The following is a 57,671-nucleotide window of genomic DNA, read 5'->3' as shown; positions in this document are numbered from 1 at the left end:
TTATTAAAAAGCTATTGCTTCAGTTCGTTTTGAAATTCGTAAAGCTGAGTTAAAAGAAGACGGTAAAACTGGAAGTTATTTTTACCTTTACATCTTTATATTTTCCCTAAATGAGAGTGTATACTCGTTAATACGCACAGATATAGGGCAATATTTTTGTCCCAATCTAGTAAAATTGTAATAGCAGAGAAAATACTAAATTGTTTTAATATCTGTCTTAAATACCTGAAATGGATTGTGGCATTTTTAGAAATCTTTTTACTTGCATTATACAAGCGCTCTTGTTGTATTGAGGAGGATTTTTTTGCATAAGATTTATGAAGAGTATCATTTTTATGATGCTATGGCTTCGTGTAAGGGGATAACATTTTCTCCTTCTTTTTCTGGTGGTTTGATTGTTAAACCACTTGCCTTTAAAAATTTAGAGAAACGCCCTCCTTTATCGATCAATTCTTGAAAGTTTCCTTTTTCCATTAAGTAACCATGTTCCAGAAAGAGTATCATATCAGCATTGCGTACTGTTGAGAGGCGATGTGCTATAATAAAAGTAGTGCGGTTATGGCGTATGGAATCGAGAGCATCTTTGACACGTGCTTCTGTTTCAACATCAAGAGCACTTGTTGCTTCATCTAGAATGAGAATAGGGGCATTTTTTAAAACAGCGCGTGCAATTGCTAGTCGCTGTTTTTCTCCACCTGATAATTGAGATCCTCGTTCGCCCACTATTGTGTTATAACAATCAGCTTTTTTTAGAATAAAATCGTGAGCTTCTGCTATTTTTGCTGCTTCATAAAGTTCTTCATTCGTTGCGCTCGTTTTTCCTATTGAAATATTGTCATGAATAGTACGGTTGAAAAGACCCGAGTCTTGAAATACTGTTGCTAGAGATTTGCGTAAAGATTCGCGATTGATCGAGCATATATTTATTCCATCAATGGAGATATGCCCAAAGGCAGGGTCGTATACGCGCTGCAACAGATTGATCAATGTTGTCTTCCCAGCCCCTGTTGGTCCTACAATCGCAACAGTTTGTCCTGCTTTAACCTCAAAGGAAACATCAAAAACACCTTGAGAAGAATTTGGGAATTTATAGGTCACGTGATGGAATTGTATGGCGCCTTTAACATTTTGAAGGGAAGGAAGATTTTGCGGTTCGTTGATATGAAAGGTTGAGTCTTCCATTTCAAAAAATTCTTGCAGTTTTGCTTGTGAGGATATTGCACAATTAATAAAATTACTCATTTGGTCTAGACGGCTAATCATGAGTTGTGCAAATCCAACAAAAGCAACAACTTCACCTACTCGTAATTGACCTTTTGCAACAAAAAAAGCTCCAAGGAGAAGAACACAAACGATTGAAATTGTTGAAGCCATTCGATTTAAGCCACTGGCCAGCGCCCACCAATTGAGAACAGGATTTTGTGCTTTAAGCAGAGCATTTGTATGTTGATGCAGTATAGAAGTTTCTTCTTCTATTCGGTTATAACTTTGTACAATGGAAACATTAGAGATTGAATCACTGACATGTTTAAAAAGGTTGTGGTGGTAGCATTCTACAGCGGCTTGTCCGTCTTTTGTTTTTCGCATCACTAAACGTGCAATTAATACGTAGATGATGGCAAGCACAACCAAGACTATTGAAAGACGCCAATTCATATTAAACGCTATGGGGATGAGAACCAATAAGGCGACAAGTGTTGAGAGGTGTTGGCGCATAAAATCAAGCCATATGGTTGACATGGAATCTATTGCGCGCAAAAGTGTATGGAGTGCGTTGGAAGTCCCACGTTGTTGATGCCAAATTAAAGGCATGGCAATGATACGTTCGAAAGATTCCGTTAAAACCGTTAAGCGGCGTCTATGGGCTAAGCGGTCAGCACCGCGAGCAACAAGGACATAAGCAATAATATGTGAAAGTCCAAAACAAACCCAAAGGGTAAGAGTAGGAATGATAGCTGATTTTTCTGAAATAGAATCAATAACACGTCCGAATAAAATAGGTTCTGCAATGGTGATAATAGCTAATATAACATTAGCGGTACAGATTAAAAGAGATGCATTTTTTTCTCTATTTAGGTAAGTGAGAACACGTGCATAGGTTTTGAATAAGGACACGGTTAATTATCTCCATTCGCTATTAAGCGTAAAGGCTGTTGATTTTTATAACGCTTAGTTTTTAGCTAATAGAATTTGACCGTTAAGAAAAGGCAATTTTGGATACTAACTGTAATATGGTGTGATAAAGCCAACTAAAATATGAATTTTTGTGTTTATAAAGGCGCAAAACAGATCAATAAAATTATCAGGTAAAAAATTTTGGGCAGAGAAAATTAACAGGTAAGGGAATTTTCATGGCAGGCGTAGAAATAAAAAAAGTTGAGGTAGATGAAAATGGAATGCGCTTAGATCGCTGGTTTAAAGTGCATTATCCAGGACTTGGTTTTGGAGCTTTGCAGAAATTGTTGCGTTCTGGTCAGATACGGCTTGATGGTGGACGTGTTAAAGCCGATACGCGTCTTTGTATGGGGCAAGCTGTTCGTATTCCACCTCTCCCTATTAGTGACAAGGAAAATCTTTCAATAACGGATAAAACACTTCGTGGGCAGGATGATGAAACCGTTTTGAAAAAAATGCTGCTTTATGAAGATCCAAAGGTATTTGTTTTTAACAAGCCAGCTGGGTTGGCTGTACAAGGAGGTTCTGGTTTAACACGTCATATGGATAGTATGCTTGAGGTATGGCGCAATAAAAAAGGTGAAAAGCCGCGTTTGGTTCATCGTCTTGATCGTGAGACGTCGGGTGTCTTTATTGTTGCGCGATCAAGGGGAGCGGCTCAGTCCTTAACAGCTGCTTTTAGAGCGCGAGAAACAAAAAAGACTTATTGGGCGTTGGTTCGGGGCGTGCCTAAAAAAAAGCAGGACAAAATTTCAACGTGGATGGTTAAGGAAATGACTGCACAAGGTGATAAAATGCGTGTTTGTGAACATGGGGAGCCAGATTCACATCATGCGGTTTCCTACTATCGCGTTTTAGATACGCGAGGGCGGGCTCTTTCGTGGCTTGAAATGGAACCCTATACAGGGAGAACACATCAGCTTCGTGTGCATGCTGCCTATATGGATCATCCGATCATTGGCGATACAAAGTATTTTTTTTCTGATAGTAATTGGACATTACCAGGAGGAATTCAAAACCGTCTTCATCTTCATGCACGTCGTATTCGTATTCCTCATCCTTCAGGAGGAATATTGGATATTGTTGCACCTTTACCGCCTCATATGGTCCAAAGTTTTAATCTTTTGTCTTTTAATGAGAGTGATGCTGAAACAGAGTAAAGAAACTTCATTTGTTCTTTTTGATTGATACAAATTTTGTCTATAAATTTGATAAGATGAATAGTGCATCATTTGGAGAAAGTTTTTGATAAGTAAATCGCTATAAGAAAATTGTGTTTTTGAGTGATGAAATTTTCGAATATTGTAAGTTTTCTTTCTACAGCTCTTTATCCATATTGATTGTATTGTTATTTTGGGATATGGTATGTTATTAATAATCTGAGTTGATGAAGCTGCTCCTTTGAATTATCTACAGAGGTCATATATTGGGGAGGCGTGTCTGTTGAGGGAGATGAGTTAGATAAAATCTGAAAGATATTTACTAAAATAGTGAAGGCGATTTTAATTTTTTCATGGGAGATAATTGAGGCATTTTATAGTAATGCTGAGGAAAAGTATCTTCTCAAGGAATTCCTTTTGTCAAGGAAGTTTGGTTTGTTATCAATGTTGTTTGATATGCTTATAGTATAGATTTATGCTTTGTATCTTTGTTTATATGAAGGTTTATTAGCAAAGTTCTTCTTTCAATGAGCAATTATTTTTCTACTTACTTAGTTTATCCAAAAGATTATCTTTCATAAAAGAAGAAATAAGTTTTTAGTATCTTAATGCTTCATTGAAGTGAACTCATCACATTGAAAAAATATCTAGACAAAAAATTGGAGATAAAACGTCAGGTGCGTTTTATTGCTCTAAGGAGGGCTTGAACACTTTTGTTTTGTCTAGTGAACAAAAACAGATATTTATTATGGGAACATTCAAAGGGGGGGATAAGTTGAAATTAGGAGTGACTGATGGGATCATTATTGATTGACGTTAATAACGTCTCAAAAATATATCGCAACATTGACAGAGGAATTGGTTTTAAAAACAAGGTGGTTTCTCTCTTCAAGCCGGTTTATACAAATCATCATGTGTTAAAAGATATGAGTTTTACCCTCTTTTCAGGGCAATCATTAGCAATTCTTGGCCCTAACGGAGCGGGTAAATCGACACTGGATTAAAATACTTTCTGGTATACAATATGCTGATGAGGGATGTATTAAAGTCCTTGGTGTTGATCCTTATAAAGCAAAAAAAGATCTGTTCAAGTCTTTGGGTGTGGTCTTTGGTCACAAGAATTGTTTGTGGTGGGATTTACCCTTACGCTACAGTCTGGATATGGTTCGACCATTATATGGTCTTGAACGCGCCTCTTTTACCCGTGATCTTAGAGAGATTACAGAGTTGCTGGGTCTTGAGCATATTATGGATAAGCCAGTGCGGATGCTTAGTCTGGGTGAGAGAGTGAAAAGTGAATTGGCATTTAATCTCTCCTTTAGACCTAAACTGTTGTTTCTCGATGAGCCAAGTATTGGTCTTGATATTACATCTAAGCATGAAATCAGGGAGCTTCTTAAAAAACTGAAAAGGGAGCGCGGCACAGGGTATATCATCACGAGTCATGATATGGGAGATATTGATGGATACGTTGATGATATTATTCTCTTGCATAAGGGAAAGAAACAGTTTCATGGCAATCTTCAAGCGCTTAAAAATGTCATTCCTTCTTTGGTGAGAATGACGCTTTTTTGTGAACACGTAGCTACATCTTCAACTGTTGTAGAAAAAATTGATGAGATTGCGTTGAAATCATCTACTTCTTTAAAGGATAAGCACTTTAACGCTGAAGAATGCTCGCTGGAGGTTTCGCTGCCCCGTGAGGATTTTGCGCGTTTTGTACGCGAAATTACAACCGAACTGAACTGTACGTTCTCTGTATCCACTCCCTCGCTTGAAGAGATGCTCCGTGTTAAATTTAAAGAATTTATCTAACCACTGCTTTGGTATGTTTCTTTTTGCCAAGAATGGATTACTCACTGTTCTAAGTGATAGAGTAATGTTTTTTACCGATATTATCATTGGGACACTTTCGCCATTTGTTATTCAACTTCTATTATGGAATGCACTTTTCTCTGATATGGGCAACACCATAAATGGCTTTAGCTTTCATGATATGATGTATTATTATGCTTTTGCTTTAGTCCTAGGACGCTTAAATAATGGTTATAATGTGATTAAGTTTTTCTCTCATCATGTTAAAGAAGGTCAATTAGAAGTATATCTTACAAAGCCCTTCAGTTATATGACACAAATGCTTTTTACTTTTTTAGGGGAGAGTGTATTATATAGCATCCCGTTATTGGCTCTTTTTGTTGTTAAGCTTGTTTCATCCTATGAAAATATTCTGGGATTGGTCATCGCTTTTCTATTCTTTTTTCTCATTGTTATTCTATCACAATTGCTTTGTTTTTTAATCTCTTTTGGAATTGCCTTATTAAGCTTTTTGGTGATTGAGTACAATATATTACTCTCTTTCAGTATTCTCAGTTCAGCGCTTCTTGGGGGTGTTCTTTTACCACCATCTTTTTGGCCGGTGTGGCTTATTCCGCTTATGCAATTTAATCCTTATCGTTTCATGATATCAGCTCCTGCCGAGTTTTTCGCGACGCAAAATTTAGCGTTGTTTCAGCAGTTTATTTTCGGAAGTTTTACTTATATTTTGTGTCTTTTATTCTTAATTTATATTGCTTGGAATAAAGGAATGAAAGCATATAATGGAGCGGGTGGTTGAGATGAAAATAATCCTTCATTTTATCAGCCTGAATATCCGCCGACAGATTGTTTATGGTAAGAATTTGGCTGGGGAGTTTATTCTTTCTCTATGCTATTATTTTATTCAATTCATATTTATTGATAGAATATCTTCTTTTTCAGGAAAGATCGGTAACTATAGCACAGATGAAATTCATTTTATCTTTGTTGTCTTTGTTTTACTTGGAATATTTTTGAATATTTTTACTAATTCTATTGAAACATTTTTTGAAAAAGTAGCGGATGGTAAAATTGAGCCATACTTGATAAAGCCTGTTTCAATCTGGTTGTTGATGTTGTTTGGTTGGTGTAAACCACTTAATCTGATCAAGCTCTTTGTTCTTTATGTTAGTGCCTATTTATTTGTATCATTACCGAATATATCCGATCTTAAGCTCAGATGGATCTCTTTTATTGTTGCAATATTTTGTGTTTTTATCGTCAATATTTGTTTTTTCATGATGTTTAATTTTATAACATTTATTATTAGCCGTAAGATGCCTGTCGAATATTTTCATGAAATGATTTACGAGCTGTCATTTGTACCAATAGGCATTTATCCTTTAAGCATCGTAAAATGGTTTTTGTTTATGCTTCCTATGGCTTTTTCTGCTTCTTTGCCCGTTTCACTGTTATTTGGTAAAGGCGAATGGAATATTGGATATCTTCTGTTGAGTACTTTTCTTTTTATTGCTATGACTTTCATAAGTTTAAAAAAACAATTCGTAAATTTAATGGATTAGGGGGATGATATAAAAGTCAGAAAGTTATAATCGTGGAAGACAATGAACTTTATTAAAGAACTTTATTAAAATTATTCCGCGTTCTTGTAGAAACGAGAGGCTGTGAAATCGTCAAAATGTGTAATGTCCTTATGGCATTAGATTTGGCGCGTTCACCAAAAGTTATCTCTTATTGTATCTGATTTAGCTTTTTCAATCAAAGAGCTAAGCTGGAGTTTACGCTAATTTTTTTACTAGGACAGCTATTTCTTCCTAATTTATAATAATGCAAATAATTTTATCAGAATCTTTCAATAAAGTATTTTTTTGTTTTCTGTAAATTTTAAAAATATTTATCTTACTATATTATATAAAAAATAAAAAACAGTACGTGTAACTAAAAAACAACACGTTGGTATTTTTTGTACTGTAATACCATAATAATATTTATGATAATAAAACTAAAATTATAATAAAAACAATAAAATAATTCTAATTTAATACATTTTAGCATTAAATTGTATAATATAAAAACACAAATAAAATAATTGACAAACTTAAGATAAATATGTAACGTGTATATTGTAAATGTAATATAATATAAAAATAGCAATTAAAATAAAATTATTAATTAAAGTTTTGTATTATATTTTTTATTATAAGAAGATAAATATACGTTATCGATAGATGATGTAATGTTTTCTATTTAGAGGGGGTGGTAAAGAAAATTTATTTTATTAAACATTGTAATAGGTGGTTATGATGAAAATATTTAAGCATTGTATAGTATGTGTGGTTGCAGTCGCTATTTTCTTTTCACAGGTTTTAGGAGCCAATGCCGATTCTTTAAATGGTAGATTTCAAAATGCTGGTTTCATTTCTGTAATGACACAGGAAAATAGAGTTATTAAAGCTGTTGATATGATTATTAGCCAATTTGGAGGACAAGGGGCTGAGAAAAATGTCCAAAAAGTCGCAGGTTTAATGGGGATGGAGGCAGCGATTTTTGGTTTAATCGCATATCTTGTATATTTCTTTACTAGAAAGCCACCGAGTCCCGGAAGAACGACAGGTGGAAGAACATTCGATGCTTTTGCTTATAGTGCATGGGCTTTGAATTAAAAGATATTTTACTTGATGAACTTTGAATTATTCTGTTGTTGAATATTTTATATAAATAAACCGTGATATTTAATCACGGTTTATTTATATTTTACTCTTAATGATATTGATAAGTTTATCCTTAAGATATTGTTTGGGGGATGGCAGTATATGGCACATTAAATTTAACTAATCAGCTATTTTAAAGACTACTTAAATTTTTTCCTCTTTAAAATACGCATTTGAGCTAAGTTTGTGGCTGATATTTTTTTATGATGAAAACGCGAATGCATTAATTGAGATATCCATAAACTTTGCATATTAACTCAAAAAAATATACGGTAATACAATCTTACAACTATTTGTTGGTTTCATTTTTATGAAATGAAAAAGCATAGTGATGAGTATTACAAATGTTTGCGTAAAAAGCTTTTATTGGAAGCTTTTAGTCTCTTTGTGGTTTACAATTTTTTTTATCATTTTATCTTAAGCAAAGAGAATGTAGATTCATTCCTATTTTGTTTAAGAAGGGTGGAAGTTATACTAATGTCAAAAAAAGTCATGATCGTGGAAGATAATGAGCTTAATATGAAGCTATTCCGTGATCTCGTAGAAGCGAGTGGCTATGAAACCATTGAAACGCGGAATGGTCTTATGGCATTAGATTTGGCGCGTTCATCAATGCCATCCCTTATCCTTGTGGATATCCAGTTGCCAGAGGTCTCTGGAATAGATGTTATTAAACAATTAAAAGAAGATGAAGAACTAAGATCGATTCCCGTTGTTGCTGTAACAGCCTTTGCTATGAAAGGGGATGAAGAACGAATTCGTGCAAGTGGATGTGAAGAATATATGTCAAAACCTATTTCTGTCCCGCATTTTATCACAATGGTAAAGCATTTCTTGGATTGAAGCTTGTTAAGTAATGATAGAAAAAGACATTGAAAAGCTTATGAGATAACTAAAGTTATATTACAGATATTTTGTATTCTAGCACGTGGATATGTCTATTAAAAAAATACAAGTTTTTAAAAATTGAAACTGAGCTTTTGAATTTTTTGATCTATTTTTTAGCTCTTGTCTAAGGAGAATCGGTTGTTTTGCATTCTTATTTTCTTCTAACCGGTGTAAATTTTTCTCTACTAAAAATCTGTTTTAGCAGTTAAAAAAGCCCCGTTTTTGTCCGAGGCTTTATGCATTGTACAAAAAATGAAATTAACGCTTTGAGAATTGGAAAGAACGACGTGCTTTTGCTTTACCGTATTTTTTACGTTCAACAACACGGCTATCACGGGTGAGAAAACCACCTTTTTTCAAGATTGAGCGAAGTTCTGGTTCGTAATAGGTTAAAGCTTTGGAAATGCCATGGCGCACTGCACCAGCTTGTCCGGAAAGACCACCACCTGCAACGGTTGCAATAATATCAAACTGGGTATCCCTGTTTGTTGCAACAATTGGTTGACGAAGAATCATTCTAAGAACAGGACGAGCAAAATATTTGTCAAATTCCTTATTGTTGATCGTGATTTTTCCAGAACCTGGTTTAATCCATACGCGTGCAACAGCGTCTTTACGCTTTCCTGTTGCATAAGCACGTCCTTGTGAATCAAGCTTTTGCACGTGGACAGGAACAACATTTTCATGTGTTTCTGTAATACTTGTTACTATGCTAAGCTCAGAAAGAGAATTAATTTCAGCCATAATCAAGCAATCCTTTTGTTTTTGCGGTTTAAAGCACCAACGTCAAGAGATTCAGGCTGTTGTGCTTCATGTGGATGTTGGCTTCCAGCGTAAACACGTAGATTCTTCAATTGACGGCGACCAAGGGGACCACGAGGAATCATGCGCTCTACCGCTTTTTCAATAACGCGTTCGGGAAAACGCCCCTCAAGAAGTTGACGTGCTGTACGTTGTTTGATTCCACCAATATAGCCGGTATGCCAATAATATTTTTTATCCGTATATTTTTTGCCAGTGAGAGCTATTTTATTTGCATTAATGACAATAACGTTGTCACCATCATCAACATGTGGAGTAAATGTAGCTTTATGTTTGCCACGTAAGCGGTTAGCAACAAATGTGGCAAGACGACCTAAAACAAGGTTTTCTGCGTCAATAATAACCCATTTTTTCACCACTTCAGTTGGCTTTTGTGAAAAAGTTGCCATAGAAGTATCCTTTATTAGAACCCTTTTAATATAAGGGAATTTTTACTGTTTTGCGTTGAAAATTGTTACCATAGCGAAATATTTAACGCATACTACTTGCTCTGATATAATGTCTTTTGATTGACGTCAAGAGAAAATAAAAACTTTATAAAACAATATGTTATGATAATGGTATTATAATACCTCATTAAAAGAAGTTTGTGTACCATTTAAACTTAAAATGAATGTTGCAAAAGACTATTTTATCTTTACCGCATGATTGTATTTTATCTTTCTTCATTATAAAATAAGCAATAATGCAGTGGTCTCGTTATTTTCTCAATGTTGAATCTTCTGCTTGTGGTCAAGCTTGGTTAGATGCCCTTGATGTTCAAGGGATAAATAATGCGCGCGCTATTTCCCAAAAATTTGGTTTTCCAGATCAGTTAGCTCGAGTACTTTCAGCAAGAGATGTGGATGAAGCTGAGGCTGTTGCTTTTATTAATCCAACATTACGTACGCTTATGCCTGATCCAGAAAGTTTTAGGGATATGCAATGCGCTGCAGAGCGTATTGTTAAGGCTCTTCTCAATCAAGAACAGGTTGCTGTTTTTGGTGATTATGATGTTGATGGTGCTTGTTCTTCAGCACTCATAGCGCGTTTTTTTCGTTATTTTGGTATTGAAGTCAAAATTTATATTCCTGATCGTATTGTTGAAGGCTATGGTCCGAATGAACAAGCAATGAGGATGCTTGTGCAAGAAGGTGCTCGGTTAATTATCACTGTTGATTGTGGCGCAAACAGCCCAGATGCGGTAAAAGCAGCGAGGCTTGCTGGTGCTGATGTTGTGATTTTAGATCATCATCAAATGTCAGAGATTCATCGAGAAGCCGTTGCTCTTGTCAATCCTAATCGTCCTGATGATTTTTCTAAACAGGGGCATTTATGTGCAGCGGGCGTTGTTTTTGTTACGTTAGCTTGGGTTCATCATTTGCTGCGGAAAAAACAATTCCAAGGGCAGCTGCCTGATCTTTTAAGTATGCTTGATCTTGTTGCATTGGCAACCATATGTGATGTCGTTCCATTACAGGGGGTTAACCGTGCTTTTGTGATAAAAGGGCTTCAAGTTGCTCGTTCTATGCATAATCCAGGAATAACAGCTTTAACAAAGGTTGCACGAATAGGGGAGCCGCTTAATAGTTTTCATTTTGGTTTTTTGTTAGGTCCTAGAATTAATGCAGGAGGGCGCATTGGTGATCAAGCTTTGGGAGCACGTTTGCTTAGCTGTGAGAATAAAGATGAAGCGGACAGAATAGCAGAACAATTAGATCGGCTTAATCAAGAACGCCAAGAAATGGAGAACATTCAATTAACACAAGCGGAATCTTATATTGCTTCTCTTTATCAAGATCAAGAAATACCCTTGTCACTTGTAATTTCTCATAAAGAATGGCATCCGGGAATTATTGGTATTCTTGCTTCCCGTCTCAAAGAGCGTTTTTTTTGTCCTGTTTTTGCTATTGCTTTAAAAGAAGATGGAAATGGCGTAGGGTCGGGACGTTCAATTAATGGTATAGATTTAGGAGCACTCGTTCGTGAAGCTGTTACATTAAATTTATTAGAAAAAGGAGGGGGACATAGTATGGCAGCAGGAATTACAATTCAATCAACAAAAATTGAAATCTTTCGAAAATGGCTAGAAGAAAAAGTTTCTTTAAGGGTTTCTGAGTTGCATGCTAAAAAGTCTCTTAGTATAGATGGTTCTCTTTCTGCTTCTGGTGTTAATGAAGCGCTGTTTGAGTTGCTTGAAAAAGCAGGGCCATTTGGGACAGGGAATGCAACACCTGTTTTTGTTCTTCCCTCTCATCGATTGGTGAATCTATCTGAAGTTGGTAAAGGACATCTTCGCCTCATTGTATCTAATGTTGAAGGAAAAAAACTGCAAGGAATAGCTTTTCGTGCTGTAGGGACATCGCTTGGTGATTTTCTTTTTGAAAATATTGGTGAGATGATTCATTTAGCTGGTCATCTTAGTTTGAATTATTGGAATGGAACGACCAATCCGCAACTGCGTGTGATTGACGCAGCCGCAGTGGTTTGAAAGGGATATTTTTTACATTAGATGTCTAGATTAGAAGCAAAAGTAGAATTTTCTTGTATGAAACGAAATCGTGCTTCTGGTTTTGTTCCCATGAGACTTTCTACAGTCTTTTTCGTTTCTTGCATTTCCACGGCATCAATAGAAACACGAAGCAATGTACGTTTTTGAGGATGCATAGTCGTTTCTTTAAGTTGTTCCGCGCGCATTTCACCCAGCCCTTTAAAACGCCCGATTTCGACTTTAGCTTTTCCAGTAAATTCAGTTTTGAGTAATTCATCCTTGTGAATGTCGTCACGAGCATAAGCAACTTTTCCTCCTTGCGATATTCTATAAAGGGGAGGGACGGCGAGATATAAATGTCCCTGATGAATAAGGTCAGGCATTTCTTGAAAGAAGAAGGTAATGAGCAGTGACGCAATATGAGCACCATCAACATCAGCATCTGTCATGATGATAATACGTTCATATCTGAGATCTTTTTCACGATACTTGGAGCGTGTTCCACATCCAAGAGCAAGGATAAGATCGCTAATTGTTTGGCTTGAGTTCATTTTTTCATGTGCAGCACTGGCGACATTTAAGATTTTACCACGAAGAGGTAAAATTGCTTGGTTTGCTCTATTTCTTGCTTGTTTAGCAGATCCTCCTGCAGAATCCCCTTCAACAATGAATAGTTCAGCACCCACAGCATGGTTCTGGCTACAATCTGCAAGTTTACCGGGCAGACGTAATTTACGGACAGCAGTTTTTCGACTTATTTCTCTATCTTGGCGTCGTTTAACACGTTCTTCAGCACGTTCAATAACCCAATCGAGAAGTTTTGTTGCTTCTTGCGGGGAATTTGCTAACCAATGATCAAAAGGATCGCGGATTGCATTCTCAACGATACGCTGTGCTTCAATGGTTGCTAATCGATCTTTTGTTTGTCCAACAAATTCAGGGTTACTGATAAAGACTGAAAGTATTGCGGCTGTTGAAATCATAATATCGTCAGACGTAATAATTGTTGCGCGCTTGTTTCCTATTAACTCAGCGTAGGATTTCAATCCACGCAAAAGAGCTTGACGTAATCCTATTTCGTGTGTTCCGCCTTCTCCTGTAGGAATCGTATTGCAGTAAGATTGCACACAAGAATCACCACCATGCCAAGCAATAGCCCATTCAACGGAGCCATGGCCATTATTTTGTTGTGTTTTGCCAGAAAAAACTTCTGATGTTACTCGATATTCATCTTTTAGTGACGAGAGTAAATAGTCTTTAAGCCCATTGGGAAAATGAAAAACAGCTTTTTCAGGAATATTTTTTGCGCTTTCAAGTATGACGGGATCACAAGTCCAGCGAATTTTTACGCCACCAAAAAGATAAGCTTTGGAGCATGCCATCTTATAGATTTTTTCTGGATCAAAAGCTGCTTTTTCACCAAAAATTTCACGATCAGGATGAAAACGAACGCGCGTACCACGACGATTATAAACATCTCCTAGATCTTCCAATCCAGATTGAGGAATACCGCGTGAGAAACGTTGGCGGTAAAGTTTTCGTTCTCGTGCAACTTCAACTTCCATATCATCAGAAAGAGCATTGACAACAGAAATTCCTACTCCATGAAGCCCACCCGCAGTTTGATAAGCCTTTCCATCAAATTTTCCCCCTGAGTGGAGTTGTGTCATAATAACTTCAAGAGTAGATTTCTCAGGCATTTGAGGATGATTTTCGACAGGAATACCACGTCCATTATCTGTAACGGTTATATAACCGTTCCTATCTAATGAGACCTCAATAAAATCTGCATAACCCGCAACAGCTTCATCCATTGCGTTATCAATAATTTCGGCAAATAAATGATGAAGCGCTTTACTGTCTGTTCCACCAATATACATTCCAGGGCGTAAACGTACGGGCTCTAAACCCTCAAGCACTCGAATAGAGAGGGCATTATAGTCATCTTCTTGCGTATCTTTTGCACTTTTTTTTGAAATCATCGCTTTTGATTTCATTGGAGACTGCAGAGTGTTTTCTTTTGTATTTACCCGAGATTGGGCTTTATTTAAAACACTAAAAAGATCCTTTTTGTTATCGCTCATAGCGTTTAACTATCTACCTCATAAAATAAAATATTTATTAAAGTAATTTTATGCCTGTTTTTTATTTAAAAATCAATGCACTTAGGAAACATCAATTGTTGGACCGAAAATTTGTTCAAAGGCGTGTTTGAGAGCAATATCAATATCATGCATTGTTACAGGGTAACCTAGATCAAGAAAGCTTGTTACACCGTGGTTTGTAATTCCACAAGGAACAATTCCTGAATAATGGGCTAAATTAGGATTAACATTGATAGAAACTCCATGAAAACTTATCCATTTGCGCACTCGAATGCCAATAGCTGCAATTTTATCTTCGGAAGAAAGATCATTTTGTTTTGATGGGCAATGAGACTGTTTAACCCAGACACCAACGCGATCTTCTCTGCGTTCGCCTTTAATATTAAAGTTTGCAAGCATCTGTATGATCCATTCTTCTAATGCACTAATGAAAGCACGAATGTCTTGTTTTCGGCGTTTAAGATCAAGCATGATATAAGCAATACGCTGTCCTGGACCGTGATATGTAAATTCACCTCCACGTCCTGCTTCATAAACAGGAAATAAATTAGGCGCCAAAAGATCTTTTTTATTTGCACTCGTCCCTGCTGTATAAAGGGAAGGGTGTTCAAGAAGCCAAACTTGTTCATGCGCGGTTTTTGCAAGAATTTTTTCTACACGTTCTTGCATATAACGCAGAGCTTCAGGATACTCAACTAGATGATTACTTATCTTCCATTCAACGGGTGGATTTCCTAGAATTGCATTAAAATGATGTGATAAGTGATTACGATCCGTATGTTTTAATTCAAATGTCATTGGTAATATTTATCTTGATGTTTGAGTTTGTATTGTAATCAGAAAAATAAAAAAAGAACAGGATTAAGAGATAGTTTATAAGAAGTGCAATGAATTTTATTAAAAAAATCGTTATGCTCATTTTACCATCTTCCTGTTGCACCGCCACCACCCGATGATCCACCACCACCTCTGAATCCTCCTCCCCCTGAATGTCCACCAAAGATTCTACCAGAACCTCTACCGCTCGCATTTAAGTTTAAAAACCAAGGTGTGAAGACAATACCCAGCCAAAGATACTTTCGTGGACCTATTTTTTTACCAAAAATCATAGCAAGAATGGGCAAACCAACGACTATAAAGAGAATGAGAAACGTGATTGTATTTATAATCATTTCTTCTTTTTCAGCTTGTTTGCGTTGTTCTTCAATAGCTTTAGCTTTTTGATTGATTCGAAAAGAAAAATCAGCATCACTTTGTGTGATCACTTTGATAATTGCGTGAACGGATTCGACAATTCCTTTTTGATAATTTCCTTCACGAAAATTAGGAATCATGAAGTTATTAATAATGACAGAGGAAATGGCATCTGTTAGTTCTCCTTCCAGACCGTAGCCTACCTCAATACGTGCTTTGCGTTCATTTGGTGCAATGACGATTAATATGCCGTTATTGATTTGTTTTTGACCTAATCTCCATGTACGAAAAAGAGAATTGCTGTATGTTTCTATATCATTGCCCGAAAGAGTAGGGAGCGTCACAAGAACGATTTGATCTCCTGTTTTCTCTTCGAGTGTAGCTAGCTTTTCCGTTAAATTTCTTTGTGTTGCATGATCAAGTAAATGAGCCATATCGTTGATATGGCCGGTTAAGGGAGGAAACTTAGTGTGTGCGTAAGTGACATTCCCCAATGCAATGATCAAATATAGAATACTCAAAGGAACCCATAAACGTAGAAAAGTACGACGTTGTATAGAGTGTTGAAATATTTTCATTAATTAAAATTAACCTTTGGTGTTTGTTGGCTATCAGTATCGATGGTAAAAGTAGGCATAGGTTTAGCATCACGAAACCATAGCTTTGCCCAAATCATCGTCGGCATTGTTTTGAGTGCAGTATTGTAGGCACGTACTGTTTCAATATAATCGCGGCGTGCAACGGAAATTCGGTTTTCTGTTCCTTCTAATTGTGATTGAAGAGCAAGAAAGTTCTGGTTTGCTTTAAGATCCGGATAGTTTTCGACAACAGCCATAAGCCGCGAAAGTGCACTTGATAAATTTGCTTGATTTTTGAGATATTGCTGCATAACTTCTGGATTATTCAACATATCTGCATTAATGTTGACTTGCGTTGCTTTTGCACGTGCTTCAATTACATTTGTGAAAACGCTTTGTTCATGAGCTGCGTAAGCTTTAACTGTTTCTACAAGATTGGGGATGAGATCTGTACGACGTTGATATTGATTGAGCACTTCACTCCATGCTGCATGCGCTTTTTCTTCATTTGTTGGTATCGTATTAAATCCGCATCCACTTAAAAATGGCACTAACCATGCCAAAAAAATCACGATTGGAAATTGTTTTAATATTTTAAACATTGAAGAAGTTTGTACGTTTAACATAAAGATGCCTCCACAGATATTTTATGTAATATATAGGGTTTATCTTTTTGGTGGAAAGTATTTTAAATTTTATAACAGGTATATTTATCAATAAACCGACATCTCTATGCATTTTAGGCACGCTTAAGTGATTTGTTGATATTAAAATAATAATGGTAATATAGAGATCATCTTATAAAAGATCAATGATATTCATATCAATTATTATTACAGAAAATTATATATTTTTGTAGTATTTTTTGTGTTTCACAACGTGCAGATAACAATTGAAAAAGGGAAAAATTTAAGCATCAATCTTATGGAAAGATAGAAGGTAGGGCAGTTCTTATTTTCCCTCCTTTAGAAGTTATGCTTAATACATCGGATAAAAAAGGGTTTTTAATTATGTATGGTAGTAATTGTGAAAGAGGGGAAAATCCTGTGATAGAAAGTGTTCAACGGCAAAGTGAAAAGTTTGATGGATTGGCTAATGATTATGATCGTTATCGTCCTCGCTATCCTCTCACTTTATTTAAAACCATGCTCCATCCTTTTAAGAACAAAAAGCATTTGTCCATTGTGGATGTGGGGGCTGGGACAGGTATCGCATTAGAGGGAATTGTTAAATTTTTAGGAAATGAGCACCAATATCATGCTATCGATGTATCGGCAGATATGATTAAGAAGGGGCGAAGAAAATTTCCTACGGTGCAGTGGTATCAGGGCCGTGCCGAAGACCTATTGCCTCAAATTGGTGAGGTCGATTTTGTCATTGCAGCGCAAGCGTTTCAGTGGATGGATCGTCCTAAGTTGCTTTGTTCTGTTTCAGATCAACTTCGAGTCAATGGTGTCATGGCTGTTATTCAAAATAATCGTGATTTCAAGCATAGTGAATTTCTAGAGGCTTATGAGACATTGTTAGAGAAAATGAGTCCGAACTATTCTCGGTATTATCGTAATTTTGATTTTTTACAGGAAATGAGTGATGGCTTTGGGGTAGATCCAGAAAAGATTTTTTTCCATACGCACAATTGGATGATGATGATCCCATCTGAAGCTTTTATTGGAATGAGCCGCTCTTCAACGCAAGCGCAACGCGCTATTGCTTGCTATGGGGAAGAATATTTGCGGCAATTGGTTGCATTGATAAAGAAATATGAAGTGCAAGGTAATTTGGAGCTTTTGTATCGAAGTGAGCTCTATATGTATGCAGGATAATCCGATATCGATGATTACTTTTGCTCTTTTAGCACATCAGAGTAGGCGGTATTCAGGAGATTAACGCATTATTAAGGCAGATTTTGAGGAGGGAGAGTTTTTTCTTCTTCAGCATTCAAATTGACATCTTATTACATCTTACATCTTATTTTTATTTTAAATAACGGGTTAGCTCGAGCCTTGTGTGGTTTTATTGAAGATGTGCTTTTCAGGTTTCAATATGGCGCTTTAAATACAATTTTAGAAGTGGCAAAGAAGTGGTAAATAAGCTTAGTTTCTTCTATGTTGTGATGTGTAAATAAGTTTTTTAATTTTCTATAGAGTTTAATTTTTGCAATCATGATAGATTGTGGCAGCTATCTATCTAAGATTTTTATAAGTTTAGTAGGAATAGCTTAATGATATATCCATATGATAAATTCATTGAGTCCTCCCTTTACGCTTCATACACAAGAATAAGCCTGCACCATCACACACTTTATCATCTCCCAATGTTGCGACAGCCTTTGAGACGGTTCATAAGAGGAGTTTTTAGTTCTTTTTTGTACAGTCTTATCCATACGCCAATCTCGCTTATGACGTGCAAGCGAATGGTTTTGACTGATTCAACGTACACGGATTTAGAATGGGAGAATCTTAAGATGTTCGGCTTTCTCATTCAATATGAATAATGCTAGATTATGATTATAAATTAATGCGTTATCTATTTTTGAAATCCATGACCTTGGTTGTGCTTGTCAATATTTCATTTTCATGTATCGTCAACTATTCTACTTTTGGATAATGGCTCCATTGTAAGGAATGCCTTTAAGAAAGCATTCTTGTTTTAAAGAGTCGTTATAGTTTTTTTGTTTTATAGGAGGATCAATAATGCTAAACATTATACTTTGATTAAAAAAGAAAGTAAATTATGACTATTATACTAAAACCGAGCGAGGTGACGCTTAGTGAACTTGAAGCTATTTATTTTAATGGTGAAGTGAGTAAACTTCATAATGACACGCATTTAGCTATCGAGAAAGGGGCTCAGCGCATTGCTGAAATTGCTGCTGGAAGTGAGCCTGTGTACGGTATTAATACTGGTTTTGGGAAGTTGGCTTCTATTAAAATTGATGTGGACGATGTCGCTGTTTTACAGAGAAATCTTATTTTGTCCCATTGTTGTGGGGTAGGAGAGCCTTTAGCTGAAAATATTGTGCGTTTGATAATGAGCTTAAAGCTTATCTCTTTAGGAAGAGGGGCTTCAGGAGTTCGTCTAGAATTGGTAAATTTGCTGGAAAATATGCTTGCAAAGGGTGTCATTCCTATCATTCCTGAAAAAGGGTCTGTTGGTGCTTCAGGTGATCTAGCTCCACTTGCTCACATGGCGGCTGTTATGATGGGAGAAGGAGAAGCATTTTTTCAAAATATTCGTATGAGTGGAGCGGTTGCATTAGAGAAAGCGGGATTGTCCCCTATTATTTTAGAGGCAAAGGAAGGTCTAGCTCTTATTAATGGGACGCAAACATCAACAGCTCTTGCACTTGCCGGTCTTTTTCGAGCTTATCGGGCATTGTGTGGTGGATTGCTGGCAGGAGCTTTGACGACAGATGCCATTATGGGATCAACGGCGCCATTTCATCCTGATATCCATATTTTACGAGGACATCATGGGCAGATTGCTGTATCGAAAACATTAGAAAAGCTTGTAGAGGATTCAGAAATTCGTGCAGCACATTTACGTGGTGATGAGCGTGTACAAGATCCTTATTGTATACGTTGCCAGCCACAGGTCATGGGGGCATGTTTTGATATTTTGCTAGCAGCAGCAAAAACACTGATTATTGAAGCAAATGCTGTTACAGATAATCCATTGATTTTAAGGAATGGTGAAGTTGTATCAGGTGGGAATTTTCATGCTGAGCCTGTAGCGTTTGCTGCTGATCAGATTGCTCTTGCTTTATGTGAAATAGGATCTATTTCTCAACGGCGTATTGCTTTGATGGTTGATCCAGCAGTTTCTTATGGACTTCCAGCTTTTTTAGCGTATAATGCAGGTCTTAATTCAGGTTTTATGATTGCTGAAGTAACAGCAGCAGCTTTAATGTCTGAAAATAAGCAAATGGCTCATCCTGCTTCCGTTGATTCAACACCAACTTCAGCTAATCAAGAAGATCATGTTTCAATGGCTTGCCATGGAGCTCGTCGGTTATTGGTAATGAGCGAAAATCTTTTTACACTTATTGGCATTGAAACGCTTGTTGCAGCACAGGGAATTGAATATCGTGCACCTTTAAAAACAAGTGCTTTTTTGCAATCTGTTATGGAATGTTTACGCAGAAATGTTGCTTCTCTTAAGGAAGATCGCTATCTGGCTCCAGATCTTCATCAAGCACATATACTTGTGCGTGAAGGGCACTTATTATCTATTTTACCAGAAACAATTTTTCCTTCACTAGAACCCAAATAATATTTATTTTTGAGTTCAAAAGAGAAGGAGAGACCTAATTATGAGATTTCTTTATACAAAAATTGGAGAGATGATGAATATATCTTTATAATAATTAATAAATATTTTTCCATTTATTGGCTGTTATGTATTGTGTTTATTCACAATTATCTCTTTAATACGCTTATCTTTTGATATAAACTAATTTAGATAAGTTTATGAATGAGTGTATTATATTTATTATTACTTACTAAAATTAATATTTCTATTGAGTATTTCTCTTTTTAAAAGATAGTTTATAATTTTTGTACTTTTAAATCACGAGAAAGGGAAAATAAATGTCTAAAAATCGTCTATTATGTATTTTAATGGCAATCATTGTTTGTTTTTCGCAAATTGTGGAGGCTCACGCGAATTTTTGGAGAGGAAGATCTCAACAGGGTGGTTTTATTGCTATATGGGTACAGGAGAAAGATATTTTTGTTCAGGTAACAAGAGGAGCTATCATGAATGTTTCAGATCAAAGAAGTGGAAATAATAGTCGCTCTCTTGTTGGACCAAAGGTTGAAAAGATGATATTTGCCGCAGTTGCTCTTTTGCTTGGAAAGCTTGTATTTAAAGCGGCTGGAGTTTTTAAAAGATGGGCTGGGGCTAAAATTTCTCACGCCTTTGAGGAATGGCGAGATTCACTTTATCATTGATTAAGCTATATCAATTGGTTTTAAAAATGAGTGCACGTGGTGTTGAATGCAATTTATGATGATGTGACAAACTAAAAAGTATAGAAGGTTTATACGGTATTAATAGAAAGTTTAACGCATGTTTCTCTTGAATATGATGATATCAATTTAAGGTTTTTATTTATAGCCTTGAAAAACACATATGATGAATGGAAGCTTATGCCTCTCATGTAAAACAGTGTTGTTTTTTGCGTGCACGGGTTTGTTTTAAGAAAATATTTCCTCAATACTTAAGCTTACATGTCAGGGTTGCATCCGTGACTGGTATAATCTAAAAACTCTCGTGAAAAGTATAAGATTAATAGTGCATCATTATTTTTTATGTTACGAAGATACGAGTTGATACTATCAGATAATCTATTTTCCGAGTTGCAACAGCTTTTTGTACTTGAGACAGTTTATTAAAAGGCATTTTTATTTCTTTCTTTATGTGTTTTTTATTCACACGTCAATCTCGCTTAGAATGTGTAAACGAAAAGTTTTGATTGCTTTAATATGAACAGATTTGGAAAAGAGAAAATCTTATGATATTGAGGAGCCAATTCAATATATAAAACAATAAATTATCCTTATGAATAAAAATGTTTACATTATCTTGCATTCAATCCCACATTTTCTGCAGAAAAATAGAAAATATAAAAATGATTTAAATGACAATTATAAAAAATTTTATTATCACGTAATTTCAATAAAATGATACAAAACTTAGGCTATAAAAAGCTGAATCATTCGCAATAAAAGTATTTTTCATTGCCTAGGATAGAGCACCTGGAAGGCTATTGTTTAATGCTTTTAAAGTATATCTTCGAAAGAGAAACATGAGGCTTTATTTATCATAAAGCTGTTATTGTGGTGTGGATTTTCGTCAACATTTCAATAAAGAAGGAAAGTAATGGCACGAAATGAACTGAAACGAGGTATGAGTAAGCGCCAAGTTATTTTTTTAGCTCTTGGCTCTGCTATTGGAACAGGTCTTTTTTATGGGTCTGCACAGGCAATTAAGCTTGCGGGTCCAAGTGTTTTGATTGCCTATTGTATTGCTGGTTTAGCTATTTTTATGGTTATGCGGGCTTTAGGAGAGATGATTATTCATAATCCATTGCCTGGTTCTTTTGCACGTTATGCAGCAAATTACATATCGCCATTAGCAGGTTTTTTAACGGGATGGACATATGTATTTGAAATGATTCTTGTTGGTTTGGCTGATATTACAGCTTTTGCGACTTATATGGGTTTTTGGTATCCTGATGTTGCTCCTTGGGTATGGGCATTTAGTATTACGTTAATTATCACGGGTATTAATTTAGCTGCCGTAGAAGTATATGGTGAACTAGAGTTTTGGCTGTCTTCTATTAAAGTTATTGCTATCATTGCAATGATTATTTTAGGAATAGTAATTATTTTTTGTGGTTGGGGTGAAAGTGCAGTTTCTTCTACTGTTACTGTTCATAATTTATGGAAGAATGGTGGTATTTTTCCTAATGGTTGGTTTGGTTTTTTAGCTTGCTTTAGTGTTGTTGTCTTTGCTTTTGGTGGTATAGAAATCATTGGGATGGCAGTCATGGAAGTTCAAAACCCTCATCAAACAATTTCAAAGGCGATTAATTCTACTCCAGTTCGTATTTTGCTTTTTTATATCATGACGTTAGCTATTTTAATGTCACTTTATCCTTGGAATGAGATTGGTCTTATGGACAGCCCTTTTGTATCCATTTTTGAAAATCTTGGGATTTCATATGCGGCAAATATCTTAAATATTGTTGTTGTTACAGCGGCTATTTCTGCAATGAATAGTGGAATGTATGGTGCTTGTCGCATGATACATGGTTTATCGCAGGAAGGTTATGCTTTAAAGAAGTTTCAATATTTATCAAAAAATGGTATACCAATTTTTGTTATTTTGATGATCTTCGGTATTTTTCTTCTTGGTGCTGTCCTTAATTATTTTTACCATGAAAAGCTTTTTTTTCTTATTGCTGCAATGGCAACATTCGCGACAGTTTTTGTGTGGATGATGATTCTACTTTCACAAGTTTTTATGCGAATTAAGATGCCTAAAGAAGCACAGAATAGTTTAAAATTTCCAATTCCATTTTGGCCAATAGGATCGATTTTTTCTATTTTATTTATGGTTTTTATTTTTATTCTCTTATGGTATTTTGATGAGACACGACCAGTTTTAATTATAGGTTTTAGTTGGATTGCTTGGCTTGTTATTTGTTTTTATGCACTTAAACTTTATAATTTTAAGCAAAAGAAACTGCAATAAAATGTGAATAGAGATTAAACTCAAAACAAATAGCTGATGTTATCAGGAGAAGAGTTGTTTGATTGTTATTCTCTAAAGATTAGTATAATCTAGATTGAAGAAAATCTGCTCGTTATTATTTTACTTTGGGAGTTTTTGTGAGCCATTGCTTATGGTAATGACCAAATCATATAAATATTAGGCGTTTTTTGATGGTGAGCTCTGCAATCAATATAAGTCTTTCATGTTAAAATGCCTAACAACGCAAATGGATTTTACTAGAGACAAGATTATAGGCAGATATCTTTTTTCAAACGCATTAATGGATTTCTGTTTTACAAGATAAGTTATTGTAAGAATTATTTTTATTGTTTTATAAGCTCTTTAAAAAATTGGTTGTTTAAATTTTGTTGTTTAAGGAACTACTATTGCTTTTAGAAGCGAAGATAAAGTTCTTGATGTATTCTCTTGAAAAAAAGGGTTGGAGTCTTCTGTGTCCTTTAAAAGGATATTTTGGTTGTTATGGGGTAAAGGGGAGAAGTTTTTTATTTCTATTATTTTTTTCTCAAAGAGGATTGGCGTTGGTAGAAAATAGTGGATAATAAAGTCATTGGAGGCATTGTATCATTGTGTTTGCAAAAACTTCAATAAAGAGCAGCAAGGTATCACAATAAAATTTCATAGAAGAGTAAATTAAGAAGAGTAAATTAAAGAGAACAATGAACGTGTGATAGTTTTACGATTCTTGTTGTTATTGCGAGCAAAAGAGCAAGGATCAAACTTATTTTTTATAAAATTGATACGGGAGTAATTTTTATCACAAGTGGAGAAGGACAAAATGCACTCCGCAACTGTATTGTGGTGCAAAATTATTCAATATTATTATAAAAGGTGCTCAAGAACACTACGATCAGCAAAAAAATCATCGGAAAGTGGCTTTTTACACGAGAAATCTTCCAATAGCTCTGAAACGCATATCACAACGATTTCCTCTATCCTTGAGGCAACGGGCAAAATTGATACGGATTTACACGGAGATGCTATGATTATTGTTTCTCATCTGATTTCCGGTCAAGATATCAATGTAATGGGAGAAAGTGTGACGATTGTTGGCATGATAGACCATCATAGCAGCCATTTACAGACGCATGCAACAGGTTTTGATGTGGGTTCAGGCAAAAATTTTGTTTCGATATACGGGAGCGAAACAAAGACAAAAAATAAAGAGAGTTTTGAACATCAAGGCTCTTCTCTCAATGTTAACTGTAATATCAACATTACGCTCAAGAAAAAAGATGTGAGCGTAGTAGACTCTGATCTTGCAGGGGAGGGTATTAACCTTTCGGCAGCGCATGATGTCAATGTGTTTGTGGGTCACAATAATCATAGTTCGAGTACACAGGAAGAGCGCACAGGCTTTGGCTTTCAGTTTGAAAAGAGCAACGGTGCTTCTATTGGTGTTTGGGGTTACGAGTGTGAAAGACAATGGCGATCAATAGGAAAATACCTCCGTTCAATCCTATTTCAAAGTGCGCGGAGATGTGCGGATTACTGCTGATCATGATGTAAACATGAAAGCCGACAAATGTTTCGGCAGAGTGTGATGTCAACGTCGATGCTGGCAATAATATCACGCTTTCGGAAAACTATGATATCTCTAAGACACAAGAGATGCCTGAAAAGTCCTTTGCTGGTGTGACAGGATCTGTCAATGTGGGCATTCTTGGTACCATAAAAGATACAAGAGATGTAGCAAAACGTTTTGCTCATGGGGATGTGAAACACAAAATCGGCAATGGTTTGATTGGCGGACTAAATGGCAATAGAGCAGCGATTGTTCGTGCACATAGCTCCAGGTGCCATAACAGTAGGTAAAGGATTGCGTGACTTTAAAAAGCGTGGCATTCACAATATAGCAAAGAAAACAGATATCTATCTTTTTGGAACAGCTGATAAGGCTCTACCGATAGCGAATCCATTATATGTCGTAAATGATGGCGAAAAAGATCATGTCTACCTACAAAATCATTTACTTAACCCCATTGGTATAGGATTTGGTCACAATCCACCTACTTTTTATAAGGTACCCTCGGAGTTCCCTTATGTATTATTTCCACCAGCAATTCCCATGCGAAAGGAGGGGAGAGCGCTAGGCGGGCTATGATCCTAGAATTGTTATAGTCATGCGCCTTATACGTGTGCAAGGTAGTATGGAACGCTTCATATTATGCCAATTTATTCGATTTTAGATAATTTAGGTTTAGGTTATTTATGGAGAAAAAAATGAAACAAAACTTAAAATTATTAAGTGGTCTCATTCTGTTAAAGGTCGCTGGATATAACATCTACAAGCCCCACTAGGAGTTTTGAGTGCTTGGGAGAAGCTTGGAGCAGACTTTACTGAGGTAGGAAAAGCACTGTTAGAATGTGGCATGCCAACCTCGTATGATGTCTTTCCAGAAAATAAAAAGTTAAGCCTCAATGCAGAGGCTTCCATTGATTCTTGCATGATCCAAGCAAAATTCCACTACAAATGGGGAGGACTATATTGGTGTTATACTTAATAAAGATGAAAACCTCCCCATTTGTCGTCCTAGTGCTGTTATCCCGCAACGAAGTGTCAAGAAGCGTTTGAACAGCTCGTTTTGTAAAAAATATAAAACCGCACCTGAATGTCAGCCTTAATTTTTGCTGGTGATGATCAACAATCACTACCTTCATGTTTCTCATGCCTGTGCGGGGGGGGGGACTTAATTCACCATTTCAATGCTATTTATTTATGGGTACTACAACTGTAGGCGCAATAATATAAAAATATCTATTTTTGTTGTAATCAAAATATTGATAATAATTATAGGTATGCTGTTGATAGAATATGATTTTAGTAATAATTTTACCGTATTTTTGATATAACAATAATGGTATAATCTTCGGAAAGGTAAAAATAATAAAGGTTGATAATATCCATCATTGTTTTGGAAATAAAAAAACAGCATGTAAAATAATTTATAGATTGTTTCGTAATATCAAAATTACTCAAGGATAGGAAAATGAAGCATATTTTAAAATTATTAAGCGGGATAACTTTATTTGTTATGGCTGGATGTTACGAAGAGCAGCCTTCTCGAACAGCCGTAGATGCATGGGAAAAGCCCGGCGCAGATCAGCTTGAGATCAAAAAAGCTCTGTTGGAATGCGGAGTGCAGCATTTTGATGGTCGTCTTGATACAGAAACAAGTATGGATGAGAAATTCAATGCTGAGGAGGCAGAGAATGCATGTATGATCCAAGCAGGTTTCCGAGATAAATTGGGAAGGGTGAAGTGGTGTGAGAAATATGAACATCTTCCAATTTGTCAGCCTGATGCAGTTATTCCTCAGCGAAGTGTAGAGAGGCGTTTGAATAGTCCTCATTGTAAAGAGCATAAAGAACAACCTGAATGTCAACCTTAGGTGTTGATGTTTCTGTAATCAATAATTCTCGTGTTCTTTTTCTCGCATGGGGGGGCGAGGTTGCTTTTTTAATGTACTAGCCATATTGCATGCGAAAAAATACTAGCAAGCTTTTCAGCCTTTCTATCGTAAATATTGAAGGAGGGGAAATGAAAAATATTGAAATTATTGAGTGTTATAATTTTATTAAGCGCTGCTGGATGTGTTAGCAAATCTCCCCCAATCGATCTTGGCATTATGAGAAAAGTCCAATGTCAATAAATCTACGATCTCACAAGCACTGTTCAAATGTGGCAGGCAGCCGATCTACGCTTTTCCTGAAAATATGGATTTGTGTGCAAGTGAGTTTGCAGCAATTTATGAATGCATGACTAAAGAAGGTTATCGATACAAATCGTAACATTCAAAGAGAATTTATTTTTTATCAGTATCACAAAGTGATTCATTTTTAGCCAATTTAATGGTAGTAAGGTATCAGCAGGCTATAGATAATGATATTTTTGGTGTAACCAATTAGACGAAAAAGATGTTACGTCTTGATGAATAATAAAAAACGCTAGTAAATAAAAAAAGCTTTGCACAAGTGATTATCAACAGTAGAATATTCATTTTAAAGCAATAATTGAATGAAAATATTAAACGGAAGAAGAGAGAAATACGGCTCTTTTGTCTCCAATATAATTATATTCAGCAGCTACGAGATTAGCAATAGTGTTGTTGTCAGATGATGATAGCGGAGGATAGTGAGTTGTTGTTTAGAGAAATTTATTCAATATAAAGAATGGTAAATAATAGCTTTTCTAAAATATCTTCTTTAACGATAATAAACAGATAGCTTTCATAAAACTGATTTTGATGAAATTTTATTTTGGTGTTTTTTAATTTCAAGATGGTGAGTGTTTTACTGTATTTTAGATTTTATCAAAAGATCTAAAGTATTATACAAGTAATTTTGATATAAAGATCTTTTCATTTTATGATATTTTTTTGAGATAATATATTTATAAAGTATTACATTTATTTATTCAAATTTTTTATTAGATATCTAGCATTTTTAATACAGAAACTGTGTACATTAGCTTATACATTAGTGTGCGATTTTTTATTTTTTTGTTGTAGTTGAAGAAATGATGCTGTTATAGCTTTCATATACTATATCTCATTATGTCGTGTTTTTATTAAAACGTTTTGATTGTTTAGATCTTAAAAATTATTCTCATTTTGTTATATTTTTATTTTTCGGTGGTGAGATAAATTGAATATTATATCTCTTAAAAATTTGCATTTTTTCGCGTTTTTTTGAGATTAGTTTTTTTGCATTTCGTATTGCAGTTCTCAGTGGTTCTTGGGATGTACTCTTTAAAAAGATTGTCATCCTAAATGGTATTTTTAAACTTTTTGTTCTTTCTTTACATAAAATACAAAACATATTATGAAACGCTATAATTTATCAGAAAAAATAAAATAATTTTGTTTGTTTTATTCTTATTGTGCTTAATTCGTGGTTTTATTTTTTGCCAGCATTTTTTGTTTTGTTGAAAAAAAGAAAGTTTTGAAAAACAATGATAACCAAGGTATCTAACAATCACTTGTATTTGTGTGTTTTTACAGCAGCTATTTTTTCTTTTTTATTAAATATAAATATTGAGGCGCATTCTCATGCATTTGTATCACTGTTATGTGACGAAAACAAATTGCCTTATAAATGCAGTGATGGTGTAAAGCATACAATTAGTGATAAAGTATATAAGTTCACGGTACCTGTTAAAGAAAAGAATGGGGAGGGTAGTTCTCTCATGTTGCCTGCTGCTATAGTAGTGCAGGAGCCAAATACAGTTATTCAGGCAATGCGTGTAGAGGTTGAAGCTACTGCGGGTATAGAAGATATTTATGGTGTTTCTGTATCACAAGGGGGAAGAATTGTTTTGAGTGATTCAGCTTTTAAAAATGTGTCAATAGGTCTTAAAGCTGATAGTGGAATGATTGAGGTTAATCGTGGAACAATTGAGGCTTCTCAGATTGCAGCTTATGCAGAGAAGCGAGGAGCATCTGTTACGTTAACGAATACAAAAATTAAAGTGGAAGGTTTGGGTATCGGTCAAGAGAGTGCTCTTTTCGTTAGGGCTGATGCGGGTATTCAGATGAAAAGCGGATTTATTGATGTGAATGATGCTGCTGCGCTTTATGTGGGGAGAGGGGGGAGTGCGACTTTAGATGGTGTTACCATTACTTCAAAATATCAAAAAACAGAAGACAATGAAAATACAAATAAAAAGATTGCACATACAGTTTTCAATGTAAAACATCAGGGCTCTGTTTATTTAAAAAATACTAATATTATTTCTACGGATGTTCATGTTTTAACAGTTGGACAAGATTCTAATACACTGTCCAATAATGGCAGGGAAGGAAATATTTTAATTTCGCGGGTTAATATTGAAGATTCAACAATTAAAGCAATAGGTAACAAACATGGTATGTATTTTGAGAGGGATGGGGAAAATAATGCGTATGAACAGGGGTTTGTCTTTTTGAAAAGGACGATTTTTGAGGTTCCAGATGGGACAGCTGTTCATAGTAATAACAGTCGTAGTTATATTGGAGTAACAGAAGGTACAAAAATTTTTGGTGACTTATTATTAACAGTTGAAAAGGGGGGGGCTGTAGCGATTTTGGCTGATTCTTCTTCATTGATAGGAGGGACTCGTGTTGCCGATAATTCTATTGCTGAGCTTTATTTGACAGGGGGATCAAAATGGTTTTTGACAAAAAGAAGAGAGATAGATTCGCAAGTTGCAAACCGCACAAATTCATTTATTTCATTTGTAAAAATTTCTGATAGTTTTATTGCTTTTGAGACTCCAATGTTTCAGGAGTATCAGACACTTCATATTGGGAAGGGAGAAAAAGAAGTTTATAGTGCGCAAGATAGGGCAGATATTTATCTCAATACACATTTCAGTAGTGAGGGTTTGCTCGATAATAAAAAGACTGATCGGCTTTTGATACATGGCGATGTTTCTGGAAAAACGACAGTTTATGTGCAATTTGTTGCAGGAAATCAGGGGGAGATAGCAACCGGTGAAAATGCTCATAGTATTTCACTTATTCAGGTTTCTGGAAAAGCGGCAGAAGATTCTTTTCAGTTAAATCGTGCTTATATTGCATTAGAGGGGTTGCCTTATCAATATTATCTTCATGCTTATGGTCCAAATTCTACGCTTGGAAATGCACAAATTTCTCAAAGATTGGTTGAAGGAAATGGAGATTTTTGGGATTTTCGCCTTGAAAGTAAGTATATTCAGCCTTCTTTGGGAGTGTCTGTTATCCCTCATTCTGAGTTAAAGGTCAGAGAGGTTGTTCCACAAGTTCCAACCTATCTTTTGTTACCAAATGCTTTGTTTCATATTGGACTCATGGATATCAGTAATCAACAAAAGGAATTGCAAGTTACGCAGTCTATTCCTCGCAAATTATTAAAAGTTGAAGGGAATTTTGCTTTATCTGTCCACGGTTATGGTGGGAGTTATCGTTATGTCTCAGATCTTTCTACACTTAAATATGGGTACGATGGTAATGTTGATTATAACGCTATAAAAACAGACATTTTGCTCAAAACAATAGAGAGCGCATATAGTATGACATCTTTTGGGATTATGGGAACCTATGGAAAGCTTTCCTTACAACCTCGTAACGTGGAACAAAGCCAAAAGAGTACGTTTAATAAATGGTCATTTACGACATACGGTAGTGTGAAACACAACACTGGTTTTTATGTAGATGGTCTTTTATCTTATGGTTTGTTTAAAGGGGATGTGCTTACCCATGCTTGGGGTAAAACGGCGACATTAAAAGCAAATCCTTTGAACGTTTCGTTTTCTGCTGGTAAAGTGTTTATGACAGGATATGAAGATCTTATTTTTGATCCGCAACTCCAGCTTATTTATCAACATCTTCAATTTGATAAGTTTCGTGATATTGATGGATTTGATGTTGAGATGAAAAAAATAGGTCAATGGTTGGTGCGTATTGGGGGGCGTTTAAATAAAACATTTTCAGCATCTGAAAAGGATCGTACCATTTGTTTTTATGGTAATATTCATCTTTCTAATCGTTTTGGTAAAAAACAATTTGTTCATTTTAAAGATGTTTTCCAGTTGGGTTCTTTTGGTTCTTCTTTAGAAACAGGTTTGGGTATTAATGCGCAGTTTTCTTCTAAAGTTACACTTCACAGTGATCTTAGCTATCAGCATAGGTTAACCAAGGCTGGTTTTTCTGGAGTTCATTTTTCTGGTGGTTTGCGCTATCATTTTTAATAAATCGTTTTAAAAATAATAAATGTGATTTTTAAAGTTTTGTTTTATTGTCGGGATTAAAATCATTGATGGTGCAGAATTTTAGTCACTTCTTTTAATAATGGCATCATGTGTTTTAATAAGTATAAAAGGATCACGTTGATTTGTTTTTTATCTGGTTGATAGGGGTGCTTAAATGCTTCAAAAAAATTTACAATGAGACTGTAAATCTATTTGTGTTATTTGGGCTATAAATATTGGAGATGTATTCGTCATCAGCTTCTTAAAATATTATTATTATTATCCTATCATGCTGTAAAGTACTGTCATTTGAGGTAGCTGATATCAATCATGAAAGGCAGGGAGATATTGGTTGCTGATTAAGAGCTTTTGCTGTTAAGCAGAGGAGGGGATATGTAAAATATAGAGCTCTATCGTTTCGTGGATGATGCACATTTTTCTGCTTTAAAATTTTGTAAAAAGCGTTTTTGAAGCTGTTTGTATCAATCGCATTATTGTAGGTGGATAATGAGAAAAGTGGTAAAGCGTGAATACTTTTAAAATCAAATGCAACATCTTTAGTTCTTATAAGGATAAATCCTTAAAAAAAATGTTCTAATGACTGTATTGAATATATGAACAAGATCATGTCTTATTTGTGAAATAGATATGAAATATAACTTTTAAATTAGAGTGGAGGCGGTAAGATCTTTCTTTTCTTCTTTGAGATATGGGGAGAAGAAATTGGTCGTATCAAAAAAGTCGTTTATAAGTTTTCATTATTGTTTCAAATATAGAAATATTGAAGAGCTTTTATTAAAATGGGGTGTAAAAGTAGGTCATATCTTCCTCAATTCTTGGTTTTTGAAATATGCATCTTTAATGGGAAAATGTTTGCAAAGTTTTAGGCAATCGCATTCGCATTGTGACTTCATTTGTATCGATAAGATTTATATCAAAGTTGAGCGTCAGTAGAAATATCTTTATCGGACTATTGATAAACATGGTGTTTCCATATGATGCTTAAGGTGTCATCGAGCCATTTGTGGTAATTGCGTGCTTCTTCGTTTGAGTCATGAACAGAGAAAATAAAACCAGGATATCCACCGAATGCTGGTGGAGGTGGTGAAATATGATCGGTTTCAAAGAAAATGATAGTTCTAGCAGTTAGTGGATGCTGTGCAACCTTATCTAGACCTGAAAATCCGGAAAACCTTCCATGACCACGAAGAGGAATAATGTAATTTGCCGCCACTTTTTCAGCTGGGAGTATATCGGGAAGGTCTAAGTTTTGTTCAGCTAAAGCGGCATTCATACATAGTTTTGCAAATGAAATCCCTGTACCTTGCTCCACAATAAAATGGGAAACACCTGACCCACCTATACGAGCGCCGATCTCAATTACATAAGGTAAGTTATTAGCATCTAAGCGTAGCTCTACATGGGCAGCTCCCATGTTTATACCAAGAGCTTTAACTCCAGAGCATGCAGCCTCACATAAAGCAATAATTAAAGGATCATCTATATCACGGCGTTGACGATAAATTGTTTCTTCGAACCATGGTCCTTCAGGCTGTCCCTTGTCTCCAATAGCTAGAACATGCACACCTGCTGCATCGACAAAGCATTCCACAACAAACTCTTTTCCTGGTAAATACTGTTCTACTACTAAACCTAAAGATTTATTGTTATCGTTGAAACGTGCCATATCTTTATGCTGAACATTCCATACCGCTTTGATGAGATCAGGAAATTCTTCAGAATTTTTAGCTAACATTACGCCTATACTACCGGCTCCAGAAACGGGTTTAATGACTAGCGGCCAGCCTAAAGTATGAGCTTGTGATAGATCTTCTGGATTATCTATATAAAAAAATCTTGGTGTTCTCAGCCCTGCTTTAGCAAAAGCTTGACGCATTAGATATTTGTTTCGGGTTAATGCCGCTACTTCTGGCTCAATACTGGGAGTATTGATTTTTTTTGCAGCTAAAGCTGTCCATAGGATGGCTTTTTCGAAAAGGGTCATAACTCCACCAATATTGCGTTCTTTCACTCCGGCTGCAAAAGCGTCTAGGGCTAACTCTGGATTATCAAAAACAGGAAGTTGCCAAGTTGAGGTTACTGCCGCTGGTAGCTGAATAGGTGCACTTTCAGCAATATCATAAATCATTATTAATTCGATGTTAGCTGCTTTTGCAGCTTCAAATATAAAGGGTATTTTTGTATTACGCTGACATACTAACGCCAGTTTTTTCATTTTATTTTTTCCTTATAATTTAGAATTTTTGGAACGGTGTTTTAGTTGCTATCCAGATACTTTTGACGCGTCTATAAATTAAGAGTATTATCCCTATAACAACTACAATCATAGCAATTATTTTGAGAGCACTTAGAGAAGTGCTCGAACCGATTATCCGTTCACATGCTACGACTGCAAAAGGAGCTAATACGCCGATAGTATTGGTGTATAATACGTCTCTTTCGGCTAAAACTTTTTGGTACAATACGTAACCTAGTGATGATAAAAAAGCTCCTAAAATCAATATCCTAAGTATGTCTTCTAACTTAAGATATAAGAGTGGGGCAGGATCAAAAATAAATAATGGCATAAATGATGCTGCAGAAATTGTCGTGATCCAAGCCAGTGAGGTGAGCAAAGGTAGATTTTCAAGATAACGTTTAGACAATAAGCCATAAGCAGAGTAAGAAAGTGCTGCTGTTAAGGCAAGAGCTATTCCTATTAGGCTGTAATATCCACCCTCTGCACTGTTTATATTAAATGCTATAGCTGCTACACTGACAATTATCATACCGATAAGTTTTAACCATGAGAACGTAAGGCTATTCGTCAGTGCACCCAATATGTAGGTAATACCTGGAATAGTAGCGAGAGCCATAGTTAAATCACTGGCTTTGAGCGATTTTAATGCACCAAAGCTGCATACAAAATATAACGAGAATCCTAACACTGATAGAATTAAAAAAGAAGGTATCATGGAAAGCAATGGTAGGGATCTGAAAACAGCTTTCTCACGAAATACTGCAATCAGCCATAAGGTGGCAGCGGTGGCAAACAACCTAAGTCCAACCGCATGCATGACGGGTATATTGCTAACCAAATTCTTAGATAATAACCAACTTATGGAAAACAATGCTAGAATGGCAAAAGTAAATAATAGTAACCGTCCTTTTATAAAACTCAATGATTTAATCCCCTAATCACTCTCTGTGCATAATATGATGTTGAAAAATTAAATCGTGACTGTGAAGTTTGCGGCTTACCAAGATTATTTTGGATATAATCCTTAGCTCCTGCCAAATAAGCGTCATCATCTAATGTTTCAAGTGCTTCTATATCTGCTATCATCAATATTATTACTTTTTCAAGACGCTCCAAATCAAATTGAAGATAACCTTGATTTGTTTCAATCAATGCTTTGTTCCGCGTTAACATTTCAAAAAGCAAGATCCCTGTACCAGCATCGAATGTCATATGCTGATCAGAATCTTTTGGATAACGGAATATGCGTTCTAATAGGATAAATTCAGTTATTTCTTTCCAAAATTTTGGATGATTTTGTAGCATAATACGCACTGTAATTAAATCAACTTTAGTTTCTTCTAGAAGACCTGTGAACCAATTTAATTTTATATACAGATTTTTATCTAATGGCCGCGGTCCAGTATGATGTGCATAGTCATGGTAATAGCCCCACAAACAGCGAGCATCGTAAATGTCTTCTTTAGATAAGTTACGACTATGCAATTGACCGAACAGAAATTTACTATCTCGACCGAGTAAACGTTCAGCTTCCACAATTGTTTGCTTGTTGTAAATATCAAAGAATTTACTGAAAAAAAACAAAGCAAATGCTTGCTTATCAATTTTCTTAGCAGTCGCTACAGATTCTGGGAATAGAACAATGCAATTGCCTTCTAAAAAACCTCTTGACGCTATTCCCATTTTTATACATTGAAATGGTGATACATAATTATTTGTATATTTTGAGGCGTCAGCAAGATAGTCCGTTTCATGACGATATCCTGTAACTAATTCCAGCCGGAATCCTTCTGGATCAGGTCCATTTGTTGCACGCATTGGAGCCAAGAAAAACAAGGGAGCATCTGGTAATGGGGCTTTGAAAGCAGCCAAAGTGTTATCAAATTTAGGAGGGGTCGTTAAACCGCTGATCATCCACTGATGAAGATCATCAGAAATGGTCGCTAAAAGTTTTGGAGATAATCCGTCAAGAATATTGGCATGGTGGTTCAGCAGAGTAATCAATTCATTGATCATATTACTATCTACCGAAGTTGGTTCCTTAATGCTCCCATCTCGTTCTTGGCGCATACGGAATTTGTCAACCAAGTTAACAATGGAAAGAAGCGCTTCAGATTTTTTCATGATTAGTTGACTTTAGTGAGTGGAGCAAAAAGGCCATTGGCACTTGTCCAAAATTTTCGACAATACTCAGCCTATAGCGATTTGCCGCAACCGATGTTGTGATACAAGAATCGGCTTTTTCAGCCTTACAAAGAACGGCTGCATCAGCATTGCTGTTGGCAAATACTTTGTCATATTGATGAGCTACCAGAGATTGCGGGGCAGGATGAGTCGCTACGGTTTTAATTTCATCAATGTTATTGCGTTTAGCTAAAACCATAGAGTGAGTAGGCATGATAAAGCTGTCAAATAATTGCATATTACTTAAACGGGTAAATATGAGTGTATGCAAATCAGGGTAAGCAGCACAGCTTAAGAGATATCCATCCTTTTTCTGAGCAAGTTCATTAAAGGCTCTTTTAAGAGTTGCGTATAAGATAATACGTGATTCTAAATCAGCGGAAGAAATATTTTGATTGTGATTGTCAAGCCACTATTGTGCTGCAGCTGTGCAGTTAGTATCTGCAAGGACAAGTGTATAGATAAAAGTATTATTTTCAGATTGTATGACTTATATACTTTTTAAGTATAAGAATATATTTAATATAGTGCAATATGTGAAGTATATCAATAAAAATAAGTTAAATAATTTAGTGATTTACAAAATATATGTATATATGAAAGAAAATTGTGATATAATTTAGCCTTATCATTATCCTATTATGCCATAAAACATCGTCGTTTAGGATAGTAATTGAGCAGGAAAAATTCTATGCAGGGTATTTATTGGATATGTTAGAGAATTATTGGAATGGTTAAGCGAAGGTGAATGACACGTAAACCGTACTGCTCTATCATTTTTTTGATGATGAACTTTTTTGTTTTAATATTTTGCAAAAATTGTTTTTGAAGCTGTCCGTATCGATAACATTATTGTAGGTGGATAATAAGCAAAATGGTAAATCATGATTACCTTCACCATCAAATTCAGTATATTCAGCTTTTTAATTAAGATAATATTTTAAAAATTATTCTATAGTCATGACTGTATTGAATATATGAAAAGATATTATCATTGTCTTGTTTGTAAAAGAAACATGAAATATAACTCTTAAATCAGATTGGGATTGGCAAGGTCTTTTTCCTTCTTTGAGGCATGGGAAGGTCGGATTAAATTTTATTAAAGTATATAAAACATTCGTTTTCTTGAAAAGATCAGAGGTAAACAAATATGCGTGAGATTTTGGATCATTTTGATATGCCATTGAATAAGAATAAAAAGAGTTCTGTTCAAAAGATTCAAAATCTTTCATGTCAGCCGCACCCAAAACGATTTTATAGACAAGTGAAGATTGCTTGTGAGGAAGGGAGTTTTACTATCTTATTAGATGAACGTCCCGTTAAAACGCCTGCAAGGCGTCGTTTTCATGTGCCAACAGAAGTGTTTGCTGAATACGTTGCTCAAGAATTTGAGAGCCAAAAGCACGTTGTTGATCCTGTAAAAATGCCGATGACGCGTTTGGTTAATACTGTTATTGATGGTATTGCTGATGATATGCAGGTTGTTTTTGAAGATTTATTGCGTTTCGTTGCGTGTGATATGATCTTTTATCGTGCACAGACACCTAAAGAGCTGGTGCAAAAACAATCTGAACAATGGGATCCTTTATTAGATTGGGCAGAAAAAAAACTGGGTTCAAGGTTTTATTTGACAGAAGGGCTGATGCATGTGGAACAATCACCAGAAGCACTTCAAGCTGTGAGTTATTATTTACGTAGCGTTGAGTCTCCTTATATGCTTGCTGCACTTCATATGATGACAACCTTAACGGGATCTGCTCTCATTGCTCTTGCTGTTGCTGCGGGAAATATTGATGCTGATCATGCTTGGTCTATTGCTCATTTAGATGAAGATTGGATGATGGAACAATGGGGAATAGATAAAGAAACAATGGTGCGTCGTGCTCATAAAAAAGTTGAATTTAAGGCTGCGGCTACAATTGTTACAACTTGCTTATAGGGGTAAATCTTTTATTTACGTGCATTCTTTTCGCTCAGAGTATTTTTGTGACTTTTTGAGGATTGATTTTTACTTTTTCAAGTCCAGGAAATAGTTCATTGGTTATGTTTAAGAGCGTTTCGTCATTACCGCGGATAAAATACCATTGGTTATCGTGAAGTAGGGCAATAATTTCAGTGTGAATAGAGCACTTTTTTCCAGCATTTGTTGTGGTTACAAGTTCCACGGGTATAACAAAATAAGGGGTGCCATTATCAAGTGTACCTTCACGTTTTTGTTTTTGGTCAATGTTGATCGTTTCAATCTTGTAACTTTCTGCCAACCGTTCTATTTGGCTTTTCATGATTTGTCGAAATTGTGATTGACTAAGATTTTTTTTGGCGGTTAAACGGTTGATGATTTGGGGAGGAATAGCATTTAAGATGGCATTTGCATCGGCATTTTTAAGTGCTTTACTATAAGCGGATGTCGCTTTTTCAAGGGCAGTGAGTTTTTGATTGGTTATTGTATATGCTTGAGTTGTTGATGTGATAAAGACAATGCATAAAAGAAGGGGAACGAGAAAACAAATTCGCGGCATTAGAAACCTTGTTAATTCATTTGAAGAGATTCAACACATTATAAAGGAAAAGCAGATGAGCAAAAAGCCTCTTGCGCTTTTGCATGAGAAGAATATCCACAAAAATGGAGGCTTTTGCCTCCATTTTAAAAATCAAAAGAATGCGTATTGATTGTTTAAACAGAATAGTACATGTCAAATTCAACAGGATGGGGTGTTGTTTCGTAGCGCAAGACTTCTTGCATCTTTACTTGAATGAAGGAATTAATCTGATCATCATCAAAAACGTCGCCAGCTTTAAGAAAGCCACGATCTTTGTCAAGTGCTTCAAGCGCTTCACGCAGACTTCCTGAAACAGTAGGGATTTCTTTGAGTTCTTTTAAGGGAAGATCATAAAGATCTTTATCCATAGCATGTCCGGGATGAATTTTGTTTTTGATGCCATCAAGACCAGCCATTAAAAGTGCTGCAAATGCCAAATAGGGATTTGCTGTTGGGTCTGGAAAACGAACTTCTACGCGTTTTGAATTTGGTGAGGAGCTCATTGGGATACGGCAAGATGCAGAACGATTACGTGCTGAATAGGCAAGAAGAACAGGGGCTTCATAACCAGGAACCAAACGTTTATAGGAGTTTGTGGATGGGTTGGTAAAAGCATTGATTGCTTTTGCGTGCTTAATAACACCACCGATAAAAAATAAACAGGTTTCTGATAGTCCGGCATATTCATTTCCTGCAAAAATGGGTTTGCCATCTTTCCAAATGGAGATGTGAACATGCATTCCAGAGCCGTTATCACCAAAAACTGGTTTTGGCATGAAGGTTGCTGTTTTCCCATAACTGTTTGCTATTTGATGTACAACATATTTAAAAATTTGCATCTTGTCAGCCTCGCGAACGAGTGTATCAAAACGAATACCCAATTCATGTTGGCCTGCTGCTACTTCGTGATGGTGTTTTTCGACCTGTACGCCCATATCTTTGAGTGCTGTGAGCATTTCAGAACGCATATCTTGGCAGGAATCAATCGGCGGAACAGGAAGGTAGCCCCCCTTTATTCGTGGGCGATGTCCTAGATTGCCTGTTTCATATTCCGTATCATCATTGGAGGGAAGTTCACTTGAATCGAGTTTAAACCCTGTATTGTAAGGATCCGTTTTATAGCGCACATCATCAAAGATAAAAAACTCTGCTTCTGGACCTACATTGATTGTATCTCCAATGCCTAAAGATTTCATATAAACCTCAGCCCTTTTGGCAATAGAACGAGGATCTCTACGATAAAATTCACCAGAGACAGGATCAAGTACATTACAAAATATGACCAAAGTAGATTGAGCAAAAAAAGGATCAATATGTGCTGTTTCTGGATCTGGCATTAAAACCATGTCAGATTCATTAATTGTTTTCCAACCAGCAATTGAAGAACCATCAAACATGACACCATCACTAAAAGTATCTTCGCTGATCTCTGCGATATCCATTGTAATGTGATGCAATTTTCCTCGTGGATCAGTAAAACGTAAATCAACAAAACGGATTTCGTTGTCTGTAATCTGTTTGATAATATCTGATGCGGTTGTCATATTCAATTTCCTTAATATGGCGTTGAGATAGATAAAAAAGTGAATTTTCTCGTTATTTATTAAAGGGCATCGATACCGGTTTCGTCCGTGCCTATACGAATGGCATCATCAATGGAAAAGACAAATATCTTTCCATCTCCTATATGTTTTGTTTGAGCTGCTTTACGTATTGCATCAACAGTTTGTTCTAGTTTTTCATCGGACACAACAATTTCAATCTTTACTTTAGGTAGAAAGTCAACAACATATTTCGTGCCACGATAAAGTTCTGTATGTTCCCTTTGACGACCAAAACCTTTCGCTTCTGTTACTGTAATACCATGTAACCCAATTTTTTGAAGCGCTTCTTTCACTTCATCAAGTTTGAAAGGTTTTATAATGGCTTCAATTTTTTTCATGCTGAAATTATCTCCAACGTTATTTTGTCTTTTTAGACTGCATCACATTATATTGACAACTGTAAGATGTCCAACAGATACTTTGTGCACAAAAAGTCGAAAATAATGACACTCTATACTCTTTTAGGAGAGTTTCTTTTGTAGAATAAAGTCAAATACTGTTTTTTTGGAAAAAATCTTACAATTCTTGTACAAGAATTAAAATAATATAATAAAAAAGTTTTGTTTCTTTTTTGTTAGATAATACGTTGACTTATAATGATAATTCGACGTTTTCTACACTGAATGAGAAACTCTAATAGCGTAAGATTTTCTCATTTTAGATCTTTTTATCGTCAATCAATCAAAACGATGCCTTTGTATATCATGAATAGTACGAGTGTGTGGATAAAAATATTTGAAAAAAATAAAATGCTTTTTATGAAAGCTTTCGATAACTAAAGGTTTTACAATATTAGGGAGTAGGGGAAGACAAATATTGGAAAAGATGGTGGTGTACAATAATGGATTTCTCATTATAGCATTAGGTGCCGTCGTGAAATGGGCTTGAGAGCGTTGAGAAATATTTCTTTAAAACAGATGTGTGAATTGGCAACGCAAATATATTTTGTTTGGGGCGTTTTGTCTCTTCGTGAGGAATGTGATTCCATTAAGGAACGCGATAAACAAAAGCGTGAAGCAATGGGCACTCTTTATTATAAGATACTGCTGCGGATGCCTTTGAAAATCGTAAAGATAAATTAAAAGGAGATGTAAAGATAGGAACTTAATTTATCCCCTTAAAACTTCGTATTCTTTCCAAATTGGGCTGTTTGGCCGTTTCAGATATAAAAAAACAGAGAATAAATACGCAATTATGCGCGCGTTCCTATGGGCAATACGAAAACTGAAACAGCTTATAAAGCGCTAACTTGTTTCAGTCTTTGCTTTAAACATGTTGCACCACTGGAATTTAGGTGTTGGTGTTTACAGGTAACAATAAAAGTACAGGCTTTGTTCGTATGCTGTATTTACAATGGAAAGCGTTTTTAAGAATTGGAATTATAGAGAGAGGGGCGCAGTAAAACATCTTTTAGAAATTTTCCAGTATAGGAAGCGGGAACCTTAATGATGTCTTCAGGGCGTCCAATTGCAACAATTTCGCCACCACGATCTCCACCTTCTGGTCCTAAATCAATAATCCAGTCGGCTGTCTTTATAACATCAAGGTTATGTTCAATGACTATAACTGTGTTGCCTTGCTCGACTAGTTCATGCAGCACTTCAAGAAGTTTGGAAATATCGTGAAAATGTAAACCTGTTGTTGGTTCATCCAAAATATAGAGTGTACGTCCTGTTGTTTTACGTGAAAGTTCTTTCGCAAGTTTCACACGTTGTGCTTCCCCACCAGAAAGTGTGGTTGCTTGCTGTCCTACTTTTATGTAACCTAATCCTACTTTAATGAGAGTTTCCATTTTATTATGAATAGCGGGAATAGCTTGGAAAAATTCCTCTGCCTTTTCAATTGTCATATCCAAAATATCGGCTATAGACTGTCCTTTGAATTTTATTTCTAGTGTTTCTCGATTATAGCGTTTTCCTTTACAGACATCGCAAGTAACATAGACATCGGGTAAAAAGTGCATTTCAATTTTTATGACTCCATCACCTTGACATGCTTCGCAACGTCCTCCTTTAACATTAAATGAAAAACGCCCAGCTTTATAACCACGGGCTTTTGATTCTGGAAGATCGGCAAACCACTCACGAATCGGTGTAAAAGCGCCTGTATAGGTTGCGGGATTAGAGCGTGGGGTGCGTCCAATGGGGGACTGGTTGATATCAATGACTTTATCAAGAAATTCTAATCCTTCAATTTTGTCATAGCTGGCAGGGCTGTGATGAGAGCCCATGATATGATGTGAAGCTGCTTTGAAAAGCGTTTCAATAAGAAATGTTGATTTTCCTCCTCCAGAAACACCGGTTACGCATGTGAAGGTTCCAAGAGGGATGTTCGCATTGATATTTTTGAGGTTATTTCCCTTGGCGCCGATGATTTTAAGTGTTTTCATTTTTGATATTTTGCGTCGCTCAGCGGGTATTTTAACAGCCATTTTTCCTGAAAGGTATTGCCCTGTGAGAGAGGCTGAATTTTCTATAATTTCCTGTGGTGTCCCTTGCGCTATGATTTCTCCACCATGAACGCCCGCGGCAGGGCCCATATCGACAACATAATCTGCTGTGAGAATAGCATCTTCATCATGTTCAACAACAATAACTGTATTGCCAAGATTGCGTAAATGACGCAGCATTTCCAAAAGGCGTTCATTATCGCGTTGGTGTAAACCGATAGATGGTTCATCTAAAATATAAAGAACGCCTGTAAGACCAGAACCAATTTGGGATGCTAACCGAATGCGTTGGCTTTCTCCACCTGAAAGCGTTCCTGAATTTCGAGACAAGGTAAGATATTCCAATCCTACATGATTTAAAAAAGCTAAGCGTTCGCGAATTTCTTTTAAAATACGTATGGCGATATTACGTTGTTTTTCTGTGAGATATTGATGAATATTGGCAAACCAATCATCTGCCTTTAGAATAGAAAGATCTGATATTTGCCCAATATGCATTCCGTGGATTTTTACAGCAAGTGCCTCTGGTTTTAAACGATAACCATGACAAGCTGGGCAAGGCGAAGAAGACATATAACGTTCGATTTCTTCTCGAGACCAAGCAGAATCGGTTTCTTTCCAGCGTCTCTCCATATTGGGGATGATTCCTTCAAAAGGTTGGGTCGTTTTATGCGAACCAGAATTATTTTTATAGATAAAAGAAATTTCATCTTTTTTTGTACCGTAGAGAATAGCCTGTTGTGCTTCATTAGAGAGTTCACACCATTGATCTGTGAGTTTGAAACCGTAAGCTTTTCCTAATGCTTCTAAGGTTTGTCTATAATAAAGTGAATCCGATTTAGCCCAAGGAGCAATAGCTCCATTCTTTAGGGTAAGATTTTTATTTGGCACAATTTTTAGTGGATCCACTGCCTTTTTGATACCCAATCCATCGCAGAGAGGACAGGCCCCAAAAGGATTATTGAACGAAAAAAGGCGAGGTTCAATTTCAGGAATAGAAAAACCAGATATAGGGCAGGAAAACTTTTCTGAGAAAATGAGCCGTTTGTGTGTATCATTTTTTGATTTATGAGCAGATTCTTTTGTCGTTTCTTTTTGTGTCAAAGGTTGGTCTGCCATTTCAGCTATGGCAAGTCCATTTGCTAGTTGTAAACAGGTTTCTATACTATCAGCCAAGCGAGAGGTGATATCCTTTTGTACAACAATGCGGTCTACCACGACATCTATGTCATGTTTATACTTTTTATCAAGAGGTGGAATGTCAGGGATTTCATAAAATTCGCCATCAACTTTAGCTCGTTGAAATCCTCTTTTTAAAAGTTCTATTAGCTCTTTTTTATATTCTCCCTTTCGTCCTCGCACCAAGGGTGCCATAATAAAAATTCGTGTTCCTTCTGGTAAGGACATAATTTGATCCACCATTTGGCTTACGGTCTGGCTTTCAATAGGAAGTCCTGTCGCTGGAGAATGAGGAATACCAATACGTGCAAAGAGAAGACGCATGTAGTCGTGGATTTCAGTAACGGTACCTACCGTTGAACGAGGATTGCGACTGGTTGTTTTTTGTTCAATGGAGATAGCTGGAGAGAGACCGTCTATGCGGTCTACATCGGGTTTTTGCATGACTTCCAAAAATTGGCGTGCATAGGCTGAAAGGCTTTCGACATAGCGGCGTTGTCCTTCAGCGTAAATTGTATCAAAAGCTAAGGATGATTTTCCTGATCCGGAAAGTCCTGTTATAACAATAAGTTTGTCACGAGGCAGATCGAGATCAATATTTTTAAGGTTATGCTCACGTGCACCGCGAATGGAGATATATTTTTGATAAGTCATATTTTATCCTTGGCATATGTGACAAAAACTGAGCGCCTAAAATGGAATAAAACTGTTTTTTAGAATTACAATGTGTTTAACTGCTTTAATGTTAAAGGAAGGTATAAGTTTTGTGAAAAGAAAAATACAAATAAGCAGCTTTTTATTCTCTCGTGGTGGAATAAACTATGCGTCTTTATCATCTTTTGTTATAATTACACGGATACAATATTGGGAAAGGATAGCAATATCCATATTGAAGGTCAATTGCAGACATGTAAATTGAAGGTCGAGATGGTTATAACTGTTATAAAACAGAGTATTTTACGAATTAAAATTTTGGAGTTTATGCGATGGCTGGTAGCCTTAATAAAGTTATTTTGATTGGTAATCTTGGTGCGGATCCTGAAATCCGCCGTTTGAATTCTGGTGACCAAGTGGCAAATTTGCGTATTGCTACTTCAGAAAGTTGGCGTGATCGGAATACAAATGAGCGAAAAGAACGCACTGAGTGGCATAATATTGTTATTTTTAATGAAAACCTTGTCAAAGTTGCAGAGCAATATTTAAAAAAAGGCAGCAAAATTTACATTGAGGGGCAGTTACAGACACGAAAATGGCAAGATCAAAATGGAAATGACCGTTATACAACAGAGGTTGTTTTGCAAAAGTACCGTGGCGAATTACAAATGCTTGATGGGCGGGGAGCCGCGGGCGGGGAGCAAGGAGCAAGTCAAGGGGGGAGTTATAGTGGTGGCTTTGCCGATAGTAACTCAAATCAGAGAAATACGTTTGGTCAAAATAATAATCAATTGGGAGAAAATTTTTCACACAAATTAGATGATGACGTACCTTTTTAAGAGTTTTTATTTGTCGTATTATGATTACTTTATGATTTGTTTGTTTCAGATTTTTGAAGTTTAGCGAAGTGAAAATTGTTGATTATTATTGGTAATTTTAACATAAATTAATAACATATTGAAAAATATTGTTAAATTTCTTTTTTGTCATGGGGGAGAAATTAGCATTTTGGTGTATTTTTCGATATAAATAAAGTGAAATGATTCTTTTTTGAAAGTTTTAAAATTGTGACCGATCTTACTCCACACCCAGAACGTGATGTGCTAACCGGTATTGAACCAATCAGTATTATTGATGAAATGCAACGCTCCTATCTCGATTATGCGATGAGCGTGATTGTTTCACGTGCACTCCCTGATGTTCGTGATGGTCTTAAGCCTGTTCATCGACGTATCCTTCATGCTATGAATGAGATGGGGCTTTCTTTCAATAAGTCATATCGTAAATCTGCTGGTGTTGTTGGTGAGGTTATGGGGAAATTCCATCCCCATGGTGATGCTTCAATTTATGATGCTTTAGTGCGTATGGCGCAGGACTTTTCTTTAAGAAATCCATTGATTGATGGTCAAGGAAATTTTGGTTCCGTTGATGGTGATCCACCCGCGGCCATGCGCTATACTGAGTGTCGTTTAGAAAAAGTTTCAGAAGAACTTTTAGCTGATATCGATAAAGATACTGTTGATTTTCAGGATAATTACGATGGGCGTGAGCGTGAACCGGTTGTCTTACCAGCGCGTTTTCCCAATCTTTTGGTTAATGGGTCAGGGGGGATTGCTGTGGGAATGGCGACCAATATTCCTCCCCATAATCTTGGTGAAGTCGTTGATGGTTGTATCGCTTTGATTGACAATCCCGATATCACACTCGATAAAATAATTGAAATTATTCCTGGTCCGGATTTTCCTACAGGAGGCATTATCCTCGGCCATTCTGGTGTTCGTGCAGCTTATGAAACAGGGCGTGGCTCAATCATTATGCGTGCTAAAGTTGAGATCGAAGAAATTCGCAGTGGTCGACAAGCAATTATTGTGAGTGAGATCCCTTATCAAGTTAATAAGGCAACGATGATTGAGAAAATGGCCGAATTGGTGCGCGATAAACGCATTGAGGGAATCTCTGATTTGCGTGACGAATCTGATCGTGATGGATATCGGGTTGTTATTGAGCTAAAGAAAGATGTCGTTGCGGAAGTTGTTTTAAACCAATTATATCGGTATACGCCGCTACAAACTTCCTTTGGTTGTAATATGGTTGCTTTGAATGGGGGAAAACCCGAACAGATGACGTTGCTTGATATGCTTCGTGCATTTGTTTCATTTCGGGAAGAAGTTGTCAGTCGGCGAACAAAATATCTTTTGCGTAAAGCGCGTGAGCGAGCACATGTTTTGGTTGGTCTTGCCCTTGCTGTTGCCAATATTGATGAAATTATAGCACTTATTCGCAAAGCTCCTGATCCGCAGACAGCACGTGCACAGTTAATGGAGCGACGCTGGCCAGCAATGGATGTCGCGCCTTTGATTAAACTTATTGATGATCCTCGTCATATTATTCATGAGGATGGTACTTATAATCTCTCTGAAGAACAGGCGCGTGCTATTTTAGAATTGCGTTTGCAACGATTGACAGCCCTTGGGCGTGATGAAATCGCTGATGAATTGAATAAAATTGGCGTGGATATCGCTGACTATCTTGATATCTTGGCATCACGCGTACGCATTATGTGTATTGTTAAGAATGAGTTGAGTGCTCTTCGTGAGGAATTTGCAACGCCGCGACGTACCGTATTTGGTTTTGGTAGCGCTGAGATGGAGAGTGAAGATCTGATCGCACCAGAGGATATGGTGGTAACGGTGAGTCATAGTGGCTATATTAAACGTGTGCCTCTTAATACCTATCGTGCACAGCGACGTGGTGGTAAGGGGCGTTCTGGTATGTCCACGAAGGATGAGGATTTTGTAACGCGATTGTTTGTTGCTAATACGCATACTCCGGTTCTTTTCTTTTCATCACGTGGGATTGTTTATAAGGAAAAAGTTTGGCGATTGCCGCTGGGGACACCCCAATCGCGTGGGCGGGCTTTGATCAATATGCTTCCCTTACAACAAGGTGAGCGTATTACAACGATTATGCCTTTGCCTGAAGATGAAGCGAGCTGGAGTGCATTGGATGTTATGTTTGCGACGACACGTGGAACTGTGCGTCGTAATAAATTATCAGATTTCATTCAAGTTAATCGTAATGGTAAAATTGCAATGAAACTTGATGAAGAAGATGAAATTCTTTCTGTTGAAACCTGTACAGAACATGATGATGTTGTTCTAACAACAGCTAATGGACAATGTATCCGTTTTCCAGTTGTTGATGTTCGTGTCTTTGCTGGGCGTAATTCTGTGGGAGTTCGTGGTATCAATTTAGCTAAAGGCGATAAAGTCATTTCGATGACAATTTTGGAGCATGTCGAGGCGACGTCCATTGAGCGTTCTGCTTATATTAAACGTGTAATGAATGAACGGCGTGCTTCTGGTGCAGATGCTGATGTTGAAGATATTGTAACTCTTGATGAGGAAGATGGGGGTGCTGAAACAGAGTTAACAGATGAACGTTATACAGAACTTCATGCACGTGAACAAATGCTTTTGACGGTGAGTGAGTTTGGTTATGGTAAACGCTCTTCGTCCTATGAGTTCCGGATTTCCGGACGTGGCGGAAAAGGGATTCGTGCAACGGATCCATCTAAAACAGCTGAAATTGGTAAATTAGTAGCGGCTTTTCCGGTGAAGGCGCAAGATCAAATTATGTTGGTATCAGATGGAGGACAGCTTATTCGTGTTCCTGTTGAGGGAATTCGTACTGCTGGGCGCTCAACTAAGGGAGTCACAATTTTTAATACAGCCAAAGGTGAAAGAGTCGTATCGGTTGAACGTATTTCTGAACCTGAAGATGATACGAGTTCATTAGATGATGAAGGTGAGAAGCATTCTGATACAGTTGATATGAGCGAAGAAAAATAATTTTGAAGAGGATGGAGTAAAATCATGAAAATTGCTCTTTACGCAGGTTCTTTTGATCCTCTTACAAATGGTCATCTTGATGTTTTGAAAGGGTGTTTTGTGTTAGCTGATAAGGTGGTCGTCGCTATAGGGATACAGGCTGACAAAAAAACACTCTTTAGCTTTGAAGAGCGTGTTGATTTCATTACGCAGGTAGGGAAAGACTTTTTTGGTGCGGATTCTAATCGATTGCAGGTTCTTTCCTTTAGCAACCTTCTAATTGAGAAGGCGCGTGAAGTTGGTGCTTCATTTCTCATTCGTGGATTGCGTGATGGTACTGATCTTGATTATGAAATGCAAATGGCAGGGATGAATGGCGTTATGGCTCCTGAATTGCAAACTGTTTTTTTGCCGGCAAGCGTTTCTGGGCGTGCAATAACTTCTACATTGGTACGCCAAATTGCCTCTATGGGAGGTGATGTAACACCATTTGTACCGCCCAATATTGCACAAGCTTTGAGCTCGAAATTCCAATCTTTTAGGGGAGAATAATTGTGTCTCGTAGAATTTTTGCTGTTTTGTTATGTGTGTTTTGTTTTTTTTCATTGTCCGCTGTCGCCGGTAATTCTAGTCCAGCGAGTGATGCAAGCCTTCTTGTTTTATCTCTCAAAGATGGTGATGTTATTATTCGTCTGCGTCCTGATTTGGCGCCAAAACATGTTGCGCAAATTAAAAGATTAACAGAAGAGGGGGCCTATAATAATGTTGTATTTCATCGCGTTATTCCTAATTTCATGGCACAAACTGGTGATGTAAAGTTTGGAAAAAAAGGCAGTAGAGATTTTGATCTGAAACGCGTTGGTATGGGTGGCTCAAATTATCCCAATATACCGGCAGAGTTTTCAAAGCAGCCGTTTAAGCGTGGTACTGTTGGGATGGCACGGTCACAAGATCCGGATTCCGCGAATTCTCAATTCTTCATTTGTTTTGATGATGCTGCTTTTTTAAATGGTCAGTATACGGTTGTTGGAGAGGTTATAAAGGGGATGGCTGTTGTTGATAAAATAAAAAAAGGTACGACAAGCAATAATGGATCTGTAAAAAATCCTGATGTTATTAATGCTGCTACTTTACAAGTTGAGAAATGAATCAAAGGAGCTTTCCATATGGCTGAGAATAAAAATCCAGAGAATACTTTAATTCTTGAAACAACAAAGGGCAGAGTTGTTATTGAGCTTTTGGCTGATTTAGCGCCTTGTCATGTTGCACGTATTAAAGAACTGGTACGTGAAGGTGCTTATGATAATGTTATTTTCCATCGCGTTATTGATGGTTTTATGGCGCAAACTGGGGATGTGCAATTTGGAAAGAAGGATAGTGAAAAATTCAATTTATCCCGTGCGGGTATGGGGGGGGCAGAAAAACCAAATTTAACAGCAGAGTTTTCAAATCTTTCTCATAAGCGTGGTACAGTTTCTATGGCACGTAGTCAGAATCCAAATTCTGCTAATTCTCAGTTTTTTATTTGTTTTGCAGATGCTCCGTGGCTTGATCGTCAATATTCCATATGGGGACAGGTTGTTGAAGGTATGGAAAATGTTGATAAAATTAAACGTGGTGAACCTGTTGCAGATCCAGATTCAATTACCAAAGCCGTTATTGCTGCGGATGCAAAATAGTGTAAATTATACTGATTTCAATTGTAAGTTTCTAAGAAAAAATACTCTTTTCTGATCAATAAAGGCACACAAAACTTTTTTGTAGTATCACGCTTACCTTTTATAATTTCGAGCTAAGAATTGTCCATATATTTCCTTCAATCGGATCTTCCTGAAGAGTATAATGCAAAGGATTTGTACAAACACCTGTCAGAATAAGAAAACGCAAAGTCTGTTGTGTTATGGTTGTTGTTTGGAAAAGTGTTTTATAAAAAATTCGGCATTTCTCTTCAATTCATTGTCGGTCTATTAATGGTTTTATGATGTTACTTTCCTGAGAGAGCGTGTGCTTTTGTTGCTGCTTGTAAATCAACATCCAATCCTAATGTAGCAGCATGTTTGAAACACATATTAATACGGATAAGAGCCTTACTAGCTGCTCCAGTTTTCCTAGCAAGGTAGGAAAACAGCTTTTATATTATATATCATTGGTGTAATCTTTAAAACAAGAAGACAGTTTAATCTTAGAAGAATATAAAGGCGCAGAGGTGAAACAAATGGCTAGTCTTGCCATCTCCTTTTTAATTCAGCTTTACTTTTTTAAAAAGTATCTAAAGCAATATCATTTAAATAATGAAGGTTATGCATAGCCTTACGCTTTTATTTTTCTCGCTTTTTAATAGAGGAACGTTCCAAACGGAATATACTTATGTTGCATATTTACGTGTTTTTTAAGAAGCATTTCTCAGTGCATATCAACATTCACTTCCACAATGACGTTTATGGCGTTTATAGTTTTAAAGCTATAATAGTATAAATCTATTATGCACTACCATCTTTAAAGCTTGTGAAGGAGCAAGAGCGGGTACCATCATACGCTTTTTCAGCCTCTAATGTTACGATAGAGTTTTTGGTATTTGAGAATCTTTACAAAAAGCATTTTTAGTTTTTTTAAGTGTTTTTATTACACGTTAATTTTTTTTGTGAATTATCTCAATATTGTGAGGGGATAAATGATTATGCTCATTTGCGCTTTTATTAAGCGTGAGGATCGCCGTGCCCAGTAGATGAAAAATTTTTATCTGTAAAAGTAAAGAATATTGTAAGCTGTACAATGCGTTCAGATTTTTCTTCTATGCGTACAAAGTTACTGCTTATGGAAGTATGTGAAGATGAGATTATTGTGATAATAATTTTGCAGTTCTATTAAGGATTTAGTGCGTTAAGCGTAGGTATTTTGAGGTATGATATTATAAAGATTTTACTATTTTTCTGGAGCTAGATTATCACTTTATTATGGTGATTTCTTAACAAGAAATGTTCTTTTATCTCGTTTAATTTTTTATGCTGGTTACAATATTGAGCGAATCAAAAATTAATTCATAAAGCTTATGACAATGCTCGTAAGGGGATACCTTTTTTCTTTCTATAGAGATATGCATTGATGGAATCAAAAAGACGAGAGTTATGATAAAGACATTTCATTATAGAAAAATTGCTCAAGATGGGTATGCACGTCGAGGCGAAATTATAACGGGGCGAGGATGTGTTCGTACACCCGCATTTATGCCTGTTGGAACGGCGGGAACCGTTAAGGCTATGTATATGGATCAGATACGTGATCTTGGTGCAGATATCATTTTAGGGAATACTTATCATTTAATGTTACGTCCAGGAGCTGAACGTGTTGCGCGTTTGGGAGGATTACATGAATTTTCACGCTGGAGTGGACCTATTTTAACCGATTCTGGTGGCTTTCAGGTTATGTCATTGGCGGGAATCCGTAAAATTACTGAACAAGGTGTGATTTTTCGCTCTTACATTAATGGAGCTTACTATGAAATGAGTCCAGAGCGTTCTATCGAAATTCAAGAACTTCTTGGTGCGGATATCCAGATGCAGTTAGATCAATGTATTGCATTACCTGCAACTGAAAAAGAAATGGAAGAAGCTATGGAACTTTCATTGCGGTGGGCGCAGCGTTGTAAAACAGCTTTTGGAGATCAGCCAGATAAAGCATTGTTTGGGATTGTTCAAGGTGGTGATAATATGAAACTGCGTGAACGTTCTGCTCAAGCATTAAAAGAAATGGATTTAAAAGGTTACGCTATTGGAGGGCTTGCTGTTGGTGAGCCGCAGAGTGTTATGACAGCAGTATTGGATACTACTTGTCCGATTTTACCAGAGGATAAACCACGCTATCTTATGGGAGTAGGAACACCTGATGATATTTTACAAAGTGTTGCTCGTGGTGTTGATATGTTTGATTGTGTTATGCCGACGCGTGCAGGACGTCATGGTTTAGCTTTTACCCGCTTTGGTAGAATTAATTTGCGTAATGCGCGTTATGCAGAAGATCCACATCCTCTTGATTCGCAGTCACTTTGTCCAGCAGCACATGATTATAGTTGTGCTTATTTGCATCATTTGATCAAATCTGGTGAATCTCTTGGGGGTATGTTGTTGACTTGGAATAATCTTTTTTATTATCAGCAACTGATGCAGGGAATTCGTGATGCCATTGAAGAAGGCTGTTATGCTGATTTTTGCGCTGAAACTCGTGCGCTATGGGCACAAGGACGCTAAAATATTAATCGTAATATAACGTTTCATTTTTTTATTGAATTTATTCTTGCACTTACAAATTTAGCTAAAAATATGAAATTAGAAACACCTTCCAAAATTATAAATTCCACTATCCTAAGATATAGCAGTGCGGTTTTATAGGGCATATATTCTTTTTCTAATTACTATATAAAACAGAAACTGTTACTCCGGTACGCGCTACCTGATCCGGAGAAAAACAGTTTATTTCTGTTTCTGATGACTGTTTAAAGCAACAATGTTAATGAGGCGTTAGCGAACTCTTAAAGAAGTATGAAAATTGTATTTTTATGAGCTAATTTGTGTTTTTTATTACTAAAGGTAAAGAATGGGTTATATACAACCGTATAGATAAATTTTAGAAAATTAAAAGAAAACTAAGCTAAGATTATAACATTTTAAATATTATAATTGTATATTTTAAGTTTTCATTATTTTAATATCTTAATATAAGTATTACTTACAATAGATTTATATAATATTATTAATATATAAAATAAAAAAATATATTATGTCATAAAAATTTAAACATTAATCACGATAATTACCATATTTATAAAATATCGATAAATATATTAAAATAAAAATTATTATATTTGTTTTCTGCTCTGTTTATAGAATTTATCTGAAAATAAGCATATATATTTACGTGAATATTTTAATTTAAAGATAATGAGTTAGATATCTGATGCGATTCCTCTGTTAGAGGAGGGAGGGGTAAAGCTGCCTAAAAGAGGATATTTAATAAATCTAGAAACCAAGCACTATTATCATGAGAGTTCTTAAAGGATTCTATAATAATTTATAAGAATGGCGTAAAGTTGAAATTATAGCTTATCAATTTGGATGATCTGCATTTAGATAACAAAAATAATGCAACAATAATTTTGGGAGAAGTTTAATTTTTGTATCAAGATAATGATGAGATGTGGTTCACTTGTTTGAAGTGCATTATTCGACAAATTTTAGAATTATTTATAGGGTATAGGATATCGTTGCAAAATAAAGGTTTTACTGTAAAATCGGAACTGCTGAAAAGAGGAGACAAATTTTATTATCTGGCAGATTCGATAAAAATAGGTGAATACATCTATAACTTTGAGGTTTTCAAAGATTTTCCGTTAAAGAACTTACTTAAAACTCCATAAAATGCTTTATATATCAAAATATTTCTAAAACTTTATTGGGGACTATTGGGCATGCGTATAACAATGTTTTGAATTTTTGTTTGTGTATATTACAGATATCTACAGTTAAAACTCTTATCCAGAAGTGATGATATGAGGGATTCTTATAAACAAAAAGTTCTTGCATTGGGAATTGATTCGAGAATACGGCGTTTAATAATTTTAGCTCTTGCCGTGGGGAGTTTTGCTATTGGTACTGCAGAGTTTGTTGCAATGGGGCTACTGCCAGAGATGGCACGAAGTTCATATGTTGATATTCCTACCGCTGGTCAATATATTTCTGCTTATGCATTAGGAGTTGTGATTGGAGCACCTCTTTTAGCTGTGGCAACAGCTCAGGTATCACGCAAAACTGTTTTGATAGGATTGATGCTTTTTTATGCTTTAGCAAATATTGCTAGTGCCTTTGTTTCTGATTTTAGCATATTAGTAGTATTACGCTTTCTCAGTGGACTTCCCCATGGAATCTATTTTGGACTTGCGGCTATGGTTGCCTCTTCAATGGTAGAAATGAAAGAACGTTCTAAAGCTGTTGGATATGTTATGCTTGGCTTAACAATTGCAACCGTTTTGGGAGCACCCAGTGCTACTTGGATTGGTCAACTTATTGGTTGGCAGATTGCTTTTGTCCTTGTTGGTATGATTGCTTTATTATGTTGTTTGCTTATTTGGAATTTTTTGCCTTGTGATTTAAGTTTTCCAAAAACGAATCCTTTGCACGAAATGGGTGCATTAAAGCAAAAGCAGGTATGGCTTCTTTTGTTTATGGTTTCGGTGGGAGCGTCAGGATTATTTTCTGTTTTCACTTATATCAAGTCAACATTAATGCATATTTCTGGTGTTTCACTTGAGTGGGTACCATTTATCATGCCGCTAGTTGGATTGGGAATGGTGGTAGGAAATCTCTTGGGGCCTAAATTAGCTGTTAAAATTGGTATTTCGCCGATGATATTTTTTTCTATGCTTTGGAGCGTATTTGTTTTTTTTCTTTTTTTCTTTTTATCCTATGCTCCGTTAACAGCGGCAGTAGGATGCTTTTTTGTTGGGACTTCTTTTGCTGCTATGCCTTCTATACAAACAAAAATTATGGATGTTGCACTACAGGGACAGATTTTGGCAGGAGCATTAATGCAGTCTGCTTTTAATATTGCCAACGCTCTTGGTGCAGAATCTGGAGCATTAGTTTTAAAATTGGGCTATAGTTATGAATATACAGCTATTTTAGGAAGTGTTCTGACTTTGTGTGGGTTAATGATTTTTTGCGTCTCATGGTATATGGAGAAGCATACTTAACATTTCTTTTAACTATTAAGAGAAAAAATATTTTTTTATTTATTTAGTTATTTGATTGTCCTGTTGGGTTTTTTAATATGCGATAGGAAACGCGTAGAGCAAATGGAATACCAAGACAAAATAAAAGACCGATGAGTACGACAAGAAGAGTCTTGGCGGCTGAAATCATTCCTACTATTCCTCCAGGATTAAAGAGACCAGCAAAATTGGTGATTGTTCCTGCAAGTGTTGCACTTAACGCGGCTGAAAATAGCTGTACAGAGGTAAGGGATTCGCTAGCACGTAGAGTATCTTCATTGTTTGCACATTGTAAGATCCGTGTTAACAAATGCGGCCACGCTATGCCTGCGCTAATCCCGATAGAAAACAATGCTAAGCAAATGATAAAAATATGTTCAGATGTAGAATCTTTTATTGGAATGAGCCATAAAAGACTGCTTATACCGAAAAGGCTTAATATGGGGGAATACACAATAATGCTGCGAACTTTTTTTGCGGATATACCAGCACTTGATAGAGAACCGCATGTCCAGCCTAAGCTCATGAGTGACGCTATATAACCAGCAATAAGTGGGGCTTGTCCATGAAGCTCTTGAAGAAAAAGTGGAAAATAAAGCTCTACGCTATACACGACTGTCGTCATAACGAGTATCAATGCATAAATAGAAAAAAACTCAGAAGAGAAGGAAAAGGATTTATGCGGTAACATGGGATGAAGTGTGGATGATTCGATCTTTGCTAGAACAAAGAAAAGGGTTAATCCAATAACTAATCCGCAAATTTGCGCAATTGTGGTATTTATAGCACTACCAGCAGAAATAATAAAAATTAATAAGATGAGTATGGAGAGTTGTAGGAGAGGAAAAGGGGATGTTGGAATCTCTCTTTCATTTTCTTTTGGTAAAACTTTAAGAGCTATGAGCAAGAAGATTATCGCTAATATGCCGATAACCCAAAAGGATGCTCTCCATACGCCATAATGTACAGAAATGCCACCGATAGCTGGTCCTAACAAGGTTGATATTCCCCACATTCCAGAGATGATACTCAATGCATGTGACCATACAGATGGACTAAAAACAAGACGCACCATAGAATAGGATAGGGATAGTAAAGAGCCGCTTCCAAATCCTTGAATAAAGCGCCCTATTAAAAATAATGGCATAGCCGAAGCTGTAGCACATATGAAGGTACCAAAAGTAAAAATAAAACCAGAGATCACATAAGCTTTGCGAGGACCTGTTTTCTCTAATATTTTTGTTGCAAGCGAAGTCCCAAGGAGCGACGCTGTAATAAAAACAGTTGCCACCCAAGAATAATACAGTCCATCGCCAAGATCACTCATAAGAGAGGGTAAAATAGTAATAACCACATAAACGTTAGTAGCGTGCAACACTACACCGCCTATAAACGTTAAAAAGCGAATACCATTTTTACCTAATAAAAGTGCAGACCAGCTTTTTTTTTTCACTGTTTTTGCTATTCAGTAAAGAGTTGACCTTTTTTATTTATAAGGCAGTTATCTGAATTTGCCAAGAAAAGATTCAAAGCCCTCCTTTCGCAGAGCTTTGGAATTTAAATGAAGTGATAACTTAATTGTTCACAGCTTTTTTAAGATTTTCATCAATTTTATCAAGAAAACCTGTTGTAGAAAGCCATTTTTGTTTAGGTCCAATCAAAAGCGCGAGATCTTTGGTCATAAAACCTTCTTCAACGGTCTTAATACAAACTTCTTCTAATGTTTTGGCGAAGTTTTTTAATTTCTCGTTGTTATCTAGTTTAGCACGGTGCGCCAGTCCACGTGTCCATGCGAAAATAGATGCGATAGAATTTGTTGATGTTTCTTCGCCTCTTTGATGCTGACGGTAATGGCGTGTTACTGTGCCGTGTGCTGCTTCTGCTTCAACAATTTTACCATCTGGTGTCATAAGAACAGAGGTCATGAGACCAAGGGAACCAAAGCCTTGAGCAACAATATCAGATTGAACATCACCATCATAGTTTTTACATGCCCATACATAGCCCCCTGACCATTTAAGTGCAGAAGCAACCATATCATCAATGAGGCGGTGTTCGTAATATAATTTACGGTTTTCAAATTCAGTTTTAAATTCCGTATCAAATATTTCTTGAAAGATATCTTTAAAACGACCATCGTAAGTTTTTAGAATGGTATTTTTTGTTGAAAGATAAACTGGAACATTCCGTTGTAGTCCATAATTAAAGGATGCGCGGGCAAAATCACGAATTGACTCGTCAAGGTTATACATAGCCATAGCAACCCCTGCGCTTGGGGCATCAAAAACATCATGTTCAATAACTTGATTGTCATCACCTACAAATTTAATACTTAATTTCCCTTTTCCTGGAAATTTAAAATCTGTTGCCTTGTACTGATCACCAAAAGCGTGACGTCCGATAATAATTGGCTTTGTCCAGTTAGGAACAAGGCGAGGGACGTTTTTACAGATAATGGGTTCGCGAAAAATGACTCCTCCTAAAATATTGCGAATTGTGCCATTAGGTGATTTCCACATTTTTTTTAGGTTAAATTCTTTAACGCGTGCCTCATCAGGTGTGATGGTTGCACATTTTATACCAACCCCATATTTTTTGATAGCATTGGCAGAATCGATTGTTACCTGATCATTGGTTGCATCACGATTTTCGACGGAAAGATCATAATATTTGAGATCAATGTCGAGATAGGGATGGATTAATTTATCTTTGATATATTTCCAGATGATACGGGTCATCTCATCCCCATCAAGTTCAACAACGGGGTTTTCTATTTTGATCTTTGCCATTAGAAGTCCTTTTTTTTTAAGCGATACTACTTTTATAGCACTTTCAAGTTTATAATGAAAAGCAAAAACAAGGGAAAAAAGCATTCAAATATGAGCTTTTAGAATATATTATCAATAGAGTGTAAATTTTGTTGGAGGGTTTAATTTTTGAATAGAAGTTTTTTGAAAAGAAGTGATGTGTTTGCAAATCTATAATTATTCTATGATTGATGAAGAATCTGTTTAATAGATAAGGTAGTTAGATCACTGGGGGCAGGGATTATGCATTTTTATTATCAGAGTTTCCATTTAATAAGTTGATCGTATTCTAAATTATAGTTTCTTGATTTGTTGTGTTAGGTGAATAAGAATCTATTTTTATATCGCATTTCAATTCTAAGATTACGGTCTGCTTGTTTATAGAAAAGTTTAATGTGATGCACAGGCACTGTAATTAGAAATGCTTCATATAAAATGCGTTTTGGGGTAAATTTCAGTTTTGAAGGTTGGAAGAAACG

The 57,671-nt window shown here is 36.2% G+C and carries 38 protein-coding genes and 4 pseudogenes; 25 read left to right on the top strand and 17 right to left on the bottom strand.

Features of this window, described 5'->3' with window-relative positions; all coding sequences use genetic code 11:
* Positions 1 to 333 precede the first annotated feature (333 nt).
* Entirely contained in the window at positions 334 to 2,115 is a 1,782-nt protein-coding gene (locus ACFIKQ_RS06175) for a glucan ABC transporter ATP-binding protein/ permease (RefSeq protein ID WP_375647664.1), read from the bottom strand.
* Between the two features lie 236 nt (positions 2,116 to 2,351).
* Here ACFIKQ_RS06175 and ACFIKQ_RS06170 point away from each other — a divergent pair, with 236 nt between their 5' ends.
* The 7 genes and pseudogenes from ACFIKQ_RS06170 (at position 2,352) to ACFIKQ_RS06140 (ending at position 8,704) form a co-directional block, all read left to right on the top strand.
* On the top strand, positions 2,352 to 3,335 hold the full coding sequence (locus ACFIKQ_RS06170; protein WP_375635852.1) for an RluA family pseudouridine synthase: 984 nt from the start codon (positions 2,352 to 2,354) through the stop codon (positions 3,333 to 3,335).
* 794 nt (positions 3,336 to 4,129) lie between these two features.
* Positions 4,130 to 4,339 (top strand): ATP-binding cassette domain-containing protein, encoded by a 210-nt coding sequence (locus tag ACFIKQ_RS06165; RefSeq protein WP_375635853.1) that lies wholly within the window; start codon positions 4,130 to 4,132, stop codon positions 4,337 to 4,339.
* Positions 4,302 to 5,150 (top strand): ATP-binding cassette domain-containing protein, encoded by an 849-nt coding sequence (locus ACFIKQ_RS06160; RefSeq protein WP_375635854.1) that lies wholly within the window; start codon positions 4,302 to 4,304, stop codon positions 5,148 to 5,150. The genes ACFIKQ_RS06165 and ACFIKQ_RS06160 overlap by 38 nt, the downstream gene beginning before the upstream one ends.
* Entirely contained in the window at positions 5,125 to 5,949 is an 825-nt protein-coding gene (locus ACFIKQ_RS06155; RefSeq protein WP_375635855.1) for an ABC-2 family transporter protein, read from the top strand. Before ACFIKQ_RS06160 ends, ACFIKQ_RS06155 begins: the two co-directional genes overlap by 26 nt.
* Positions 5,933 to 6,720: pseudogene (locus ACFIKQ_RS06150) on the top strand (ABC-2 family transporter protein). Before ACFIKQ_RS06155 ends, ACFIKQ_RS06150 begins: the two are co-directional and overlap by 17 nt.
* Before the next feature lie 733 nt (positions 6,721 to 7,453).
* Complete coding sequence (locus tag ACFIKQ_RS06145) at positions 7,454 to 7,813, top strand: hypothetical protein (RefSeq protein ID WP_375635927.1); 360 nt, start codon at positions 7,454 to 7,456, stop codon at positions 7,811 to 7,813.
* Between the two features lie 525 nt (positions 7,814 to 8,338).
* Positions 8,339 to 8,704 carry a response regulator gene (locus ACFIKQ_RS06140; protein WP_015856546.1) on the top strand — a complete coding sequence of 122 codons (366 nt, stop codon included), beginning with the start codon at positions 8,339 to 8,341 and terminating at the stop codon, positions 8,702 to 8,704.
* A 303-nt stretch (positions 8,705 to 9,007) separates the two neighbouring features.
* Here the strand turns inward: ACFIKQ_RS06140 and rpsI are convergent, their stop codons facing one another.
* Together rpsI and rplM are read right to left on the bottom strand one after the other, a co-directional pair.
* Positions 9,008 to 9,493: a 30S ribosomal protein S9 gene (gene rpsI, locus ACFIKQ_RS06135; RefSeq protein WP_015856545.1), complete on the bottom strand. Its 486-nt coding sequence runs from the start codon at positions 9,491 to 9,493 to the stop codon at positions 9,008 to 9,010.
* A gap of 2 nt (positions 9,494 to 9,495) precedes the next feature.
* Complete coding sequence (gene rplM, locus ACFIKQ_RS06130) at positions 9,496 to 9,960, bottom strand: 50S ribosomal protein L13 (protein WP_375635857.1); 465 nt, start codon at positions 9,958 to 9,960, stop codon at positions 9,496 to 9,498.
* Between the two features lie 296 nt (positions 9,961 to 10,256).
* Here rplM and recJ point away from each other — a divergent pair, with 296 nt between their 5' ends.
* Positions 10,257 to 12,041, top strand: a complete 1,785-nt coding sequence (recJ, locus tag ACFIKQ_RS06125) for a single-stranded-DNA-specific exonuclease RecJ (protein ID WP_375656136.1) — start codon at positions 10,257 to 10,259, stop codon at positions 12,039 to 12,041.
* Between the two features lie 17 nt (positions 12,042 to 12,058).
* On the opposite strand, the gene parE is transcribed toward recJ, so the two are convergent.
* The 4 genes from parE to ACFIKQ_RS06105 form a co-directional block, all read right to left on the bottom strand.
* Positions 12,059 to 14,125 carry a DNA topoisomerase IV subunit B gene (parE, locus tag ACFIKQ_RS06120; RefSeq protein WP_375635859.1) on the bottom strand — a complete coding sequence of 689 codons (2,067 nt, stop codon included), beginning with the start codon at positions 14,123 to 14,125 and terminating at the stop codon, positions 12,059 to 12,061.
* Positions 14,126 to 14,206: 81 nt separating this feature from the next.
* A complete protein-coding gene (gene lipB / locus ACFIKQ_RS06115) occupies positions 14,207 to 14,944 on the bottom strand; it encodes a lipoyl(octanoyl) transferase LipB (protein WP_375635860.1) in 738 nt (245 codons plus the stop codon).
* Positions 14,945 to 15,066: 122 nt separating this feature from the next.
* Positions 15,067 to 15,918 carry a TPM domain-containing protein gene (locus ACFIKQ_RS06110; protein WP_375656135.1) on the bottom strand — a complete coding sequence of 284 codons (852 nt, stop codon included), beginning with the start codon at positions 15,916 to 15,918 and terminating at the stop codon, positions 15,067 to 15,069.
* On the bottom strand, positions 15,918 to 16,544 hold the full coding sequence (locus ACFIKQ_RS06105; RefSeq protein ID WP_375656134.1) for a LemA family protein: 627 nt from the start codon (positions 16,542 to 16,544) through the stop codon (positions 15,918 to 15,920). Before ACFIKQ_RS06105 ends, ACFIKQ_RS06110 begins: the two co-directional genes overlap by 1 nt.
* Positions 16,545 to 16,928: 384 nt before the next feature.
* On the opposite strand from ACFIKQ_RS06105, the gene ACFIKQ_RS06100 reads away from it, so the two are divergent.
* The 9 genes and pseudogenes from ACFIKQ_RS06100 to ACFIKQ_RS06060 all read left to right on the top strand — a co-directional run bounded on the left by ACFIKQ_RS06100 (position 16,929) and on the right by ACFIKQ_RS06060 (position 30,925).
* A complete protein-coding gene (locus ACFIKQ_RS06100) occupies positions 16,929 to 17,741 on the top strand; it encodes a class I SAM-dependent methyltransferase (RefSeq protein ID WP_375656133.1) in 813 nt (270 codons plus the stop codon).
* Positions 17,742 to 18,651: 910 nt separating this feature from the next.
* Positions 18,652 to 20,190 (top strand): histidine ammonia-lyase, encoded by a 1,539-nt coding sequence (gene hutH, locus ACFIKQ_RS06095; RefSeq protein ID WP_375656132.1) that lies wholly within the window; start codon positions 18,652 to 18,654, stop codon positions 20,188 to 20,190.
* Between the two features lie 317 nt (positions 20,191 to 20,507).
* The gene (locus tag ACFIKQ_RS06090; RefSeq protein ID WP_375635864.1) at positions 20,508 to 20,870 is read left to right on the top strand and encodes a hypothetical protein; all 363 of its coding nucleotides are present in this window, start codon (positions 20,508 to 20,510) and stop codon (positions 20,868 to 20,870) included.
* A 931-nt stretch (positions 20,871 to 21,801) separates the two neighbouring features.
* Complete coding sequence (locus ACFIKQ_RS06085; RefSeq protein WP_375635865.1) at positions 21,802 to 23,178, top strand: amino acid permease; 1,377 nt, start codon at positions 21,802 to 21,804, stop codon at positions 23,176 to 23,178.
* Positions 23,179 to 24,032: 854 nt separating this feature from the next.
* Positions 24,033 to 24,978, top strand: a pseudogene (locus ACFIKQ_RS06080) (hemagglutinin repeat-containing protein); the annotation flags it as partial.
* A gap of 19 nt (positions 24,979 to 24,997) precedes the next feature.
* Positions 24,998 to 25,321 carry a hypothetical protein gene (locus ACFIKQ_RS06075; RefSeq protein ID WP_375635866.1) on the top strand — a complete coding sequence of 108 codons (324 nt, stop codon included), beginning with the start codon at positions 24,998 to 25,000 and terminating at the stop codon, positions 25,319 to 25,321.
* A gap of 119 nt (positions 25,322 to 25,440) precedes the next feature.
* Positions 25,441 to 25,842 (top strand): annotated as a pseudogene (locus ACFIKQ_RS06070) (hypothetical protein).
* A gap of 365 nt (positions 25,843 to 26,207) precedes the next feature.
* Positions 26,208 to 26,609, top strand: coding sequence for a hypothetical protein (locus ACFIKQ_RS06065; protein ID WP_015856534.1), 402 nt, complete (start codon positions 26,208 to 26,210; stop codon positions 26,607 to 26,609).
* A gap of 1,562 nt (positions 26,610 to 28,171) precedes the next feature.
* Complete coding sequence (locus ACFIKQ_RS06060) at positions 28,172 to 30,925, top strand: autotransporter outer membrane beta-barrel domain-containing protein (RefSeq protein WP_375635867.1); 2,754 nt, start codon at positions 28,172 to 28,174, stop codon at positions 30,923 to 30,925.
* A gap of 970 nt (positions 30,926 to 31,895) precedes the next feature.
* Here the strand turns inward: ACFIKQ_RS06060 and ACFIKQ_RS06055 are convergent.
* The 4 genes from ACFIKQ_RS06055 to ACFIKQ_RS06040 are packed head-to-tail and all read right to left on the bottom strand — an operon-like array spanning position 31,896 to position 35,607.
* The gene (locus ACFIKQ_RS06055; protein WP_375635868.1) at positions 31,896 to 33,161 is read right to left on the bottom strand and encodes an acetyl-CoA carboxylase biotin carboxylase subunit family protein; all 1,266 of its coding nucleotides are present in this window, start codon (positions 33,159 to 33,161) and stop codon (positions 31,896 to 31,898) included.
* A gap of 19 nt (positions 33,162 to 33,180) precedes the next feature.
* The gene (locus ACFIKQ_RS06050) at positions 33,181 to 34,107 is read right to left on the bottom strand and encodes a DMT family transporter (protein WP_375635869.1); all 927 of its coding nucleotides are present in this window, start codon (positions 34,105 to 34,107) and stop codon (positions 33,181 to 33,183) included.
* Positions 34,104 to 35,309, bottom strand: a complete 1,206-nt coding sequence (locus ACFIKQ_RS06045; RefSeq protein ID WP_375635870.1) for a DUF6421 family protein — start codon at positions 35,307 to 35,309, stop codon at positions 34,104 to 34,106. The genes ACFIKQ_RS06050 and ACFIKQ_RS06045 overlap by 4 nt, the downstream gene beginning before the upstream one ends.
* The gene (locus tag ACFIKQ_RS06040; protein ID WP_375635871.1) at positions 35,296 to 35,607 is read right to left on the bottom strand and encodes a prephenate dehydratase domain-containing protein; all 312 of its coding nucleotides are present in this window, start codon (positions 35,605 to 35,607) and stop codon (positions 35,296 to 35,298) included. The genes ACFIKQ_RS06045 and ACFIKQ_RS06040 overlap by 14 nt, the downstream gene beginning before the upstream one ends.
* A gap of 912 nt (positions 35,608 to 36,519) precedes the next feature.
* On the opposite strand from ACFIKQ_RS06040, the gene ACFIKQ_RS06035 reads away from it, so the two are divergent.
* On the top strand, positions 36,520 to 37,308 hold the full coding sequence (locus tag ACFIKQ_RS06035; protein ID WP_375635872.1) for an ATP12 family chaperone protein: 789 nt from the start codon (positions 36,520 to 36,522) through the stop codon (positions 37,306 to 37,308).
* A gap of 34 nt (positions 37,309 to 37,342) precedes the next feature.
* On the opposite strand, the gene ACFIKQ_RS06030 is transcribed toward ACFIKQ_RS06035, so the two are convergent.
* The 4 genes from ACFIKQ_RS06030 to uvrA all read right to left on the bottom strand — a co-directional run bounded on the left by ACFIKQ_RS06030 (position 37,343) and on the right by uvrA (position 43,795).
* Positions 37,343 to 37,888 (bottom strand): hypothetical protein, encoded by a 546-nt coding sequence (locus ACFIKQ_RS06030; RefSeq protein WP_375635873.1) that lies wholly within the window; start codon positions 37,886 to 37,888, stop codon positions 37,343 to 37,345.
* Positions 37,889 to 38,043: 155 nt separating this feature from the next.
* Positions 38,044 to 39,453, bottom strand: coding sequence for a type I glutamate--ammonia ligase (glnA, locus tag ACFIKQ_RS06025; protein WP_015856529.1), 1,410 nt, complete (start codon positions 39,451 to 39,453; stop codon positions 38,044 to 38,046).
* A 59-nt stretch (positions 39,454 to 39,512) separates the two neighbouring features.
* Positions 39,513 to 39,851: a P-II family nitrogen regulator gene (locus tag ACFIKQ_RS06020; RefSeq protein ID WP_015856528.1), complete on the bottom strand. Its 339-nt coding sequence runs from the start codon at positions 39,849 to 39,851 to the stop codon at positions 39,513 to 39,515.
* 1,028 nt (positions 39,852 to 40,879) lie between these two features.
* Positions 40,880 to 43,795, bottom strand: coding sequence for an excinuclease ABC subunit UvrA (gene uvrA, locus ACFIKQ_RS06015; protein ID WP_375635874.1), 2,916 nt, complete (start codon positions 43,793 to 43,795; stop codon positions 40,880 to 40,882).
* A gap of 332 nt (positions 43,796 to 44,127) precedes the next feature.
* Here uvrA and ssb point away from each other — a divergent pair, with 332 nt between their 5' ends.
* From ssb to ACFIKQ_RS05980, 7 genes and pseudogenes are all read left to right on the top strand, one after another.
* Complete coding sequence (ssb, locus tag ACFIKQ_RS06010) at positions 44,128 to 44,634, top strand: single-stranded DNA-binding protein (RefSeq protein WP_375633841.1); 507 nt, start codon at positions 44,128 to 44,130, stop codon at positions 44,632 to 44,634.
* A 228-nt stretch (positions 44,635 to 44,862) separates the two neighbouring features.
* Complete coding sequence (gene gyrA / locus ACFIKQ_RS06005) at positions 44,863 to 47,646, top strand: DNA gyrase subunit A (RefSeq protein WP_375656131.1); 2,784 nt, start codon at positions 44,863 to 44,865, stop codon at positions 47,644 to 47,646.
* A 24-nt stretch (positions 47,647 to 47,670) separates the two neighbouring features.
* Positions 47,671 to 48,190, top strand: a pseudogene (gene coaD / locus ACFIKQ_RS06000) (pantetheine-phosphate adenylyltransferase).
* Positions 48,180 to 48,773 carry a peptidylprolyl isomerase gene (locus tag ACFIKQ_RS05995; protein ID WP_375656130.1) on the top strand — a complete coding sequence of 198 codons (594 nt, stop codon included), beginning with the start codon at positions 48,180 to 48,182 and terminating at the stop codon, positions 48,771 to 48,773. Before coaD ends, ACFIKQ_RS05995 begins: the two are co-directional and overlap by 11 nt.
* An 18-nt stretch (positions 48,774 to 48,791) precedes the next feature.
* On the top strand, positions 48,792 to 49,304 hold the full coding sequence (locus ACFIKQ_RS05990) for a peptidylprolyl isomerase (RefSeq protein ID WP_015856522.1): 513 nt from the start codon (positions 48,792 to 48,794) through the stop codon (positions 49,302 to 49,304).
* A 1,446-nt stretch (positions 49,305 to 50,750) separates the two neighbouring features.
* Positions 50,751 to 51,869 (top strand): tRNA guanosine(34) transglycosylase Tgt, encoded by a 1,119-nt coding sequence (gene tgt, locus ACFIKQ_RS05985; RefSeq protein WP_375635878.1) that lies wholly within the window; start codon positions 50,751 to 50,753, stop codon positions 51,867 to 51,869.
* A 1,298-nt stretch (positions 51,870 to 53,167) separates the two neighbouring features.
* Positions 53,168 to 54,367, top strand: a complete 1,200-nt coding sequence (locus ACFIKQ_RS05980) for an MFS transporter (RefSeq protein ID WP_375635879.1) — start codon at positions 53,168 to 53,170, stop codon at positions 54,365 to 54,367.
* 43 nt (positions 54,368 to 54,410) lie between these two features.
* Here the strand turns inward: ACFIKQ_RS05980 and ACFIKQ_RS05975 are convergent, their stop codons facing one another.
* Together ACFIKQ_RS05975 and ACFIKQ_RS05970 are read right to left on the bottom strand one after the other, a co-directional pair.
* Positions 54,411 to 55,838, bottom strand: coding sequence for an MFS transporter (locus ACFIKQ_RS05975; protein ID WP_375635880.1), 1,428 nt, complete (start codon positions 55,836 to 55,838; stop codon positions 54,411 to 54,413).
* Positions 55,839 to 55,959: 121 nt separating this feature from the next.
* Positions 55,960 to 57,174, bottom strand: coding sequence for an NADP-dependent isocitrate dehydrogenase (locus ACFIKQ_RS05970; protein ID WP_375635881.1), 1,215 nt, complete (start codon positions 57,172 to 57,174; stop codon positions 55,960 to 55,962).
* Between the last annotated feature and the right edge of the window lie 497 nt (positions 57,175 to 57,671).

The organism is Bartonella sp. MR63HLJHH, from assembly GCF_042194155.1.
GTDB lineage: Bacteria > Pseudomonadota > Alphaproteobacteria > Rhizobiales > Rhizobiaceae > Bartonella > Bartonella grahamii.
This window is presented reverse-complemented; position numbering and strand designations above follow the sequence as displayed.

Bases quoted from the DNA above. Each gene is read 5' to 3' on its own strand.
- ACFIKQ_RS06145 (WP_375635927.1), top strand. From the start codon at position 7,454: ATGAAAATATTTAAGCATTGTATAGTATGTGTGGTTGCAGTCGCTATT.
- ACFIKQ_RS05980 (WP_375635879.1), top strand. From the start codon at position 53,168: ATGAGGGATTCTTATAAACAAAAAGTTCTTGCATTGGGAATTGATTCG.
- ssb (WP_375633841.1), top strand. From the start codon at position 44,128: ATGGCTGGTAGCCTTAATAAAGTTATTTTGATTGGTAATCTTGGTGCG.
- ACFIKQ_RS06100 (WP_375656133.1), top strand. From the start codon at position 16,929: ATGTATGGTAGTAATTGTGAAAGAGGGGAAAATCCTGTGATAGAAAGT.
- ACFIKQ_RS06030 (WP_375635873.1), bottom strand. From the start codon at position 37,888: ATGCCGCGAATTTGTTTTCTCGTTCCCCTTCTTTTATGCATTGTCTTT.
- parE (WP_375635859.1), bottom strand. From the start codon at position 14,125: ATGAGCGATAACAAAAAGGATCTTTTTAGTGTTTTAAATAAAGCCCAA.
- ACFIKQ_RS06045 (WP_375635870.1), bottom strand. From the start codon at position 35,309: ATGAAAAAATCTGAAGCGCTTCTTTCCATTGTTAACTTGGTTGACAAA.
- ACFIKQ_RS05970 (WP_375635881.1), bottom strand. From the start codon at position 57,174: ATGGCAAAGATCAAAATAGAAAACCCCGTTGTTGAACTTGATGGGGAT.
- ACFIKQ_RS06090 (WP_375635864.1), top strand. From the start codon at position 20,508: ATGTCTAAAAATCGTCTATTATGTATTTTAATGGCAATCATTGTTTGT.
- ACFIKQ_RS06165 (WP_375635853.1), top strand. From the start codon at position 4,130: ATGGGATCATTATTGATTGACGTTAATAACGTCTCAAAAATATATCGC.
- recJ (WP_375656136.1), top strand. From the start codon at position 10,257: ATGCAGTGGTCTCGTTATTTTCTCAATGTTGAATCTTCTGCTTGTGGT.
- hutH (WP_375656132.1), top strand. From the start codon at position 18,652: ATGACTATTATACTAAAACCGAGCGAGGTGACGCTTAGTGAACTTGAA.
- tgt (WP_375635878.1), top strand. From the start codon at position 50,751: ATGATAAAGACATTTCATTATAGAAAAATTGCTCAAGATGGGTATGCA.
- ACFIKQ_RS06055 (WP_375635868.1), bottom strand. From the start codon at position 33,161: ATGAAAAAACTGGCGTTAGTATGTCAGCGTAATACAAAAATACCCTTT.
- ACFIKQ_RS06040 (WP_375635871.1), bottom strand. From the start codon at position 35,607: ATGCAATTATTTGACAGCTTTATCATGCCTACTCACTCTATGGTTTTA.
- rplM (WP_375635857.1), bottom strand. From the start codon at position 9,960: ATGGCAACTTTTTCACAAAAGCCAACTGAAGTGGTGAAAAAATGGGTT.
- ACFIKQ_RS06105 (WP_375656134.1), bottom strand. From the start codon at position 16,544: ATGTTAAACGTACAAACTTCTTCAATGTTTAAAATATTAAAACAATTT.
- ACFIKQ_RS06140 (WP_015856546.1), top strand. From the start codon at position 8,339: ATGTCAAAAAAAGTCATGATCGTGGAAGATAATGAGCTTAATATGAAG.
- ACFIKQ_RS06065 (WP_015856534.1), top strand. From the start codon at position 26,208: ATGAAGCATATTTTAAAATTATTAAGCGGGATAACTTTATTTGTTATG.
- ACFIKQ_RS06170 (WP_375635852.1), top strand. From the start codon at position 2,352: ATGGCAGGCGTAGAAATAAAAAAAGTTGAGGTAGATGAAAATGGAATG.
- uvrA (WP_375635874.1), bottom strand. From the start codon at position 43,795: ATGACTTATCAAAAATATATCTCCATTCGCGGTGCACGTGAGCATAAC.
- lipB (WP_375635860.1), bottom strand. From the start codon at position 14,944: ATGACATTTGAATTAAAACATACGGATCGTAATCACTTATCACATCAT.
- ACFIKQ_RS06020 (WP_015856528.1), bottom strand. From the start codon at position 39,851: ATGAAAAAAATTGAAGCCATTATAAAACCTTTCAAACTTGATGAAGTG.
- ACFIKQ_RS06110 (WP_375656135.1), bottom strand. From the start codon at position 15,918: ATGAAAATATTTCAACACTCTATACAACGTCGTACTTTTCTACGTTTA.
- glnA (WP_015856529.1), bottom strand. From the start codon at position 39,453: ATGACAACCGCATCAGATATTATCAAACAGATTACAGACAACGAAATC.
- ACFIKQ_RS06035 (WP_375635872.1), top strand. From the start codon at position 36,520: ATGCGTGAGATTTTGGATCATTTTGATATGCCATTGAATAAGAATAAA.
- ACFIKQ_RS06060 (WP_375635867.1), top strand. From the start codon at position 28,172: ATGATAACCAAGGTATCTAACAATCACTTGTATTTGTGTGTTTTTACA.
- ACFIKQ_RS06085 (WP_375635865.1), top strand. From the start codon at position 21,802: ATGGCACGAAATGAACTGAAACGAGGTATGAGTAAGCGCCAAGTTATT.
- ACFIKQ_RS05990 (WP_015856522.1), top strand. From the start codon at position 48,792: ATGGCTGAGAATAAAAATCCAGAGAATACTTTAATTCTTGAAACAACA.
- rpsI (WP_015856545.1), bottom strand. From the start codon at position 9,493: ATGGCTGAAATTAATTCTCTTTCTGAGCTTAGCATAGTAACAAGTATT.